At 63.8% G+C, this 55,406-nt stretch carries 54 protein-coding genes and 1 tRNA gene (2 of these 55 cut by a window edge); 32 read left to right on the forward strand and 23 right to left on the reverse strand.

What is annotated here, in order from left to right:
* Both shc and ACQR1B_RS28915 read right to left on the reverse strand, forming a co-directional pair.
* Positions 1-1,808 carry the 5' portion of a squalene--hopene cyclase gene (gene shc, locus ACQR1B_RS28910; RefSeq protein WP_434835788.1) on the reverse strand. It extends 280 nt beyond the left edge of the window, so only the first 1,808 of its 2,088 coding nucleotides appear in the window; its start codon is at positions 1,806-1,808; its stop codon lies beyond the left edge, outside the window.
* Between the two features lie 216 nt (positions 1,809-2,024).
* Positions 2,025-2,432 carry an MAPEG family protein gene (locus ACQR1B_RS28915; protein ID WP_434835789.1) on the reverse strand — a complete coding sequence of 136 codons (408 nt, stop codon included), beginning with the start codon at positions 2,430-2,432 and terminating at the stop codon, positions 2,025-2,027.
* Positions 2,433-2,527: 95 nt separating this feature from the next.
* Between ACQR1B_RS28915 and hemH the strand changes: the two genes are divergently transcribed.
* From hemH to ACQR1B_RS28930, 3 genes are all read left to right on the forward strand, one after another.
* A complete protein-coding gene (hemH, locus tag ACQR1B_RS28920) occupies positions 2,528-3,580 on the forward strand; it encodes a ferrochelatase (protein ID WP_434835790.1) in 1,053 nt (350 codons plus the stop codon).
* A 196-nt stretch (positions 3,581-3,776) separates the two neighbouring features.
* Positions 3,777-4,778, forward strand: coding sequence for an SPFH domain-containing protein (locus ACQR1B_RS28925; RefSeq protein ID WP_434835791.1), 1,002 nt, complete (start codon positions 3,777-3,779; stop codon positions 4,776-4,778).
* Positions 4,779-4,797: 19 nt separating this feature from the next.
* A complete protein-coding gene (locus ACQR1B_RS28930; protein ID WP_434835792.1) occupies positions 4,798-5,244 on the forward strand; it encodes an NfeD family protein in 447 nt (148 codons plus the stop codon).
* 141 nt (positions 5,245-5,385) lie between these two features.
* Here the strand turns inward: ACQR1B_RS28930 and ACQR1B_RS28935 are convergent, their stop codons facing one another.
* Entirely contained in the window at positions 5,386-7,092 is a 1,707-nt protein-coding gene (locus tag ACQR1B_RS28935; protein ID WP_434835793.1) for an outer membrane beta-barrel protein, read from the reverse strand.
* A gap of 170 nt (positions 7,093-7,262) precedes the next feature.
* On the opposite strand from ACQR1B_RS28935, the gene ACQR1B_RS28940 reads away from it, so the two are divergent.
* Genes ACQR1B_RS28940 through ACQR1B_RS28950 form a run of 3 tightly spaced genes read left to right on the forward strand, consistent with a single transcriptional unit; the run spans position 7,263 to position 9,912 of the window.
* Positions 7,263-8,264, forward strand: a complete 1,002-nt coding sequence (locus ACQR1B_RS28940) for a KpsF/GutQ family sugar-phosphate isomerase (RefSeq protein ID WP_434835794.1) — start codon at positions 7,263-7,265, stop codon at positions 8,262-8,264.
* Between the two features lie 11 nt (positions 8,265-8,275).
* Entirely contained in the window at positions 8,276-9,091 is an 816-nt protein-coding gene (locus ACQR1B_RS28945) for an arylamine N-acetyltransferase family protein (protein ID WP_434835795.1), read from the forward strand.
* Between the two features lie 5 nt (positions 9,092-9,096).
* Positions 9,097-9,912 (forward strand): arylamine N-acetyltransferase family protein, encoded by an 816-nt coding sequence (locus tag ACQR1B_RS28950; protein ID WP_434835796.1) that lies wholly within the window; start codon positions 9,097-9,099, stop codon positions 9,910-9,912.
* A gap of 547 nt (positions 9,913-10,459) precedes the next feature.
* Here ACQR1B_RS28950 and ACQR1B_RS28955 read toward each other — a convergent pair.
* Positions 10,460-11,908 carry a glutamate synthase subunit beta gene (locus ACQR1B_RS28955; protein WP_434835797.1) on the reverse strand — a complete coding sequence of 483 codons (1,449 nt, stop codon included), beginning with the start codon at positions 11,906-11,908 and terminating at the stop codon, positions 10,460-10,462.
* A 317-nt stretch (positions 11,909-12,225) separates the two neighbouring features.
* A complete protein-coding gene (gltB, locus tag ACQR1B_RS28960; protein WP_434835798.1) occupies positions 12,226-16,962 on the reverse strand; it encodes a glutamate synthase large subunit in 4,737 nt (1,578 codons plus the stop codon).
* A 540-nt stretch (positions 16,963-17,502) separates the two neighbouring features.
* On the opposite strand from gltB, the gene ACQR1B_RS28965 reads away from it, so the two are divergent.
* Positions 17,503-18,459: a hypothetical protein gene (locus ACQR1B_RS28965; protein WP_434835799.1), complete on the forward strand. Its 957-nt coding sequence runs from the start codon at positions 17,503-17,505 to the stop codon at positions 18,457-18,459.
* Positions 18,460-18,684: 225 nt separating this feature from the next.
* Here ACQR1B_RS28965 and ACQR1B_RS28970 read toward each other — a convergent pair whose 3' ends face one another.
* Entirely contained in the window at positions 18,685-19,449 is a 765-nt protein-coding gene (locus tag ACQR1B_RS28970) for an alpha/beta fold hydrolase (protein WP_434835800.1), read from the reverse strand.
* A 429-nt stretch (positions 19,450-19,878) separates the two neighbouring features.
* Between ACQR1B_RS28970 and ACQR1B_RS28975 the strand changes: the two genes are divergently transcribed.
* Complete coding sequence (locus ACQR1B_RS28975; protein ID WP_434835801.1) at positions 19,879-20,145, forward strand: hypothetical protein; 267 nt, start codon at positions 19,879-19,881, stop codon at positions 20,143-20,145.
* 377 nt (positions 20,146-20,522) lie between these two features.
* Here the strand turns inward: ACQR1B_RS28975 and ACQR1B_RS28980 are convergent, their stop codons facing one another.
* Positions 20,523-20,999: an Hsp20 family protein gene (locus ACQR1B_RS28980; protein ID WP_434835802.1), complete on the reverse strand. Its 477-nt coding sequence runs from the start codon at positions 20,997-20,999 to the stop codon at positions 20,523-20,525.
* A gap of 193 nt (positions 21,000-21,192) precedes the next feature.
* On the opposite strand from ACQR1B_RS28980, the gene ACQR1B_RS28985 reads away from it, so the two are divergent.
* Together ACQR1B_RS28985 and ACQR1B_RS28990 are read left to right on the forward strand one after the other, a co-directional pair.
* Positions 21,193-22,140 carry an alpha/beta fold hydrolase gene (locus ACQR1B_RS28985; RefSeq protein WP_434835803.1) on the forward strand — a complete coding sequence of 316 codons (948 nt, stop codon included), beginning with the start codon at positions 21,193-21,195 and terminating at the stop codon, positions 22,138-22,140.
* A gap of 81 nt (positions 22,141-22,221) precedes the next feature.
* Complete coding sequence (locus tag ACQR1B_RS28990) at positions 22,222-23,070, forward strand: tetratricopeptide repeat protein (RefSeq protein ID WP_434835804.1); 849 nt, start codon at positions 22,222-22,224, stop codon at positions 23,068-23,070.
* On the opposite strand, the gene ACQR1B_RS28995 is transcribed toward ACQR1B_RS28990, so the two are convergent.
* Positions 23,060-23,770, reverse strand: a complete 711-nt coding sequence (locus ACQR1B_RS28995; RefSeq protein ID WP_434835805.1) for a hypothetical protein — start codon at positions 23,768-23,770, stop codon at positions 23,060-23,062. The two genes, ACQR1B_RS28990 and ACQR1B_RS28995, sit on opposite strands and share 11 nt — an antisense overlap.
* A gap of 293 nt (positions 23,771-24,063) precedes the next feature.
* Between ACQR1B_RS28995 and ACQR1B_RS29000 the strand changes: the two genes are divergently transcribed.
* Complete coding sequence (locus ACQR1B_RS29000) at positions 24,064-24,699, forward strand: CAP domain-containing protein (protein ID WP_434835806.1); 636 nt, start codon at positions 24,064-24,066, stop codon at positions 24,697-24,699.
* A gap of 10 nt (positions 24,700-24,709) precedes the next feature.
* Here ACQR1B_RS29000 and ACQR1B_RS29005 read toward each other — a convergent pair whose 3' ends face one another.
* Entirely contained in the window at positions 24,710-25,432 is a 723-nt protein-coding gene (locus ACQR1B_RS29005; RefSeq protein ID WP_434835807.1) for a Crp/Fnr family transcriptional regulator, read from the reverse strand.
* A 123-nt stretch (positions 25,433-25,555) separates the two neighbouring features.
* On the opposite strand from ACQR1B_RS29005, the gene ACQR1B_RS29010 reads away from it, so the two are divergent.
* Positions 25,556-25,783 carry a hypothetical protein gene (locus ACQR1B_RS29010; protein WP_434835808.1) on the forward strand — a complete coding sequence of 76 codons (228 nt, stop codon included), beginning with the start codon at positions 25,556-25,558 and terminating at the stop codon, positions 25,781-25,783.
* A 70-nt stretch (positions 25,784-25,853) separates the two neighbouring features.
* The gene (locus tag ACQR1B_RS29015; RefSeq protein ID WP_434835809.1) at positions 25,854-26,420 is read left to right on the forward strand and encodes an HXXEE domain-containing protein; all 567 of its coding nucleotides are present in this window, start codon (positions 25,854-25,856) and stop codon (positions 26,418-26,420) included.
* Between the two features lie 118 nt (positions 26,421-26,538).
* Here the strand turns inward: ACQR1B_RS29015 and ACQR1B_RS29020 are convergent, their stop codons facing one another.
* The 6 genes from ACQR1B_RS29020 to ACQR1B_RS29045 all read right to left on the reverse strand — a co-directional run bounded on the left by ACQR1B_RS29020 (position 26,539) and on the right by ACQR1B_RS29045 (position 32,593).
* Positions 26,539-26,877, reverse strand: coding sequence for a hypothetical protein (locus ACQR1B_RS29020; protein WP_434835810.1), 339 nt, complete (start codon positions 26,875-26,877; stop codon positions 26,539-26,541).
* A 291-nt stretch (positions 26,878-27,168) separates the two neighbouring features.
* The gene (locus ACQR1B_RS29025; protein WP_434835811.1) at positions 27,169-28,341 is read right to left on the reverse strand and encodes a PepSY-associated TM helix domain-containing protein; all 1,173 of its coding nucleotides are present in this window, start codon (positions 28,339-28,341) and stop codon (positions 27,169-27,171) included.
* Between the two features lie 23 nt (positions 28,342-28,364).
* Positions 28,365-30,656 carry a TonB-dependent siderophore receptor gene (locus ACQR1B_RS29030; protein WP_434835812.1) on the reverse strand — a complete coding sequence of 764 codons (2,292 nt, stop codon included), beginning with the start codon at positions 30,654-30,656 and terminating at the stop codon, positions 28,365-28,367.
* Positions 30,657-31,029: 373 nt separating this feature from the next.
* Entirely contained in the window at positions 31,030-31,308 is a 279-nt protein-coding gene (locus ACQR1B_RS29035; protein WP_434835813.1) for a hypothetical protein, read from the reverse strand.
* A 63-nt stretch (positions 31,309-31,371) separates the two neighbouring features.
* Entirely contained in the window at positions 31,372-31,533 is a 162-nt protein-coding gene (locus ACQR1B_RS29040; RefSeq protein WP_434835814.1) for a hypothetical protein, read from the reverse strand.
* A 16-nt stretch (positions 31,534-31,549) separates the two neighbouring features.
* On the reverse strand, positions 31,550-32,593 hold the full coding sequence (locus tag ACQR1B_RS29045) for a sensor histidine kinase (RefSeq protein ID WP_434835815.1): 1,044 nt from the start codon (positions 32,591-32,593) through the stop codon (positions 31,550-31,552).
* A gap of 961 nt (positions 32,594-33,554) precedes the next feature.
* Between ACQR1B_RS29045 and ACQR1B_RS29050 the strand changes: the two genes are divergently transcribed.
* From ACQR1B_RS29050 to ACQR1B_RS29080, 7 genes are all read left to right on the forward strand, one after another.
* On the forward strand, positions 33,555-33,878 hold the full coding sequence (locus tag ACQR1B_RS29050; protein ID WP_434835816.1) for a hypothetical protein: 324 nt from the start codon (positions 33,555-33,557) through the stop codon (positions 33,876-33,878).
* Positions 33,879-33,992: 114 nt separating this feature from the next.
* A complete protein-coding gene (locus tag ACQR1B_RS29055; protein ID WP_434835817.1) occupies positions 33,993-35,564 on the forward strand; it encodes a 2-isopropylmalate synthase in 1,572 nt (523 codons plus the stop codon).
* Positions 35,565-35,844: 280 nt separating this feature from the next.
* Positions 35,845-36,876: a TRAP transporter substrate-binding protein gene (locus ACQR1B_RS29060; protein WP_434835818.1), complete on the forward strand. Its 1,032-nt coding sequence runs from the start codon at positions 35,845-35,847 to the stop codon at positions 36,874-36,876.
* Between the two features lie 128 nt (positions 36,877-37,004).
* The gene (locus tag ACQR1B_RS29065) at positions 37,005-37,571 is read left to right on the forward strand and encodes a TRAP transporter small permease (protein WP_434835819.1); all 567 of its coding nucleotides are present in this window, start codon (positions 37,005-37,007) and stop codon (positions 37,569-37,571) included.
* Positions 37,568-38,893 (forward strand): TRAP transporter large permease, encoded by a 1,326-nt coding sequence (locus ACQR1B_RS29070; protein ID WP_434835820.1) that lies wholly within the window; start codon positions 37,568-37,570, stop codon positions 38,891-38,893. The genes ACQR1B_RS29065 and ACQR1B_RS29070 overlap by 4 nt, the downstream gene beginning before the upstream one ends.
* A gap of 150 nt (positions 38,894-39,043) precedes the next feature.
* Positions 39,044-39,655 (forward strand): Spy/CpxP family protein refolding chaperone, encoded by a 612-nt coding sequence (locus ACQR1B_RS29075; RefSeq protein ID WP_434835821.1) that lies wholly within the window; start codon positions 39,044-39,046, stop codon positions 39,653-39,655.
* A gap of 176 nt (positions 39,656-39,831) precedes the next feature.
* Positions 39,832-39,907: transfer RNA gene (locus ACQR1B_RS29080), tRNA-Lys, on the forward strand.
* Positions 39,908-40,191: 284 nt separating this feature from the next.
* On the opposite strand, the gene ACQR1B_RS29085 is transcribed toward ACQR1B_RS29080, so the two are convergent.
* The gene (locus ACQR1B_RS29085) at positions 40,192-41,514 is read right to left on the reverse strand and encodes a tyrosine-type recombinase/integrase (RefSeq protein ID WP_434835822.1); all 1,323 of its coding nucleotides are present in this window, start codon (positions 41,512-41,514) and stop codon (positions 40,192-40,194) included.
* Between the two features lie 789 nt (positions 41,515-42,303).
* On the opposite strand from ACQR1B_RS29085, the gene ACQR1B_RS29090 reads away from it, so the two are divergent.
* The 4 genes from ACQR1B_RS29090 to ACQR1B_RS29105 all read left to right on the forward strand — a co-directional run bounded on the left by ACQR1B_RS29090 (position 42,304) and on the right by ACQR1B_RS29105 (position 44,746).
* The gene (locus tag ACQR1B_RS29090) at positions 42,304-42,537 is read left to right on the forward strand and encodes a helix-turn-helix domain-containing protein (protein WP_434835823.1); all 234 of its coding nucleotides are present in this window, start codon (positions 42,304-42,306) and stop codon (positions 42,535-42,537) included.
* Positions 42,538-42,861: 324 nt separating this feature from the next.
* On the forward strand, positions 42,862-43,329 hold the full coding sequence (locus ACQR1B_RS29095) for a hypothetical protein (RefSeq protein WP_434835824.1): 468 nt from the start codon (positions 42,862-42,864) through the stop codon (positions 43,327-43,329).
* A 303-nt stretch (positions 43,330-43,632) separates the two neighbouring features.
* The gene (locus ACQR1B_RS29100) at positions 43,633-44,370 is read left to right on the forward strand and encodes a hypothetical protein (RefSeq protein ID WP_434835825.1); all 738 of its coding nucleotides are present in this window, start codon (positions 43,633-43,635) and stop codon (positions 44,368-44,370) included.
* 187 nt (positions 44,371-44,557) lie between these two features.
* Positions 44,558-44,746: a hypothetical protein gene (locus ACQR1B_RS29105; protein WP_434835826.1), complete on the forward strand. Its 189-nt coding sequence runs from the start codon at positions 44,558-44,560 to the stop codon at positions 44,744-44,746.
* A 118-nt stretch (positions 44,747-44,864) separates the two neighbouring features.
* Here ACQR1B_RS29105 and ACQR1B_RS29110 read toward each other — a convergent pair whose 3' ends face one another.
* The gene (locus ACQR1B_RS29110) at positions 44,865-45,815 is read right to left on the reverse strand and encodes a nucleotidyl transferase AbiEii/AbiGii toxin family protein (protein WP_434835827.1); all 951 of its coding nucleotides are present in this window, start codon (positions 45,813-45,815) and stop codon (positions 44,865-44,867) included.
* A complete protein-coding gene (locus ACQR1B_RS29115; RefSeq protein ID WP_434835828.1) occupies positions 45,805-46,398 on the reverse strand; it encodes a DUF6088 family protein in 594 nt (197 codons plus the stop codon). The genes ACQR1B_RS29110 and ACQR1B_RS29115 overlap by 11 nt, the downstream gene beginning before the upstream one ends.
* 211 nt (positions 46,399-46,609) lie before the next feature.
* On the opposite strand from ACQR1B_RS29115, the gene ACQR1B_RS29120 reads away from it, so the two are divergent.
* On the forward strand, positions 46,610-46,834 hold the full coding sequence (locus ACQR1B_RS29120; protein ID WP_434835829.1) for a hypothetical protein: 225 nt from the start codon (positions 46,610-46,612) through the stop codon (positions 46,832-46,834).
* On the opposite strand, the gene ACQR1B_RS29125 is transcribed toward ACQR1B_RS29120, so the two are convergent.
* Positions 46,831-47,136, reverse strand: coding sequence for a hypothetical protein (locus tag ACQR1B_RS29125; RefSeq protein WP_434835830.1), 306 nt, complete (start codon positions 47,134-47,136; stop codon positions 46,831-46,833). The two genes, ACQR1B_RS29120 and ACQR1B_RS29125, sit on opposite strands and share 4 nt — an antisense overlap.
* A gap of 269 nt (positions 47,137-47,405) precedes the next feature.
* On the opposite strand from ACQR1B_RS29125, the gene ACQR1B_RS29130 reads away from it, so the two are divergent.
* From ACQR1B_RS29130 to ACQR1B_RS29140, 3 genes are read left to right on the forward strand one after another with little or no spacing between them, the layout of a single operon-like run.
* Positions 47,406-47,933: a DUF6998 domain-containing protein gene (locus tag ACQR1B_RS29130; protein WP_434835831.1), complete on the forward strand. Its 528-nt coding sequence runs from the start codon at positions 47,406-47,408 to the stop codon at positions 47,931-47,933.
* The gene (locus ACQR1B_RS29135) at positions 47,930-48,493 is read left to right on the forward strand and encodes a hypothetical protein (RefSeq protein WP_434835832.1); all 564 of its coding nucleotides are present in this window, start codon (positions 47,930-47,932) and stop codon (positions 48,491-48,493) included. Before ACQR1B_RS29130 ends, ACQR1B_RS29135 begins: the two co-directional genes overlap by 4 nt.
* A 23-nt stretch (positions 48,494-48,516) precedes the next feature.
* Positions 48,517-49,881 (forward strand): phospholipase D family protein, encoded by a 1,365-nt coding sequence (locus tag ACQR1B_RS29140; RefSeq protein ID WP_434835833.1) that lies wholly within the window; start codon positions 48,517-48,519, stop codon positions 49,879-49,881.
* A gap of 31 nt (positions 49,882-49,912) precedes the next feature.
* On the opposite strand, the gene ACQR1B_RS29145 is transcribed toward ACQR1B_RS29140, so the two are convergent.
* From ACQR1B_RS29145 to ACQR1B_RS29155, 3 genes are all read right to left on the reverse strand, one after another.
* Positions 49,913-50,056 (reverse strand): hypothetical protein, encoded by a 144-nt coding sequence (locus tag ACQR1B_RS29145; protein ID WP_434835834.1) that lies wholly within the window; start codon positions 50,054-50,056, stop codon positions 49,913-49,915.
* A gap of 30 nt (positions 50,057-50,086) precedes the next feature.
* Complete coding sequence (locus ACQR1B_RS29150) at positions 50,087-50,407, reverse strand: hypothetical protein (protein WP_434835835.1); 321 nt, start codon at positions 50,405-50,407, stop codon at positions 50,087-50,089.
* Positions 50,408-50,526: 119 nt separating this feature from the next.
* Complete coding sequence (locus ACQR1B_RS29155; protein ID WP_434835836.1) at positions 50,527-50,733, reverse strand: hypothetical protein; 207 nt, start codon at positions 50,731-50,733, stop codon at positions 50,527-50,529.
* Positions 50,734-50,983: 250 nt separating this feature from the next.
* Between ACQR1B_RS29155 and ACQR1B_RS29160 the strand changes: the two genes are divergently transcribed.
* Both ACQR1B_RS29160 and ACQR1B_RS29165 read left to right on the forward strand, forming a co-directional pair.
* On the forward strand, positions 50,984-51,175 hold the full coding sequence (locus tag ACQR1B_RS29160) for a hypothetical protein (protein WP_434835837.1): 192 nt from the start codon (positions 50,984-50,986) through the stop codon (positions 51,173-51,175).
* A complete protein-coding gene (locus ACQR1B_RS29165) occupies positions 51,175-53,637 on the forward strand; it encodes an AAA family ATPase (protein ID WP_434835838.1) in 2,463 nt (820 codons plus the stop codon). The genes ACQR1B_RS29160 and ACQR1B_RS29165 overlap by 1 nt, the downstream gene beginning before the upstream one ends.
* A 177-nt stretch (positions 53,638-53,814) precedes the next feature.
* Here the strand turns inward: ACQR1B_RS29165 and ACQR1B_RS29170 are convergent, their stop codons facing one another.
* Positions 53,815-54,585, reverse strand: coding sequence for a GIY-YIG nuclease family protein (locus tag ACQR1B_RS29170; RefSeq protein ID WP_434835839.1), 771 nt, complete (start codon positions 54,583-54,585; stop codon positions 53,815-53,817).
* 408 nt (positions 54,586-54,993) lie between these two features.
* Between ACQR1B_RS29170 and tnpA the strand changes: the two genes are divergently transcribed.
* Together tnpA and tnpB are read left to right on the forward strand one after the other, a co-directional pair.
* Positions 54,994-55,359, forward strand: coding sequence for an IS66-like element accessory protein TnpA (gene tnpA, locus ACQR1B_RS29175; RefSeq protein ID WP_434835840.1), 366 nt, complete (start codon positions 54,994-54,996; stop codon positions 55,357-55,359).
* On the forward strand, positions 55,356-55,406 hold the 5' portion of the coding sequence (gene tnpB, locus ACQR1B_RS29180; RefSeq protein WP_434835841.1) for an IS66 family insertion sequence element accessory protein TnpB. 297 nt of this gene lie beyond the right edge of the window; only the first 51 of its 348 coding nucleotides appear in the window; the start codon lies at positions 55,356-55,358; its stop codon lies off the right edge, out of view. Before tnpA ends, tnpB begins: the two co-directional genes overlap by 4 nt.

The raw sequence follows: 55,406 nt of genomic DNA on the forward strand, positions 1-55,406 counted from the left end.
TCGATGGCTTCCTTGTCCTGCGGCCGGTTGGCGGCGAGCAGGGCCATCAGCGCCCACGCTGTCTGCGACGCCGTGGCGGTGCCGCGGCCGACCGCGCTGATGTCCATGTAGGAGGCGCAGCTCTCGCCCCATCCGCCATCGGCCTGCTGGTTGGCGACCAGCCAGTCGCAGGCACTGATGATATAGGGCTGGCTCATGTCCTCGCCGATCGCGGCCAGCGCCGGCAGCACCGCGCCGGTGCCGTAGACGTAGTTGACGCCCCAGCGTCCGAACCACGGACCGCTCGGCTCCTGCTCGCGCCGGATATAGGCCAGCGCCTGCACCATCGACGGATGATTGCGCGAGATGCCGAGCTTGCCGAACGCCTCGACGATATGCGCTGTGACGTCGACCGACGGCGGATCGAGCGCCTCGCCGTAGTCGCAGAACGGAATCTTGGTCAGGATCTGCTGGTTGTTGTCCTTGTCGAACGCGCCCCAGCCGCCGCCCTGGCTCTGCATGCCGATCAGCCAGTCGACGCCGAGCTGGATCGACTCCTCGATGCCCTTGGCCTTCCACCGGGGATCATGGCGCAGCGGCGCCAGCGCGATCAGCGCCACCGCGGTGTCGTCGGTGTCGGGATAGGAGTTGTTGGCGTATTCGAACGCCCAGCCGCCCGGCTTGACGTGCGGCAGCTTCATCGACCAGTCGCCGGGCACGCGGACCTGCCGCTCCAGCACCCAGTTGACCGCCTTGTCGACGGCCTCGGGATAATCGCCGAGCACGCCCGCATCGTCGAAGGCGAGCAAAGTGAGAATCGTGTCCCACACCGGGCTGTTGGTGGCCTGGATGTAGGTGGCCTCGCCGACATCGACGCGCCAGCCGGGATCGTTCAGCGCATCGAGGCCCTTCGCGAGTACCGGATGATTGAGCGGATAGCCCTCGGCATAGAGCGCCATCAGGCCGTAGATCCAGGGCGGCTGGATGCCGCCCCAGGCGCCGTCGAAATCCTGGTGGCGGATCATCCATTCCAGCACGCGGCTGGTGGCCGCCGGCCGGAACAGGCCGAGATTGAGCCTGTTGCCGAGGTTCTGGAGCGCATGCAGCACCTTGTCGGCGCCGCGGAAGAACTTGTCCCAGCCGCCGGCATTGGCCTTGACCGGCAGGTCGTAATCGAACGCCTTGCGCCCGTGCGGGAACAGCGCGTCCAGCCGGTTGTCGGGCGGCAGCGGCCGGCTCGGCCGCCGCGCCGACAGCACGGCGATCGGCATCAGGGTGGCGCGCGCCCATTGCGCGAAATTGTAGATCGAGAACGGAAACCAGAGCGGAAACCAGATCACCTCGGGCGGAATGTTCGGCGTCTTCTCCCACGGCCATTCGCCGATCAAGGCCAGCCAGTAGCGGGTGAAGACGCGGATGTTGCGCAGGCCGCCCTTGGCCTCGATCCACTCACGGGCCCGGCGCACCGCCGGCTCGTCGTCACGGAAGCCGAGCGAGCGGAGCGCCGCATAGGCCTCGACGGTGGCATTGATGTCCCCATTCGGCGCGCCGAAATAGACCTGCCAGGCGCCGTCGGGACGCTGGCTGTCGAGCAGCGACTGCCCCAGGCGCTTGCGCAGGGGGTGATCCTCGAGCCCCATGAACCACAGCGCGAGGCACCATTGCGCCTCCATGCAGGCGTTGGATTCGGCGCGGCCGACCCAGTGGCCATCCGGCTTCTGGGTCGCGATCAGCCAATCGGCCGCCGCGCGCACCGTCGATTGCAGGGCCGTCTCGTAGTTCCCCGGATCGCGCGTGGCGCGCGCGGAGGCCGAGCTGGTCAAAGTCATCACAATCCCTCTGGCGGCCGCACAGCGCCGCTGCAGCAGTCGAATTCACCCCGCCCTATAGGGAATTTCGTCGCCAAATCCAATCAAGAGGCCGTAGCGGACCAGATCAGAGCGGGAACAGAATGCGTACGCAGGGCGGCCGCTCCGCTCTGCATAGCGCAGCCGGCGGCATGTTGGTGTGACGCGGCTCACGCGTCGGGAGCGAGCCGACTGGCCTCAGACCGGCAGGTAATTGCGGATCAGCGGCAGGAAGAAGATCGCGACCGTGATCAGGAAGCCGATCGCCCACAGGATCGAGCGCAGCGTGGGCCGGTTGCCCACATAGGTGAGCACATAGGCCGTGCGCACGATCAGGAACAGTACGGCGAGCTCGTTGATGAGGTTTTGCGGCGCCTCGCGGAACTCGGCGAGCAGCACGGCCGCGGCAAAGAATGGGAACGCCTCGATGCCGTTCTGATGGGCGCCCAGCACGCGTTCGCGGATGCCGCCGTCGTAGAAGCCGGGATCACGGGGCCTGGAATTGTCGAAACGGCCGGCCTGGCGGGCGCTGATCCATTTCGCGGGCAGAATCGTTAACAGGTAAAGCATCACACTGGCGAAAATGCTCAATTCTGCAATCGTCATGGCTCCTCCGGCCCGATGACATCGATGAAATGGCCCTTATCTTGACAATGTCGAAACAAGCCGCCAAGCCACGCCCTTCACCAGTCACGGGCATCATGACCGCCGCCATCTCTCTGGACAATGCCAGGCCAGTTGATGCCAAGCCGTTGCCGGTCGCGAGCGCGGCGCGCGTCGGCGTGCTGCTGGTCAATCTCGGAACGCCCGATACGGCCGACGCCGCCGGCGTCCGCGTTTATCTCAAGGAATTCCTGTCCGACCGCCGCGTGATCGAGGACCAGGGCCTGCTGTGGAAGATCATCCTCAACGGCATCATCCTCAACGTCCGGCCGCGCAAGAAGGCCAAGGATTACCAGTCGATCTGGAACACCGAGAAGAACGAATCGCCGCTGAAGACGATCACCCGCGCGCAGAGCGAGAAGCTCTCGGCTGCGATCGCCGATCGCAGCCACGTCATCGTCGACTGGGCGATGCGCTACGGCAATCCGTCGATCAAGGCCGGCGTCGACGGGCTGATGGCCAAGGGATGCGACCGCATCCTGGTGGTGCCGCTGTATCCGCAATACTCGGCCGCGACATCGGCGACGGTGTGCGACGAGGCGTTCCGGGTGCTGACCGAGATGCGGGCGCAGCCGACCCTGCGAGTGACGCCGCCTTATTACAACGATGATTTCTACATCGAGGCGCTCGCCGTCTCGATCGAGGATCACCTGAAGACGCTGCCGTACAAGCCCGAGCTGATCGTGGCCTCGTTCCACGGCATGCCGAAGGAATATGTCGACAAGGGCGATCCCTATCGCGAGCAGTGTGTCGCGACCACCGAGCTGATGCGCAAGCGTCTCGGCATGGACGACACCAAGCTGATGCTGACCTTCCAGTCGCGCTTCGGCTTCTCGGAGTGGCTGCAGCCCTACACCGACAAGACCATCGAGAAGCTCGCCAAGGACGGCGTCAAGCGCATTGCCGTGGTGATGCCTGGCTTCGCCGCCGACTGCCTGGAGACGCTGGAGGAGATCTCCGGCGAGAACTGCGAGATCTTCAAGCACAATGGCGGCGAGGAATTCTCCGCCGTGCCGTGCCTGAACGACAGCGCGCCCGGCATGGAGGTGCTGCGACAACTGGTGCTGCGCGAGCTGCAGGGCTGGCTCTGAGCCGGTCCGATGACGGTATTCTGCCGCTCGCTAGGTAAACCGGGCGCAGCTGCAAGGCCGGCTTTCGGTTGGAGGGCGAAAATACTTTCCTGAACCGCAGCCCCCGGACCCCCGACAAACTCACGCGGCAATCCCTAGATTGTGATGGCTGCAGAGTTCGGTGTGAGAGACGTCCATCTCTCCCCTTGGAGGATCCATGAGCGGTTTCGACATTTTCGCCATAGCGCTGGTGCTGCTGGTCATCTTCACCCTTTATTCCGGGGTGAAGACCGTGCCGCAGGGGTTCGACTGGACCGTCGAGCGGTTCGGCAAGTACACCCGCACCCTGTCGCCGGGCCTCAACATCATCGTGCCCTTCTTCGACCGCATCGGGCGCAAGATCAACATGATGGAGCAGGTGATCGATATCCCCGAGCAGGAGGTGATCACCAAGGACAACGCCACCGTGACGGTCGACGGCGTCGCCTTCTACCAGGTGTTCGACGCCGCCAAGGCGAGCTACGAGGTCTCCAACCTCAACCAGGCGATCGTCACCCTGACCATGACCAATATCCGTTCGGTGATGGGCTCCATGGATCTCGACCAGGTGCTCTCGCATCGCGACGAGATCAACGAGCGGCTGCTGCGCGTCGTCGACGCCGCGGTGTCGCCGTGGGGCCTCAAGGTCAACCGCATCGAGATCAAGGACATCGTGCCGCCGGCCGATCTGGTCGAGGCGATGGGCCGTCAGATGAAGGCCGAGCGCGTCAAGCGCGCCGACATCCTGCAGGCCGAGGGCCAGCGGCAGTCGGAGATTCTCCGTGCGGAAGGCGCCAAGCAGAGCCAGATCCTGCAGGCCGAAGGCCGCCGCGAGTCGGCCTTTCTCGATGCCCAGGCGCGCGAGCGCGCCGCGGAGGCCGAGGCCAAGGCGACGCAGATGGTGTCGGACGCGATCTCAAAGGGCGACGTCGCCGCGCTCAACTACTTCATCGCCGACAAATACATCAAGGCGTTCGGCCAGCTCGCTGATTCACCGAACCAGAAGGTGATCATGCTGCCGCTGGAGGCGACGGGCATGCTGGCCTCGCTTGCCGGCATCGGCGAGATCGCCAAGGCGACATTCGGCGAGAGCGCGGCTTCGGCGGTCGCGGCGCGCCGCGGCGGCTCGGTGCCACCAGCGGGCGCGCCGCCGAAGCCGCCGGTGCCGCCGCAGGCGTAACGCAGGGAGAGGTCATACCATGAGCGACATGTTCGTCACGCTCGGCACCTGGAACTGGCTGATCTTCGGCATCATCCTGATGGCGCTCGAGCTGCTCGCGCCGGGCATCTTCCTGTTCTGGCTCGGCCTCGCCGCGCTGCTGGTTGGCCTGCTGTCGTTTGCGTTCGCGCCCGGATGGCAGCTGCAGATCCTGCTGTTCGCGGTGTTTGCGATCGCCGCCGTGCCGCTGTGGCGCCGCCTCGCGCGCGCCAATGCCGCGCCGGCGCAGGACAACCCGTTCCTCAACCGCCGCTCGGCTGCCCTGGTCGGCCGCGAGTTCACGCTTGAGAAGCCGATCGTCGGCGGCAACGGCACCGTCCGCATCGACGACACGGTGTGGCGCGTCGCCGGCCCCGATACCCCGGCCGGCAGCCGTGTGCGGATCGTGCAGGCCGATGGCGCGCAGCTCACGGTAGCCGCGGCGTAGTTCTGCGATTGACGTTGCATGTTTGCCCCCGCGGCCTTACCGCGTCATTGCGAGCGAAGCGAAGCAATCCGGAGTTGCGCGCGCAGCCCTGGATTGCTTCGTCGCTTCGCTCCTCGCAATGAGGGGGAGAGAGCGGTGGGGTTAGTTCTGCAGCCGCACCCCGAGCATCACGACCGTGCCGGACGAGGCTGCACCCGCAATGTTCGAGTCCAGCTTGTCGTAGCGCAGCGTGCCCTTGACCCACAGACTGCGCGTCATCTTGAAGACGAGATTGCCTTCGGCCGAATACGTCCGGTCGTTGCGGCCGTAGCCCTGGTAGTCGAGCGTGCCGAAGGTGAACTTGCCGATGCCGGTCAGCCAGCGGCGGAAATCGTGGTCGACCTGCACGGTGTAGGTGCGCACCAGCACGCCGGAGGCGCCGGCCACGGTGGTTTCGGCGACCTGCGTGTCGGAGAAGAACCGCGCCGTGGTGAGCGGCGTCGCCGACCACACCAGCGACGCCGAGGTCAGGAAGCCCTGCAGGCGGTTGAGCCGCGGATCGGTGTAGCTGCGCGTGGCGTAGCCGAGCGAGAGCTCGCCTGTCAGGATACGGGTGAACTCGAACGACGTGCCGGCCTTGGCATAGCCGCCGGCCGAATCGCGCTGGTAGCCGGAGCGGTCGACCTGCTGGTCGTAGGTGCGGGTGTTGCCCTGGACTTCCGCGAACGGCTTGAGGCCGGGCGTGACTTCGTAGGACACCCGGCCAATACCGCCGAACTGGTTGTAGTTGCGGTCGTCGTTCGACGTCGTCGTACCGTCGGTCAGCTTGCTCTGTTGATAGCTGGTGCGATCGGCGGTGGCGCCGGCCGAGACCTGCAGCCGGTTGAAGCGCTGGTCGACGCCCACGGTGGTGCCGAGCGTGGTGTAGACCGGATAGCGGGCGAGGCCGGCTTGCACGCTTGGGCTGCCGGGATTGTCGGTCGCGGCGCGCAGCCGCAGCTGGGCGCCGACCGAGGTGTCGCGGCTGACGTCGAGCCGGCCATCGACATGGCCGGTGAAGTCGGGACGGTCGAGCGTCGTCGGCGCCGAATTGATGCCGCCATCCATGGTGGCCTGCAGGGTGCTGCCATAGCCGGTGAACGAGCCGCGCAGATCGGCCACCAGGGCGTGACGCTCCCAGTTCGACACCGCGAGAAATTCCGGCGCGATCATCCAGGCCGCCATGCCGCGCGCCTTGCCGAGCCGGGCCGGGTTGCTGTCATAGCCGGCCGAGAGCTCGACCGCGCCCTTGACCAAAAACGGCCCGACATAGTCGCCGACCGCGCCGAACGGGTCGTCGTCGATCCTGAGCCGTTTGCGCGGCGGCTGGCCCGGGACGGTGCCCGCCATGGCGGGCGGGACCGGCTGCCGGTTGGCGGAGGCCGAGGGCGGCAAGGTCGGGCGCAACTGCCCGGTCAACTCGCCCGAAGGCGGCGTGCCGGGACCGGGCGGCGGCTTGGGCCGCGGCTGGGCCGGATAGAATTTCGGCTTCTTGCGCGTCCTGTTCAACGAATCATAGCCGACATCGGAGGCACCGCTGGCGGCGGGCACGCCGGGCAGGGGAACGCGATTGGTGCGGGATGCGGAGCTGGCTGGAGCCGGCGCGGCAGGGACGCCGGGCGTCGGGACGGGGTCCGACAGCCCGCTGACCGTGGTCCGCCGCAAGGGCGACTCCTGCGGGGCCAGGAAGCCGTCGCGGACCGGCCGGAACACGTCGATGGTCTGGGCGCCTGCGGGATCGGCGGCCATGCTGCCGAGCAGCAGGCAAGCGGCGGAGGCGCCGCGCCATCGCGCGCGCTTTTCGCGGCCATTGTCAGGCCTCCACCCCACGATCAAAATACTCCAACAAAATCAATTGTGTCGGCGGGGCACCCGCGGCGCCGGCAAACCGTGTCGCTAAGGGAGTAAAAACAAATATGGTTAATGGGCTGTTGATGGCGCCTTGCCGCCTCACCCATGCTAAATAGCGGCGCCTGAGTGTGTCGTTGTTGGAAGCCAGAATGCCGAGATCGAAGCCGTTGAGCGAAACCGTCTCCGTCAACGCGGATGTCCAGTCGGCGCTGCGTACGCTGGACGCCGGCAGCAATGGGATCGCCGCAGTCGCAGCCGCCTTGCGCGGCCCGCTGGGGCCGGCCTTCGTTGCGGCGGTCGAGCTGATCCGCAAGGCGCAGGGCCGCGCGATCCTCACCGGGCTCGGCAAGTCCGGCCACGTCGCGCGCAAGATGGCCGCCACCCTGGCCTCGACCGGCACGCCCGCCTTCTTCGTCCATTCCGCCGAGGCCGGCCATGGCGATCTCGGCATGATCACTTCGGACGACGTCGTCATCGCGTTGTCCTGGTCCGGCGAGCAGCCGGAGATGAAGACGCTGGTCAACTACACCAAGCGCTTCGCCATTCCGATGATCGCGATCACGTCGAACGCGCAGTCGTCGCTGGGGCAGGCGGCGCGCATCGTGCTGGAGCTGCCGAAGGCGCGCGAGGCGTGCCCGCACAATCTGGCGCCGACCACCTCCACCCTGATGCAGGCCGCGATCGGCGATGCGCTGGCGATCGCGCTGCTCGAGGGCCGCGGCTTCACCGCGCTCGAATTCGCCAACTTCCATCCGGGCGGCAAGCTCGGCGCCATGCTCAAGCACATCTCCGACCTGATGCGCTCGGGCGACGCCGTGCCCTTGAAGCCGCTCGGCACCGGCATGGCCGATGCGCTGGCCGAGATGTCGGCCAAGGGGCTGGGCTGCGTCGTCATTGTCGACGGCCGCGGCCACGTCGCCGGCATCATCACGGACGGCGATCTCCGCCGGAAGATGCGCGCTGATCTCCTGTCCGTCTCGGTCGACGAGATCATGACCGCCAACCCGCGCACCGTCCGCCGCGAGGCGCTCGCCTCCGAGGCGCTGGAGATCCTGAACTCCGCCAAGATCACGACCTTGATCGTGACAGACGGCGCCAAGCCGGTCGGCATCCTGCACATGCACGACCTGCTGCGGGCCGGGGTGGCGTGATCTTACACGCCATGGCCGCTGAGTTCGACCTCGACAAATATCTCGCGCGCATCGGCTATCGCGGGCCGTTGACGCCGACGTTCGGCACGCTCGCCGGATTGCAGGCGGCGCATGTCGATGCGATCGCGTTCGAAGGCATCGATCCGCTGCTCGGCCGGCCCGTGAACATCGATCTCGCGTCGGTGCAGGCCAAGGTCGTCGACGGCCGCCGCGGCGGCTATTGCTTCGAGCAGAACGCGCTGCTCAAGGCGGCGCTGGAGACGATCGGCTTTGCGGTGACGCCGCTGTCGGCGCGCGTGCGCTGGCGGCTCGAGGCGGACGCGCCGCTGACGCCGCGCACGCATATGATGCTCAAGGTCGACCTGCCGGAAGGGCCGCATCTCGCCGATGTCGGCTTCGGCTCCTGCCTGCTGGATACGCCGCTGCGGATGGTCGCCGATATCGAGCAGCCGACCGCAATGGGCACGTTCCGCCTGACGCACTCGGATGGCCTTTATTGGCTGGCGGCGAAGCAGCCGGCCGGCTGGCGCACGATGTATGTGTTCGATCTGGTGCCGCAGATTCACGCCGACTATGTGCTCGGCAACTGGTTCACCTCGACCAGTCCGTTGACACCGTTCACCTCGATGCTGATCCTGGAGCGGCTGACATCAGAGGCGCGCTACCGGCTCGTCAATCGCCGCTTCGTCGTCGAGGCGCGCGATGGTGAGCTGAGGAGTGAGCGCATCATCGAGTCGCCGGAGGCGCTGCGCGAGGTGATCGACGAGGTGTTCGGCGTCACGCTTCCGGTGCCCGTCGGGACGATCTGGACGCGGATCGAGGGGTGAGCGAGATGCGGGACGCGTTTGATCTGGACGGATATCTCGCCCGCATTGGCTATCACGGGCCACGCGCGCCCGATCTGCCGACGCTCACGGCGCTGCAGGCGGCGCATGTCGACGCGATCACGTTCGAGGCGCTCGATCCGCTGCTGGGGCGTCCGGTCCATGTCGATCTGCCTTCGGTCCAGCAGAAGCTCGTGCGGAGCCGCCGCGGTGGCTATTGCTTCGAGCAGAACGTGCTGTTCCAGGCGGCGCTGGAAGCGATCGGCTTCAATGTCACCGGGCTGACGGGGCGCGTGCGCTGGCGCTCGGCGCCGGATGATCCGCTCGGTCCGCGCCAGCACATGATGCTATTGGTCGAGCTCGATGGCCGTCCGCATCTCGTCGATGTCGGCTTCGGCATCTGCATGATGGATGCGCCGATTCCGCTCGAGGTCGGTCCAGAGCGGCAGACGGCGATGGGCACGTTTCGCATCGGCAAATGGAACGGGCTCTACACGATCAGTGCGAAGCAGCCGACGGGCTGGCGGATGATGTATGCGTTCGACCTCGTGCCGCAGATCCACGCCGACTACGTGCTCGGCAGCTGGTACACCTCGACCAGCCCCAACGTGCCGGCCACGCATACGCTGATGATGGAACGCGTGGAGCGCGGCGTGCGGCACAAGCTGGTCAGCCGCCGCTATCAGCTGCAGGCGCGCGATGGCGCTGTCGTCGAGGAGCGGATGATCGAAAGCGCCGCGGAGCTCGGCCGCGTCATCGACGAGGTCTTCAGGGTGACGCCGCCCGTGGCGGTCGAAGAGATCTGGCTCCGGACCACGCCCTGATCGTTGCCGATTGCGCGATATGCCCGGCTCGCGTCGTCGCGCTCCAATCGATTTGATTGGAATGTCGGCGTGGCCATTGTGTTTATCTTAAGGGTTGCACCTTTAGGTTGCGGGAACCGAAGGGGATCGCAGCGTCCTGCCGTCGAACAATGGGGACCGTCTGACATGACCGACATCGTGACGCTCGCGGCGCGTGCCATCCTGCCGGGCACGTCGGCCACGAAGGCCGGCACCCGTCGCCGCACGCGGCCGTACCCCGCCTGAGCTCAGGGCCGCGCATCGCGCGGCTCATCCGAGCTGGCCTGATGGCCGGGACGGGTGGGGGCTTCACGGTGGCGCGTCGACTCTGACGCTTCGACGCTGATCCGATCGATCATGGGACGACGGCCTGACCTGCCACTTCAGGCCGTGCGGACCCCCATGTCGAGGAAGCCCCCACCCCTTTTTATTGCGAGATGGCTTCGATCTGTGACCGCGAAGACAGTGCGGCGGCAGGTCGAGTCCAACTGAACGGGCTCGGCCCAATCAACCCTCGACAGCCCCCTGCTCAGCGCGGCAGCTCGGTCTTGCCCATCAGGAACTTGTCGACCGCCTGCGCGCACAGGCGGCCTTCGCGGATCGCCCACACGACCAGCGACTGGCCGCGGCGCATGTCGCCGGCTGTGAACACCTTCGGCAGCGAGGTCTGATAGTCGGTCAGGTTGGCCTTGACGTTGCCACGCGGGTCGAGGTCGACACCGAGGCTCTTGAGCAGACCCTCGTGCACCGGATGGACGAAGCCCATCGCCAGCAGGACGAGATCGGCTGCGAGCTCGAACTCGGTGCCCGGGATCGGCTTGAACTGCGCATCGACGCGCACGCAATGCATCTTCCTGACCGCGCCGTTCTCGCCTTCGAACTTCTGGGTCAGCACGGCGAATTCGCGAACCGCGCCTTCGGCCTGGCTCGACGACGTCCGCATCTTCAGCGGCCAGTTCGGCCAGGTCATTGCCTTGTTCTCGCGCTCCGGCGGTGCCGGCATGATCTCGAGCTGGGTGACGGAGAGGGCGCCCTGGCGCAGCGAGGTGCCGATGCAGTCGCTGCCAGTGTCACCGCCGCCGATGACGACGACATGCTTGCCGCCGGCGAGAATCTCGGTGGCGTTCACAGGCTCGTTGCCGACGCGGCGGTTCTGCTGCGGCAGGAAGTCCATCGCGTAGTGGATGCCGGTGAGATCGCGGCCCGGGATCGGCAGGTCGCGCGGCGCTTCCGCGCCACCGGTCAGCGCCACGGCGTCGTAATCCTTCAGCAGGGTCTTGGCGTCGAGCCCATCCTTGCCGCCAACATGGGCGCCGTAGTGGAACACGACGCCTTCGCCTTCCATCTGCGCGATGCGGCGATCGATGATGCCCTTCTCCATCTTGAAGTCGGGAATGCCGTAGCGGAGCAGGCCGCCGGCCTTGGCGTTCTTCTCATAGACATGGACGTCGTGGCCGGCGCGCGCGAGCTGCTGGGCGGCAGCGAGGCCGGCGGGGCCGGCGCCAACGATCGCGACCTTCTTGCCGGTCTTGACGGCGGCGGGCTCGGGCTTGATCCAGCCCTGCTCGAAGGCCTTATCGACGATCGCGCATTCGATCGTCTTGATGGTCACCGGATTGTCGTCGATGTTCAGTGTGCACGACGCCTCGCACGGGGCAGGGCAAATGCGGCCGGTGAACTCCGGGAAGTTGTTGGTCGAGTGCAGGTTGCGCGACGCCTCTTCCCAGTTGCCGTTGTAGATCAGGTCGTTCCAGTCCGGGATCTGGTTGTTGACCGGGCAGCCGGTGGTGCCTGGCGCGGCCGAGCCGGTGCCGTGGCAATAGGGGATGCCGCAATTCATGCAGCGCGCCGCCTGGTCACGCAGCTCCTTCTCGGAGAGCGGCACCACGAATTCCTGGAAATGCTTCAGCCGTTCGGCAACCGGCGCGTACTTGCGATCGTGCCGCTCGATTTCGAGAAAACCTGTGACCTTGCCCATGACCTGTGACGTCCCTGACTGCTCGGGCCTCATGGCTCGAGACGGCGCTTTCGCGCCTCCTCACCATGAGGGTTTAGTTTCCTGCTTCTCCTCACCCTGAGAAGCGGCGCTTGCGCCGCGTCTCGAAGGGCGAGGCCCGTCTGCTGGCCTCATGGTTCGAGACGGCGCTTCGCGCCTCCTCACCATGAGGAATTTGCTTCCCGCTTCTCCTCCCCCTGAGGAGCGGCGCTTGCGCCGCGTCTCGAAGGGCGAGGCCCCGCTGTTGGCCTCATGGTTCGAGACGGCGCTACGCGCCCTCCTCACCATGAGGGGCGACATCAGGCCCCGATCGCGATCTTCGGCTCGGCGTCGGCCTTGGCCGCGAGCTCGCGCAGCGCGCGGCGGTACTCCACCGGCATGACCTTGCGGAACTTCGGCGCAGAGTCCTTCCAGTTCGCCAGGATGTCGGCGGCGCGCTTGGAGCCGGTGGCCTTGGCGTGGCGCGAGATCAGGACGTGCAGCCGCTCGACGTCGGACGCGAGCAGGTTCTTGAACACGTCGACCCGGCCATGCGCCTCGAGATCGCCCATCTGGTGATAGGTGTCCTCGGCGATCATCTCCTCCGACAGCACCGGCTCGAGCTCGACCATCGCCATGTTGCAATGCTTGTCGAAGTCTCCGGCCTCGTCCAGCACATAGGCGACGCCACCCGACATGCCCGCGGCGAAGTTGCGTCCGGTCTTGCCGAGCACGACGACGATGCCGCCGGTCATGTACTCGCAGCAATGATCGCCCGCGCCCTCGACGACGGCGACCGCGCCCGAGTTACGCACCGCGAAGCGCTCGCCGGCGATACCGCGGAAGAAGCACTCGCCGGAGATCGCGCCATACATCACGGTGTTGCCGACGATGATCGATTCCTCCGGCACGATGCCGGAGTTGCGTGGCGGCTTGACGATGATGCGGCCGCCCGACAGGCCCTTGCCGACATAGTCGTTGCCTTCGCCTTCGAGTTCGAAGGTCACACCGTTGGCGAGCCAGGCGCCGAACGCCTGGCCGGCGGTGCCCTTGAGGCTGACGTGGATCGTATCCTGCGGCAGGCCGGCATGGCCGTAGATCTTGGCCACCGCACCGGACAGCATCGCGCCCGCCGAACGGTCGGTGTTGTTGATCTCGGCATCGATTCTGACCGGCGCGCCGCGGTCGAGCGCAGGCCTGGCCTGCTCGATCAGCCTGCGGTCGAGCACGGCCTCGAGATGATGGTCCTGCTTCTCGGCGTGATGGATCTTCTGGCCCGGCGCCTCCTTCTGCTTGACGAACAGCTTGGAGAAATCGAGGCCCTTGGCCTTCCAATGCGCGACCAGCCTGGACTGGTCGAGCATCTGGGTCTGGCCGACCATCTCATTGAACGAGCGGTAGCCGAGAGCAGCCATGATCTCGCGGACCTCCTCGGCGACGAAGAAGAAGAAGTTGATCACGTGCTCGGGCTGGCCGGTGAAGCGCTTGCGCAGCACCGGGTCCTGGGTCGCGACGCCCACGGGGCAGGTGTTGAGGTGGCACTTGCGCATCATGATGCAGCCGGCCGCGATCAGGGGCGCGGTGGCGAAGCCGAACTCGTCGGCGCCGAGCAGCGCGCCGATGACGACGTCACGGCCGGTGCGGAAGCCGCCGTCGACCTGGACCACGATACGGCTGCGCAGCCGCTCGCGGACCAGGGTCTGGTGCGTCTCGGCAAGGCCGATCTCCCACGGCGACCCGGCATGCTTGATCGAGGTCAGCGGCGAGGCACCGGTGCCGCCCTCGAAGCCAGCGATCGTGACATGGTCGGCGCGCGCCTTGGCAACGCCGGCGGCCACCGTACCGACGCCCACTTCGGACACCAGCTTCACCGAGACCTGACCGTCGGGATTGACGTTCTTCAGGTCGTAAATGAGCTGCGCGAGATCCTCGATCGAATAGATGTCGTGATGCGGCGGCGGCGAGATCAGGCCGACGCCCGGGGTCGAGTGGCGCACCTTGGCGATGGTGGCGTCGACCTTGTGGCCGGGCAATTGGCCGCCTTCGCCGGGCTTGGCACCCTGCGCCATCTTGATCTGCATCATGTCGGAGTTGACGAGATACTCCGTCGTCACGCCGAACCGGCCGGAGGCGACCTGCTTGATCGCCGATCGCATCGAATCGCCGTTCGGCAGCGGCTTGAAGCGGTCGGCTTCCTCGCCGCCTTCGCCGGTGTTCGACTTGCCGCCGATCCGGTTCATGGCGATCGCCAGCGTCGTGTGCGCCTCGCGCGAGATCGAGCCGAACGACATGGCACCCGTGGCGAAGCGCTTGACGATGTCCTTGGCCGGCTCGACTTCGTCGAGCGGGACCGGCTTGCGCCTGTCGTCCTCGGCCGACTTGATCCGGAACAGGCCACGCAGGGTCAGCAGCCGCTCGGACTGCTCGTTAAGCAGCTTGGCGAACGCCTGGTAGCGCTCTCTCGAATTGCCGCGCACCGCATGCTGCAGGGTCGCGACCGATTCCGCGGTCCAGGCATGGTCCTCGCCGCGGGTGCGGAAGGCATATTCGCCGCCGACGTCGAGCGCCGTCTTGTAGACCAGCGCGTCGCCGAACGCGTCGCGATGGCGGCGCGCGGTCTCCTCGGCGATCTCGGGCAGGCCGACGCCTTCGATCGGAGTGTGGGTGCCGTAGAAGAACTTCTGCACGAATTCGGCCTTCAGGCCGACCGCATCGAAGATCTGCGCTCCGCAATAGGACTGATAGGTCGAGATGCCCATCTTCGACATGATCTTGAGCAGACCCTTGCCGATCGACTTGATGTAGCGCTTGACGACCTCGTAGTCGCTGAGCGCGCCCGGCAGCTTGTCCTTCAGCGCGACGATGGTCTCGAAGGCGAGATAAGGATTGATCGCCTCGGCGCCGTAGCCGGCCAGGCACGCGAAGTGATGCACCTCGCGCGGCTCGCCGCTCTCCACGACGAGACCGACCGAGGTGCGAAGGCCGGTGCGGATCAGATGATGATGCACGGCGGCGCAGGCGAGCAGCGACGGAATCGGAATCCGGTCGGCCGACACCATGCGGTCGGACAGGATGATGATGTTGACGCCCTCGCGCACCGCGGCTTCGGCCCGGCCGCAGAGATCGTCGAGCACCTGCTCGAAGCCGGCTGCGCCCAGGCTCGCATCGAACGTGGTGTCGAGCGTGCGCGAGACGAAGTGGCTGTCGGAGACCTCCGAGATCGAGCGGATCTTCTCCAAATCCGCGTCGGTCAGGATCGGCTGATGCACCTCGAGCCGCTTGGTCGAGGCAACGCCTTCGAGGTCGAACAGGTTCGGCCGCGGACCGATGATCGAGACCAGGCTCATCACCAGCTCCTCGCGGATCGGGTCGATCGGCGGGTTGGTGACCTGGGCGAAGTTCTGCTTGAAGTAGGTGAACAGCAGCTTGGGCTTGTCCGACAGCGCCGAGATCGGCGCGTCGTTGCCCATCGAGCCCATGGCCTCCTCGCCGGTCGAGGCCATCGGCGTCATCAGGATGTTGATGTCCTCGGCCGTGTAGCCGAACGCCTGCTGCCGGTCGAGCAGCGGCAGGTTGGTGCGCGCGCCCGTGGTCGGGGCGTCCGGCAGCTTCTCGACCTGGATCTGGGTACGGCCGAGCCACTCGGTGTAGGGATGGCTGGCGGCGAGCTGTGCCTTGATCTCGTCATCCGGAATCAGGCGGCCCTGTTCGAGGTCGACGAGCAGCATCTTGCCCGGCTGCAGCCGCCACTTGGTGACGATCTGGTCCTCCGGAATCTTGAGCACGCCCATCTCGGACGCCATCACGATGCGGTCGTCCTTGGTCACGAGATAGCGCGCCGGCCGCAGGCCGTTGCGGTCGAGCGTGGCGCCGATCTGGCGGCCGTCGGTGAAGGCGATCGCCGCCGGGCCGTCCCACGGCTCCATCAGCGCGGCGTGATATTCGTAGAACGAGCGGCGCTCCTCGGTCATCAGCGGATTGCCGGCCCACGCTTCCGGGATCATCATCATGACCGCGTGCGGCAGCGAGTAGCCGCCCTGCACCAGGAATTCGAGCGCGTTGTCGAAGCAGGCGGTGTCGGACTGCCCCTCGTAAGAAATCGGCCAGAGCCGGCTGATGTCCTTGCCGAACAGCTCGGACGACACCGAGGCCTGCCGCGCCGCCATCCAGTTGACGTTGCCGCGCAGGGTGTTGATCTCGCCGTTATGCGCGATCATCCGGTACGGGTGAGCCAGCGACCAGGTCGGGAAGGTGTTGGTCGAGAACCGCTGATGCACCAGCGCCAGCGCGCTCTCGAAGTCCGGCTCGTGCAGATCGGCGTAGTACTTGCCGAGCTGGTCGGCCAGGAACATGCCCTTGTAGATCACGGTCCGGCATGACATCGAGCACGGATAGTAGCCCGACATGCCGCGGTCGCGGCGCTGATAGATCGCCTGCGAGATCGACTTGCGGAGGATGTAGAGCTTGCGCTCGAACTCGTCCTCGGTCTTGGCGGCGCCGTTGCGGCCGATGAACACCTGCATGCTGCGCGGCTCGGTCGGCTTCACCGTCACGCCCAGCGAGGAGTTGTCGGTCGGCACGTCGCGCCAGCCGAGCAGCACCAGGCCCTCGTCCTCGATCTGGTCGGCGATGATGCTCTTGATGACGTTGCGCCAGGCCTCGTCGCGCGGCATGAACAGCGCGCCGATGGCGTATTCGCCGGGGGCGGGCAGGGTGAATCCGAGCTCCTTCGCCTTGCGGGCGAAGAAGGCGTGCGGGATCTGGACCAGGATGCCGGCACCGTCGCCGAAGCGCGGATCGGCGCCCACCGCGCCGCGGTGTTCGAGGTTGCACAGGATGCTCAGCGCGTCGGCGACGATCTGATGCGACCTCTCACCCTTGATGTTGGCGATGAAGCCGACGCCGCAGGAATCCTTCTCCTGTGCGGGGTCATACAGGCCCTCGGCCTCCGGGCGCCACGTATGTAATTCGCGGGTGATCTCGGCCGGTTTTTCGTGCGAATCCACAGCCAGCACCACGCCGCCCAACTTCTCGTGCTCGACCTTCGATCCGCTCATATCCGTCCCCATCAATTATTGGTCAGGGTCTTCACCACAGTCCGGTACAGTCAGTCCGGCGCACCCCGGGCGCTGCGCGGGCCCTTCTCCAGAGCCAACGCTCGTCCTTTTCAGCGAGCCACATTGCAGAATTCAAGCCAGTCGCCGGGTGACGATAAGTCCCCGCCGGACGACCACGGCCTGTTCATGTCGCAGCGCCCTCGGGCGCCGTAACATCATTGCAAAGTCTCGGTCACCTTTGCAACGAAATTTTAGACAGCATTTCTGTCCTAACCCGCAAGATGCCAAAGTTCAGGCTATCACACAAGCGCGGCGGAGTCCTCGGCCCATAGCCGCCCGGGCGCGCAAACCCCCGGCAATTCTTCCGGTCTGAACGCTGCGCCCGGCTGTCCGGTCATCGGCCTCGTTCGATCTTGAAACCTTTCGCCTTGATCCCGCCCATCCTCCGACCCAGCGCCGCCGGAATCACGGCAGAACGTCCGCGGCACTTGAGAAGAAGCGAACAGCTTCACGTGCGGGGGCATGCAGGAGCTTTGAGCCATGAAGTTGCTAGTTGGAGCCGTCTCGGCCTCGTTGATCGCGACATTTGCGTGTGCGGCGCAGGCCGAGCCGCTGCCGCCGTCCGGCGTTCGCGCGCCCTACACGGCAGTCTCCGATTTCGATACGCCTTATCCGGATCTGCCGCCGCCGGCCGTCGTGCCCGCGCCACCGCCGCGCTACGGCTACCGGCCGGCGCCCGACGACGGTTACCGCGACGAGCGCTATGCGCCGCCGGCACCGGTCTACCGCCAGGATGGTTATCAGCAGGACTACGGCTACGCGCCGGCATTCCTTCCTGTGCACGAGGTCTATGCCATCCTGCGTGACAACGGCTTCTCGCCGCTCGGCGCGCCGCGGCAGCGCGGCAATGTCTATGTCGTGGCGGTGCTCGATCGCCAGGGCGAGGATGGCAAGCTCGTGGTCGATGCCCGGTCGGGCCGCATCATCCGCTTCGTGCGGGCGTTCCAGTGGGGCGAGGACTACGAGCGGATGCGCTACGAGCCGCCGCGCGGCGGTCTTGACCGTCTGCCGCCGCCGGCCGTGATCCGGGCCGATCCACGGCTGGTCCCGGCCATGCCGGCCGCACCGCGGGTCGCCGCGGTGATGCCGACCCAGCCGAAGGTCCCGACGCCTGCAGCACGGCCGGTGGCGCGGGCGCCGCAGACCGCAGCGCTCAACCCGAAGCCGGCGGAGGCCCCCAAGGCGGCTGCGCCCCGTCCCGCGGACATCAAGCCGGCCGATGCGAGACCCGCCGACGTGAAGCCTGCGGAGACGAAGCCGGTTGAGGCCAAAGCCGACGAGCCGAAGGCGAGTGAGGGCAAGACGAGTGAGCCCAAGACCCTCCAGTCAGCAGCCACTGCGCCGCAGACGACTGGATCGGTCGCGGAACCCGCGCCGAAGCCCGCACCGCAGATCCTGCCAACGGCGAAGATGCCGGCCGTGCAGGGGCTGGACTAGCGGCAGTCAGACGGGTCTGCCCAGCCGCCTGCCATCACCACATTTGTCATCGCCCGGCTTGACCGGGCGATCCGGTAAACACCAGCATCTCGGTCACTCACCACCGCCGCGGCGTACTGGGTGCCCGCTGGAGCCTGTCATCGGGCTCGCCGAAGGCGAGACCCGATGGCGGGCATGACGGCGGAGGTGGAGGCTACCGGGGCAGACATCCCAGCGACGGTCACGCTACTCGTGCTGCCCGGCGGCCTTCAGGATCAGGTCCGCGACCTCCTTCGGATGCGACACCAGCGACAGGTGCCCGGCGTCGAGCTCGATCGTGGTCGCCTTCATGCGGCTGGCGAGGAAGCGCTCGAAATCCGGATCGATGGTCTTGTCCTGCTTCGACACTGCATAGAATGACGGCTTGTCGTGCCAGGCTGCCTGCGTGGTGCGGTTGCCGAAGATCGTCGCCGCCGTCGGCCACTGCACCGCGTAGAGCTCCTTCGCCGTCGTCGCATCGACGCCATTGGCGAAGTACTTCAGGAAGGCGTCCTCGTTGAGCCTGGTCTCGCCGTCATGGTCGACGATGCCGGCGCGCGCCGGCGGCGTCGGATATTGGCCGGCGAGCTTGACGAAGTCCTCGCCCGCATCCGGTGCGCGGGCCGCGACATAGACCAGCGCGCTGACCTTCGGATCGGTGCCGACCTCGCTCACCACGGTGCCGGCCCAGGAATGGCCGACCAGCACGGCCGGTCCATCCTGCTCCGCCAGCGCATGTCGCGTCGCTGCGGCCGAGTCCGCCAGCGAGGTCAGCGGATTCTGCACGGCCGTGACCTTGAGGCCGGCGGCCTGCAGATAGGGGATAACCCTCGCCCAGCTGGAGCCATCGGCCCAGGCGCCGTGCACCAGCACGACGTTGTGGACCTTGGGCGGCGGCGCGGGCTGTGCGAGGGCAGGGCCGGCAAACGCCGTCAGCGCTGCGACCAGCGAGAGAGTGCGAAGAACGTTCATGTCAGGCTCCAGTGTCGGGTTTGGCGGTGTGATCACTGGCGTCTTCGCGAGTCGGCGGAGGCTGTTACCGTCGTCACGATCGTTTGATGCAACGCAGCAGAGCACAAAAAAGCGCCCCGGTTGCCCAGCGCGTTCGCATTCCTGAGTGCGGGTGCGGGCCCGGCGGGGGGGCAGCGGTCGTGCCGCAACCGGCACCGGCTTCGAGAATGTACATCAAGGCGATGAGATCAGGTCTGATCCAGCAACAGAGGTGCACCTTTGGCTCGGAGCGAGGTTGTGGTCTTGCTCGTGTTCTCGCATCAGGTGTGGCGGATGGTCACGGTTGCGGTCTGGCGACGAACCCGAAGTCGGCACGGTGCAACGAACATTTGCCAGTCAGATGAAGGGCATCCGTAAATCTCATTTGCACCCTCACGAGGAGTTATTCCGATGAAGCGCATTACCCTCAATCGTGTTTCCGCTCTCGCCGCGGCAATCTCGGCAACGTTCCTGCTGACCGCTGCCCACGCGACCGTCCCGTCCGCCGCTCCGTTCGATACGATCGGCGCTCCGGTGCAGACGGCAGGCCTCTCCTGGCGCTGCGGCAAGAACAACCCGGCCTCGTGGGGCACGTTCGGCAACGGCTGCCTGAAACAAAAGCGCGCGGCCCGGCGCAATGCATCCGTCATCGGCCCGGATCTGTCGCAGCCGGCGTGACGGGGAAACATGATCAAACCCTGGAGGCAGGCGGCCTCCGGGGTCTCCCCTGTACCAGATTGCAGCGTGACTTCTAATTCAGTCACCGCGTTTGGCGAAACGCGGGGCAATCCTGCCAGGTGATACGCAACCGACCCCGTCCCCACCGACCACGCCGTCGTCGGCGAACCCGTGCAAGCACCGCCACCGCTGGCTGTGAGCATTGCCATCGCACTACGATCAACTACGCGACACATGCAGCAGGATTTTGCCAGAACGCGGCGGGCAACGCTGCGGACCTGACGCGTCAGCCCCACCGCGTCTCGCGGACCTGAGGCAAGCATAGCGAAACGCCCCGGTTGCCCGGGGCGTTTGCATTCATCGGTACGGGTGCGCGATTACGCGGCGGCCTTCTCGGCCGAGCCTTCGATGACCGGCTGCTCGGACTTCGCGTTGATCGAGATCGGAATCGAACGGGGCTTCTTCGCCTCCGGGATCTCGCGAACGAGGTCGACGTGGAGGAGGCCGTTCTCGAGGCTGGCGTTCTTCACCACCACGTGGTCGGCGAGCTGGAAAGAGCGCTCGAACGCACGGGCAGCGATGCCGCGGTACAGCACCTCGCTCTTCTTGGTGTTCTCGTTGGCGGCCTTCTCGCCCTTGATCGTCAGCGTGTTTTCCTTCGCGACGAGGGAGAGTTCATCCTGGCCAAAGCCGGAGACGGCGACGGTGATGCGGTAGGCGTTCTCACCGGTGCGCTCGATATTGTAGGGCGGATAGCCGGAGCTGGGCTCGGCGGTCGCCTGGTCGAGCAGCGAAAACAGACGGTCGAAACCGACGGTGGAACGATAGAAGGGGGTGAGATCGTAGGTACGCATGGTCAAAGTCCTCCATTGAGCGACTGTTTGGCAAACCCGCCCGCCATCGGGCCGGGCTGTCGTGCAGCCGAGGTGGCCTGCACGATTTCGATATGGGTCGGACGTTTCGCGGTTCAAGAGCCCCCAAGATCTGCTCTTTTTGCCGGTCTACCTCTTGATTCCCGGCGTCTTTCACCTATTCGATGGACGCCTCATGACGCTCGTCTCGATTCCCGCCAATCCCGTTCCCGAGAACGCCACCGCCGGCACCATCAAGACTCCCGATGGCGCCGAGCTGCGCTTTGCGCGCTGGGCGCCGCCGGCCGGGCGCAAGGGCACGGTGTGCGTGTTCACCGGCCGCAGCGAGTCGATCGAGAAGTATTTCGAGACCGTGCGCGACCTGCGCGACCGCGGCTTTGCGGTCGCGATCATCGATTGGCGCGGCCAGGGCCATTCGTCGCGGCGGCTGCGCGATTCCCGCAAGGGCTATGTACGCTCGTTCTCGGACTACGAGATCGACGTCGAGACCTTCGTCACGCAGGTGGTGCTGCCGGATTGTCCGCCGCCTTATTTCGCGCTGGCGCATTCGATGGGCGGCACGGTGCTGCTCAGGCTGGCGCATTCCGGCAAGCGCTGGTTCGACCGTGTCGTGCTGTCGGCGCCGATGATCGACCTCCCGGGCCGCCGCACCTCGCTGCCGGCGCGGCTGCTGCTGCGGGCGATGCGGATCGCCGGGCAGGGCGGCCGCTACGTGCCCGCCGGCAATGACGAGATCAGCGGGCTCGCGCCGTTCGTCAACAATCCGCTGACGTCGGACCCGGTGCGCTATGCGCGCAACGCCGCGATCCTCGAGGAGGACCCGACGCTCGGCATCGCCTCGCCCACGGTGGCCTGGGCCGATGCCGCGTTCTCGGCCATGATGACCTTCCGCGGCATGACCTATCCGTCCCAGATCCGCCAGCCGATCCTGATGCTGGCGGCCTCCAGCGACACCGTGGTGTCGACGGCGGCGATCGAGGAGTTCGCCTATCATCTGCGCGCCGGCTCGCACCTCGTCATCGCCGGCGCCAAGCACGAGATCCTGCAGGAGCAGGACCGCTACCGCTCGCAATTCTGGGCCGCGTTCGACGCCTTCGTGCCGGGCACGCCGCTGTTCGGCTGAGCCGGCCGCAGCGTTGCTGGACACCCCGCGGCCTTGCGGGCTAGACCTCATCGAGCATCCCTCGGGCGGTGACGGCGGGTCGTGAGCAAGGCGCAGAACAGGTTGCAGGTGCAGGCGCTGCAGGAGGCGATCCACGCGCTGCGCGCGCGGCAGTTCGCCCGCGCCGAGCAGATCGCCGCCTCGATCCTGAGAACCAGCAAGACCGACCGAGCGGCGCTGCTGGTCTTTGCGCATGCGCTGCTCGGCCAGCAGCGCGCGAGCGAGGCGATCGGCCCGCTGGAGAAGGCGGCGCTGCGCGGCAGCGATCCCGAGCTCGAGATGCTGCTCGGCGCGGCCCTGTGCGACGCGCGCCGCGCGGCGGAGGGGATCGCGCAGTTGCGCAAGACCGCGGCGCGGCGGCCGCCGTTCCTGCCGGCCTTTCAGGAACTGGCGGGACGGCTTGCCAAATCCGGACAGCTCGGTGACGCGATCGCCGTCATCGAGGAGGCGCTGACGCTGTCGCCCGACAGTGTCGATCTCAAGCTCGATCTGGCGCGGCTGTGCCTGCAGGCCAATGATCGCGCCCGCGCCCGCGCCAGCCTGGTCACGGCGCGCGAGGCGGCGCCCGGCCGTCCCGACATTCTGATCGAACTGGCCTGGGCGCTGTTCCTCGACGGCGACTATGCCGAGGCGGCCGCGACCTACAAACACGCGCTCGGCCTGCGGCCCGAGGACACGCAGACCCGCGCCAATCTCGCGATGTGCCTGATGGAGATGGGCGACCGCGACGGCGCCGAGGCCGCGTTGCGCACCATCATGCGCGGCCGGCCGCATCTGCTCAGCCGTGCGGCCTATACGCTGGCGGTGAGCTCGCACGGCCGCTTCTTCTTCCGTCCCAGCGACGCCGCCAAGTTTCTCGGCGCCAACGGGGCAGGGGCGGTCAAGCCCTGAACGTCTTGCGATACAGGCCCTGCTCGCGCTTCAGCGCGTCGCGCACGGCGTGAACCTCGGCGATCTCTTCGTCGGTGAAGGCGGACGTCTGCATTGTCCACGCCTGCCGCTTCACGGGAATGCATTGCGCGACCGGCGTGCCCTTCGGCAGCACGCCGCGAAACGCCGTATCGTGCCAATGCGCCGGGAAGTGCACGAAGCTGTCGTGAAACCGGTCGCTGTCGACGAGGCCGGTCACGGTGGTGAACGGCAGGTCGAAGCGGTTGACGGGGTGGGTGAACAACAGCGCCCAGCCCTCCGGCGCCTCGATGGTCCAAAGATTGTGAAACTTGAGCAGGAAGCGGTCGGGCTCGAACAGCGGCGAGCCCGTGACCTGCGCGACGTCGTGGAAGCTGACCGGCGAGCGCGGGAAATCGATCGCGCCGCCCGGCGGCAGCTCGTTGTCCCAGCGGATGCCGCCGTCCTCGATTACGAGGTCGCACACCAGCGGAATCAGGAAACCGGACGTCATGGCGTCGATGAACGGCGGGCAGCGCTTGACGGTCTGTTCCTCGGCCTGGTTGAGCGCACTGAATGCGGTGGCCGGCATCGTCTTGATCCAGTCGGGCACGCCCATCGGCGCCGGCACCGGCGGCGGAATGAGGCCTTCGAGTTCTTTCGGACATCGAAATTTCAGCGTCAGCAGGGTGGTCTCGGACATCGGCAGCTCTCATGGTCGACGGGCGAGGTTACGCCCTTCGCCACCGAAACGCCAACGGCCAAGTCCCCAGTCCGTCCGCCGCGATATCCTCGCTTCGACCCGTGATTTGCAGCGATTGCAGATCGTCGTGTATGACCATCTCCAGCGGGCGCCGCGCGGACGCGCATGACTGATCCCGCCGATGATGCGCCAAACGCCATCACGCTTCGGAGCTGCTGGTCGGCAGGAGGGGCGCAATCCGAATCAACGCGCACGAGTGAAACATGGCAGATGAATCAGGGACGGCCCCGAGAATGACGGCGCTTCGCTTGGCGTCGCGGAGCGTCTGCGCGGTCCTGGTCGGGACGTTCATCGCGATGTCAGCTCATGCGGCGGCGGCCCAGGACTCGAGCCCGGCGGAGCAGATCTCGGCGTTCCGCCTCAAGAACGGCGAGGGCCGCGTCACCCGCGATGCCACGCTCGACCGCATCGCGATGGAGCAGGCGCGGGCGATGGCCGAGAAGGATGATCTCAGCCATGAGGTGCTCGGCCCATTCACGCGTCGCGTCGCGCCGTCCAAGGCCGGCCGCGCTGCCGAGAACATCGCCTATGGCTATGACAATTTCGACAGGACGCTCGGGCAGTGGATCAATTCCGCCGGCCACCGCAAGAACCTGCTGCTGCCGAAGGCGACCAAGGTCGGCATCGCCAGCGCGAAGACGACCAGCGGCAAGCGGACCTATTGGGCGATGGTGATCGCCGGCGACTACGACAGCGACCGGCCGAAGGGCGGTCCCAAGGGCAAGAGCAAGGGCAAGCCGGTGGTCGCGCAGGCCAAGCCCGCTTCCAAGTCCGATGCCCGGCCGCAGACGCGTTGGGGCGCCAAGCCGCCGGCCCCCGGCTCGAAGGAGTGCCATCTCAACATCAAGGTCATCGGTCTGTGCATCTGACACCGCCGCCTCAGCGCGGCGGCTTGAGGTGCAGATAGCCCGGGTCGAAATCGCCGATCGCGCACATCCGCGGCCAGTTGTGCACCGTCAGCGTGCCGCTGCGGAAATCGACCACGCGGCTGGCGCGCAGCTCGACCAGCGTGCGGTTGACGGTCGCGATCGCCATGCCCAGCGCTTCGCCGAGCTGGATCAGGCTGAGCGGCAGCTGCAACTGGTCGCCGCGGACATGGCCCAGCGCGCGGGCGCGGTAGAACAGCTCGCAGAACAGATGCGCCATGCGCGCCGGCTTGGTCCGCGCACTGTTGTTGGTGATGGCCTCGCGGAACATCGCCGCATCGATCAGCGTCTCGCGCCAGATCGCGAAGCCCAGCGACGGCCGCCGGCTGATCGCGCGCGTCAGCTCCTTGTGTGCGATGCCCGCCACCAGGACCGGGCCCAACGCACAGACCGCATGGTCCATGCGCTCGAGGAACAGCGCCTGAGCATCCGGCCAGTCGCCGGCCATATGAAACGAGAGATATTGGCGGCCGCCGCCCGACAGCAGATGATAGCGTGCCACCCATCCGGACAGCACGACAACCGTCCGATCCGGCTCGTCGCCCTGCCGGATCAGGTCCTCATGATCGGCCAGCTCGCGCGGTGCAAAGCTGAACGTCCTGATCTCGGCGATGTCGTCGCCGGACAGCCGGGAATGTTCTTTGAGCTTGTTGACGACGATCTTATCGGCTTCCATCGAAATCGCGCTCGTCGATCCTTCTGCGTATCAAATGAGATGATGCGGACAGCAGTTCCGCCTAAAGTCGCTGCGGTATCCGGGGATGTGAAGGGAGTGCCGGACGCAGCAGGGAGAACGATCGTGCCCCACCTCGCGTTCCTTGACCGGCTGCGCCGATTGTTCGGCGTCGCCGGGCCGCATATCGACATCATTGCAGCGGCGTTGACCGCGGGACGGCTGAAACAGCCGGCCCACCCGATGTCCGATCAGGAGCTGTCGCGCGCGATCCGCGAGTTTCAGCGCCAGCCGCCGTCCGACACCAGCTTGAAGAAGCTCGCCCGGCGGCTCCGCGATACCGAGCCGGGCTAGGCTTCCGCCTCGGTGCTTCTCCGGGGGAACCCGGCTTGGCAAGGCCCGCCGATTCGCGCATCACTGGATGATGCTCGACCTCCTTATCCGGCATTGGGTCTCCGCCGCCGGCTTCATGGCCGCAGCGCTGCTGGCGCTGGTGCCGATGCTGGCCGCCGATTGGCCGTTCGCGCTGCTGCTGATCTTCCTGCATTCGCCCGGCTACATGATCCACCAGGTCGAGGAGCACACCGGGGACCGCTTCCGCAGCTTCGTCAACGACGTGATGTTCGGCGGCCGCGAGGCGCTGACCACGATCGACGTGCTCTGGGTCAATTGCTGTGCGGTGTGGGGCATCGATCTCGCCGCGCTCTACGTCGCATGGATTGCCGGTCCAGCCTGGGCGCTGGTCGCACCCTATCTGATGCTGGTCAATTCGCTCGGGCACATCGGCCCGGCGCTGCGCTTCCGCGGCTACAATCCAGGTCTCGTCACCGGCATCGTCCTGTTCATTCCGCTCGGGCTGGTGACGGTGCTCACCATCACCGCGACCGCCGCGCAGCATGCCCTGGGTCTCGGCATCGCGCTGCTGGTGCACGTCGTCATCGCGCTGAACGCGATCCGCCGCGCCCGCGGTGCCGGGCTCGCGAAGGCGTGACGTCTCCGACGCGGCGGCCGGCCTGGACCAATCGCAGACGAGCAGACGCAAGAAGCCCCTCCGTCTCGCACGCGAGAGGAGGGGCTGGCCGATCAGCCCGTCATGTCGAGCCGTCGAACTACTTGCTGTTGGTCTTGGCGCCGGAGTGCGGGCTCATCGTGCCGGTGGTGCCGTTCTGATTGCCGGTGGTGCCGTTGTTCATTCCGGTGTTGTTGTTCATGTCGGTGCCGCTGCTGGACGCGCCGCTCGACGAACCGCCGGTGCCGGCACCGGTCGTTCCGGTGCTGCCCGTTCCGGTGCCGCTCGTGCCGGTTCCGGTGGAATTGCCGGACATGCCGGTTGAACTGCCTGTGCCGCCTCCGGCGCTGCCGCCTGCGCCGCCCGAACCCTGCGCCAGAGCCAATGAGCTCGTCAGTGCGAACGCTGCAGCCAGACCGATCGTGGTGAACTTCTTCATGATGGGGTCCCTATCTCTCGTTGTGAGTGGAGCTAACAGGACGGTGCGCCGGCCGTTCCTGAATTTTCCATCGCATCGAGGTGACCGGGAGTCGCATCGGCGTGCCTGCACATGCTGCGCTGCGGAGCGTTAGGAACTTCACATCGTCGCGACAAACACTGCTGATCACGTGTCGAGGAGTTGGAGCTACTCACAATAACGTTGGAGCTGATGTTCCCTCGCATCTCATGGGCGATCGGTTAATTTCAGTGCGGCGACCATGAATGATCGCGCCTCCTCCGGCACCGATCGTCATTCGCCTGGAGCGAGTTGAACCATCGGCGCCTTCTGAACCGGACGGCGCAGGCGTCTGCGGGACAGATAGAGCAGCACACCGGTGACGGCGAACAGCGGCATCAATGCGGCTGCCAGCAGGAACAGGATCTGGCCCGGCCGGCCCAGAATGCGGCCGCGATGGATGTCGAGGATGCGGGCCAGCACCCGCTCACCCGCCGTTTTCTCGGCGTAGCGCTCCGCCGCGAGCAGCCGGCCGGTCGTGCCGTCGATGCGGAATTCGTCGCGCACGCCGTCTTGCGCGTCGTGCGGCCAGGATCGTGCGCGCACCACCGTGCCGGCGCCGGCCGGCAGGGTGAGCTGAACGGCGGCGAAGCGATCGCCGGCTTCGCGCAGCACGGTCGCCCACACCAGATCGAGCGCAAGCGGCTTCGTCTCCGGACCGGCATCCTCGCGCGGTGCTTTGCCCGGCATCTTCTGCGCAACGGGCGATGCCGGCGTCAGCAGCCGGACCAGGCCGTCCTTGTACCATCCGTACGACCACGACAGGCCGGTCAGCGCCATCACCAGATAGACCGGCAGCAGCCAGGTGCCGATGACGGTGTGCAGCGAGCGGTGCAGGCCGCGGCCGCGCAGGCCAAGCTGCGGCTTGAGCCAGAGCGACGCGCTGGTGGCGCGGCGCGGCCAGCGCAGCACGAGGCCCGTGAGCAGCAGCACCACGAGCCCGAGCACGACGGCGCCGGTGATCCGGCGGCCGGCGCCGTTGCCGTCCCCGGGCAGCAGCAGCCAGCGATGCAGCTTGCGGACGGTCGCGAAGAACGCCTCGCCGCTGATCGGGCCGAGCACGCGGCCGTCATGTGGATCGACGAACACCGAAGGGGGGCGGCCGCCCGTCTCGCCGCGCGCGAAGCGAATGCGCACGGCGGCCTCGGGATCGCGCGACAGCGTGAGCGCGGCCACCTTGCCGCCGTCCGGGCCGGCCTGCAGCCGCGCCACGAGTTCAGCCGGCGTCAGCGGAGCCCCCGCGCGCGGAGGCACCCGCGCCAGCGTGGCGTTGAGGCCGGCCTGGATCTCGTCTTCGAAGCTCATGAGTGCGCCGGTGACGCCGATCACGGTGAGCACCAGCGCCGCCGCGAGGCCAACGATGGAATGGATCTGCAGCAATGCTGGTTTGATGCGGAACTGCCCCACGCGCCGTCCTCTCTGCCCGCCGTCTAGAACTTCACCGTCGCCGACAGCGACACCCGCCTGGCATCGCCGACCGCGACGGTCAGCGCGCTGTTGGCCGAGGGGTAGTAGACGTTGTCGAACAGGTTCTTGACGTTGAGCTGGTAGATCACCGGCAGGTTCTGGTGCCTGGTCTCGTAGCTCGCGAACATGTCGGCGACGACGTAGGACGGCAGCACGAAGCTGTTGGCGGCGTCGCCGGCGCGGTCGCCGACATAGCGCGCGCCGCCGCCGAGCCTGAGCTGGCCGGGCAGGGCGGTGCCGAAATCGTAGACGAGGTAGAGCGAGGCGGTATTGAGCGCGACGTTCTGCAGCCGCTTGCCGGCATAGACCGGGTCGTCCGTGACCCTCGCGTCGGTGTAGCCATAGCTGCCGATCATGCTCCAGCTCTCGGAGATCTTGCCGGTGACGTCGACCTCGGCGCCGCGCGAGCGCACCTTGCCGGCGGTGGTGTATTCGACGACGTTGCTGGCATTGGTCTGCGACACCAGCACGTTGCGCTTGTCGATGTCGTAGAACGCCACGGTGCCGGACAGGCGCTTGTCGAGATCGAACTTCAAGCCGGTCTCCCACGACGTGCCTTCCTCCGGCGCGATGTTGGAGCCGAGCACGACGCCGCCTGTCAGCGGCGCGATCGTCGAATTCGGCTTCAACGATTGCGTGTAGCTGGCGTAGAGCGAGACCTGCTCGTTCAGCTTGAGGATGGCGCCGCCGAGCGGCAGCACCGTGTCGGCGGCGACGTTGGTGTTGGCCTTGAACGGCCGGCCGCGGCCGGCGATCTGTTGATAGTCCATGTAGCGGACGCCGCCGACCAGCGCGAATTTGTCGGTGAGATGCAGCGTGTCCTGCAGGAACAGCGAATACTGGCCGAGCTTGTCGGTCTGATCGCTGTCGCTGGCCGAGATCGTCGTGCCCGGCTGGATCAGCCCGTAGACCGGATTGTAGACGTTGAACGCGCTCGTCACCTTGTCGCGGATCAAGTCCTGGCGATAGATCGTGCGATATTGCGCGTCGCCGCCGAACAGCACCTCGTTGCGCAGGCCCCCGAGCCAGAAGGCGCCTTGAACATAGGACGTGCCGTAGCTGACCCGGCTGAGCGAGCCCCAGGTGCCGTCATTGCTTCGGGTTTCGTTGCCCTTCGCGTCGATCAAGGTGATGCGCAGCTGGTTGGCGCTGGAGGTCTCGGTGTTGTAGCTGTAGGCCGCGGTGAGCTTCCAGTCCTCGTTGAGCTTCTGCTCGATCGAGGCCTGGACCAGGTCGGACTGCCCCCACGCGTTGTTGTAGGGCTCGTCGAGCCGGCGTGTGGCGGGAATCGCCAGCGGCGCGCCGTTGACGAAGGCGGTGCCGCGGTCGAACGGCGTGATGAACTCGCGGTGCTCGTAGTTGAGCTGGACCGTCGTCGTGTCGCCGTACCAGGCGAGCGACGGCGCCACCAGCATCTCGCGGTGGCGGCCGAAATTTCGCCAATAGTCCTCGCTGACGCCGTAGCCGATGAAGCGGTAGGCGAGGCCGCCGTCGCCGATCGGGCCGGTGACGTCGATGGTGCCGTCGGCGCCGGTCTTGTTGTTGGCATAGGCCGAGCCGAGCAGCGTCACCGAGCCGTGCTGGTACAGCTCGGGGCGTTTGCCGATGGTGTTGACGACGCCGCCGGGGTCCATGATGCCATAGACCAGCGAAGCCGGTCCCTTCAGCACTTCGACGCTCTCGACGGCGGTCGTGAGGCCGCGCGACTGCACCAGCGGCATGCCGTTGCGCATGATCGAGCCGTCGCGGTTGTCGCCGAAGCCGCGCCGCATCACCGCGTCCTGGGTGCCGGCCAGCGTGTTGCCCTGGGTGACGCCGCTGATGTTGGCGAGCGCGTCGTCGATGTTGCGCGGCAGCTGGTCCTTCAGCACCTGCGAAGGCACGACGTTGACCGATTGCGCCGTATCGAGCGGCGAGGCGCCGGTGCGCAGGGTCGTCGCGCTCGGCATGGCGCGGTAGTTGAGCTTGGCGGCGTCCAGCACCGCAGCCTCGGCCGCTGCGCGTTCGGCGCGGCTCGGCATCGCCGGCGGCTGAGCGGCGCGTCGCGACGCCTGCATCTGGGCCCGGCGTTGCGGCGTGCCGGCGGCGGTCGCAGGCTTGCGCTTCGGCGCCGGCGCGTCCACCGTCACCGGCGGCAGCGTTGCCTGGGCATGCGCTGGAATGGGGGAGCAGAACACGTCGGCGGTCAGAACGCCCATCAGGGCCAGCGCGCCACGCATGCCGGTTCGATCGCGCCGGCCCTCACACTTCGTCATCGTTCACTTCAACTTCCAAGCGTCAGTCAATCCGTTCAGGCGTCGGCCAATTCGGGCGTCCGCCCGAACGATCTCCGCTCTATCAACGGGCCGTATCGAAGGACATGGCGGGTGTCGTTGAATTGCTCTAAGCACTGTGGAGTTCGCGCGCCGACGGCTTGTTCCATGCCGCGCAGAAATACGGCGCGCTGGTGTATTCCCCGCGTTTTGCTGATCTGCCGCGTCGGCGCAGAATGATATGCATGGGTGCCATGCGCGCGTCCGTGACACGGCTCACCATGGGCATCGCAGCGGAAGACCGGTCTCAGTTTCCGGAACGAGCGGGACGACGAACACCAACGTCATCGCCTGGCATCGAGCTCGCGGGTGCCTGCTACGCGGCCCGCCCGTCCCATCGCTGGCTATTCAGCAAGGGAATCGACCCGAAGAACGATGCGTGCCGCGACTCACGCAGCTGCAGCGGGGACGCCCGCGGCGATGTATGTGCCGGACGGCGGTCTTCGTCAGTCGCGCTCATTCGACCCCAATGCGCCTGCAGCGCTGCAGCAATGCTGTGCGGCCGCTCGACGATGCTCCAATGACCGGCGTCCTGCTCGACGTGGAGTTGGGCGCCATGCGCTTGCGCGAAGCGGCCGAGGACGTCGAGCGACATATAGGGATCACGGGTGCCCGAGAGCACGAGGCCGCGGCGTGGCAGATCCGTCAGCCGCTCACTTCAGTCGCCATTGAAGCGAAGTCCGTTGGCAGAGCGATACAGCGCGCGGATGGACCGGCGCATTGGCGGCACCCAAGCCGCGGCTTCGCGCGCCGCGAGATCCGGCGGCAGCCGGCCCTTCAGGAACGCGCGCTCCATCATCCGTTGGGACGATAGCGCCATGAACGCTTTCCCCAGCCTAGAAGTGCGTGTTCGATCCGGGTGCCGGCGGTGGGGCGAGAGGCGGCCAAGACATGGCGCCGCACGCCGGGAATGGGCGGACCTCCTCCTCCGACGAAATCGCCTTGAGGTCGAAGCTCAGGCGGAAGCTCAATCCGGTGGAGCGCCAGAAGAATGCGGGACGTCCCTTCAGTTGGCGGTCGGCGACGGTCCGGATCAGTTGCGAGCCGAAGCCGCTGCGCGTGGGCGGGGCGACATCGCTCAGTCCGCTTTCGGTCCAATGGAAGTCGATCCTGTTCCAGAACGATGCCCATTCGACCCGCACACGGCCTTCGGGCTGTGACAGGGCGCCGTATTTCAAACAGTTCGTCGTCAATTCGTGCAGGATCAGCGCCATGCTCTGGGCCTGGTCGGGATCGAGCAGCACCGTCGGGCCGTCCCATGTCGCCTGCAACCGGTTCGAGCCGGCGCATAGAAGCTCGTTCGCCACGATACGGTCGAGCGGAACGGGCTGCCCGACGCCGCCGAAGCCGGTCACGTCGGCGATCGCGCGCAGCCGGCCATGGATGACCGATTTCAACTCGTCGACGGTTGCGGCCGTGGACAGCCGAACGGTCGCGGTCGCAGCGGCAAGAATGTTCTTGGCACGATGCTCGGCCTCGGATGCCCTGAGTTGAAGCTTCTCTTCGTTCGCCTTGATCCGGCTCATGTCGCGCGCGATCTTCACCGCGCCGACGATCTCGCCGAGCGCATCGCGCACGGGAAAAATCCAAAGCGCAACGCTGAGGATGGTCCCATCTTTCGTTCGCCGCTCCGTCTGGAACTCGGAGAAGACGTCTCCACTGCGCAAACGGTCGGTGATCGTAGCCAGTTCGGCTTGACGATCGCTCGGAACGATGTCGCGGATATTGCGACCGATGATTTCCTCGGGACGATAGCCGAACATCCGCTCAGCTCCCGAATTCCATTGCAGAATGACCCCCGAGAGGTCCTTGAGGATCAGGGCATCCGGGAAATAGCTCGTGAGATCAATCGCGGCCAGCGTGAGCGGCCTGCCAGTCATGGTCGGCTCCGGCGTCATCGACATTCAGCTCCGCTGAGAAGTAGTTCTCCAGATTCCAAATCAATTCTGAAGTTGGTCAACGCGTGGCCGATAACGTCATTTCGACAGAATCTAGCTCCGTTGTCCCGCGCGGTCGGTTCACTTTTGAACATTTCGGCGGGTTGCCTTTCGTCGCGAGAGGCGCCCATCTCGTGTTGCGGTACGGCCGCTCACGCGTTCCTTCCGTCCTCTGGCCGGTCGGTCTGCCGACGGACACCGGACGCCATTTGCCGGCCCGACGTCCCTCGGTGCGTCGATGACGGGGGATGTTCGGGTTGCGCCGGCACCGGTTGCGGCATCCCGCACTGAAGATTTTTCTTTCTTATTATCCGAATATGTGCTTATATCCCGCCATCCCGCCTCGTCGAAGAGGGGCGTACGCGTCGTCACGATACGTGGAGTGCGGGGAGCGATGGCCGTGAGGCGCCGGCGGACGACCGGTGTCGTTGCGGACGGCGAAGTCGTGTGGTCCTGACACCCCGAAGCTGGTGTCAAGCCGGTCGCGTTCATGACGAGCGCGCCGGTGACGGGGGCAATCAAGCCGGTCCCCGGGGAGAGCGCGAAGGAAGCCGTAAAGCCGTTGCGCAGGGGAGGCTGGGATGTCCTGGCCGTACCTGTGGTTCCTGCCCCGTGCACTTCTCTCCGCACGGGGGCCGCGGGTGTCGGCAGACGCCCGGCCTTCCCTGCACCCTCGAATTGGCGAGGGTTCGATGCTGATGATCAGCTCGGGCACGGAGGTGCCGCGAGAGCGGAGAGGTATGTCTGGATGCGGGCTGTATTGCCGATGTTAGATGAGAGTGAGGCGCGCAACTGTTGCGTCAATCACCGCCGCCATTTAGCCGAGAGGCCGCGGCGTACTGGATACCCCGCCTTCGCGGGGTATGACGGCGAAGGGTAGGGAGGCGGCTCGGGCAAGGTCGACATGCGCCCCCCGGCCGGCTCGTGGCTCTCAATCACTCCAGCCGCGCGCCCCCAATACGTCACCCTTCCTGTCCCTTATTCGCCGTTGCGAGGCCGTTTCATTCCCGGTAAAAGCTGGGTTGAGGGCACCTCGGCAACCAACCATCAATGGTTTTGCCGCACAGTTTCGGTGTTCTCGCAAAAGGGTCTGGCAATGCTGATTCGCAGCGCAGCTATCGAGGCTTTCGCCGGGGCGTTCATCGCCCGGCCGATTGCGCTCGCGCCGCTGCGGCCCACCCTCGGCCTGATCGGCTCGCTCGAGCTTCTGCTTCTTAGCTGCCCCTGAGGGCCGGCTGGGCGGAATGCGCCTGGGCACTCAGGGGGTTGCTTCGAGACCGAAACACCCTTCAAGCGCCTTCGACAGATGCGCGCGCCAACGCAAAAAACCGAGGAATAGCAGATGTCCAATCCCACCCAGTCCGACAAGGACCGCGTCGTCATTTTCGACACCACCCTGCGCGACGGCGAGCAGTGCCCCGGCGCCACCATGACGTTCGAGGAGAAGCTCAACATCGCCGCGATGCTGGACGACATGGGCGTCGACATCATCGAGGCCGGCTTCCCGATCGCCTCCGACGGCGACTTCGAGGCCGTCAACGAGATCGCCAAGCGGTCGAAGAACGCCGTGATCTGCGGCCTGTCGCGCGCCGGCGCCAAGGACATCGACCGCTGCGCCGAGGCGATCAAGCCGGCCAAGCGCGGCCGCATCCACACCTTCCTGTCCACCTCGCCGGTGCACATGAAATACAAGCTGCAGATGGACCCGCAGCAGGTGTTCGAACTGGTGGTCTCCTCGGTGACCCGCGCGCGCAACCACACCGACGACGTCGAATGGTCGTCGGAGGACGGCACCCGCACCGAGTTCGACTTCCTGTGCCGCTGCGTCGAGGCCGCGATCAAGGCCGGCGCCACCACCATCAACATTCCGGACACTGTCGGCTACGCCGTGCCGGAAGAGTATTATGACCTGTTCAAGCGCGTGCGCGAGACGGTGCCGAACTCCGACAAGGCGGTGTTCTCCGTGCACTGCCACAACGATCTCGGCATGGCGGTCGCAAACTCGATGGCCGGCATCCGTGCCGGCGCCCGCCAGATCGAATGCACCATCAACGGCATCGGCGAGCGCGCCGGCAATGCGGCCCTGGAAGAGGTCGTGATGGCGATGCGCGTGCGCAACGACAAGCTGCCGTTCTGGAACAAGATCGACACCACGCAGCTGACCCACGCCTCGAAGGTGGTGTCGGCGGCGACCTCGTTCCCGGTGCAGTACAACAAGGCGATCGTCGGCCGCAACGCCTTCGCGCATGAGAGCGGCATCCACCAGGACGGCATGCTGAAGAACGCGCAGACCTACGAGATCATGCTGCCGGAGACGGTCGGCGTGAAGCAGACCTCGCTGGTAATGGGCAAGCATTCCGGGCGCCACGCCTTCGTGCACAAGCTGGAGGAGATGGGGCACAAGCTGAGTTCCAACCAGCTCGAGGACGCTTTCGTCCGCTTCAAGGCGCTGGCCGACCGCAAGAAGCAGATCTACGACGAGGACATCGAGGCGCTGATCGACGAAGGCATGGTGAGCGCCCACGACCGCATCAAGCTGCTGTCGCTGTCGGTCATCGCCGGCACCCGCGGCCCGCAGCGCGCCACCATGAAGCTCGACGTCGACGGCGTGACCAAGATCGAGGAGACCGAGGGTAACGGTCCGGTCGATGCGGTGTTCAACTGCATCAAGTCGCTGGTGCCGCACGAGGCCAAGCTGGAGCTGTACCAGGTCCATGCCGTGACCGAGGGCACCGACGCGCAGGCCGAGGTCTCGGTGCGGCTGTCGCAGGACGGCCGCTCGATGACCGCGCGGGCGGCGGATCCGGATACGCTGGTGGCGTCGGCCAAGGCCTATCTGGGCGCGCTGAACAAGCTCGTCATGAAGCGCCAGCGCGACGTCGCGCATGGTGTATCGGCTGCGGCCGCGAGCTGACCTTACGACGTCATTCCGGGGCAGCCGCGCAGCGGCTGAACCCGGGATCCCGAGCTTGGTCTTGCACCGGCTCGGACAAGATCGAGGTTCCGGGTTCGGCGCTGCGCGCCGCCCCGGAATGACGGCGAAGGCGGCGGGCGCTGCTGCGTTGCAGCATCGGATTCCCGCGCCTGCTGCTAACGGTCAATGGCAATCCCTGCCGCCACCCGCTAACAATGTCCTTGGCATACAAAGCGGGGGCGTCAGTGCAATGCACCCCGAACCATTCGGGAGGACGACCTTGCGCCACGTCAGATTTCGCCATGTGACCGCCACCGTGATCGCCACCGCCGCGTCGCTCGCGGCTTATGCGCTGGCCGGTCCGGCCTCGGCGGCCGACACGCCGATCGTGATCAAGTTCAGTCATGTGGTGGCCGCGAACACGCCGAAGGGCCTCGCCGCCGACAAGTTCAAGGAATTGGCCGAGAAGTACACCGACGGCAAGGTCAAGGTCGAAGTCTATCCGAACTCGCAGCTCTACAAGGACAAGGAAGAGCTCGAGGCGCTGCAGCTCGGCGCCGTGCAGATGCTGGCGCCGTCGAACTCGAAGTTCGGGCCGATCGGCATCAAGGAATTCGAGGTGTTCGATCTGCCCTACATCCTGCCCGACCTCGCCACCTTGCGGAAGGTGACCGACGGGCCGCTCGGTGCCAAGCTCCTGAAGCTGCTCGAGCCGAAGGGGATGATCGGGCTGGCCTACTGGGACAACGGCTTCAAGCAGATGAGCGCCAACAAGAAGCTGGTCGATCCCGCCGACTACAAGGGGCTGAAATTCCGCATCCAGTCGTCGAAGGTGCTGGACGCGCAGTTCCGCACGCTCGGCGTCATCCCGCAGGTCATGGCGTTCTCGGAAGTCTATCAGGCGCTGCAGACCGGCGTCGTCGACGGCCAGGAAAACACGCCCTCCAACATCTATACCCAGAAGATGCACGAGGTGCAGAAGTACATCACGCTGACCAACCACGGCTACATCGGCTACGTCGTGGTCGTGAACAAGAAGTTCTGGGACGGCCTGCCGCCGGACCTGCGCGCGGCCTGCGAGAAGGCGATGACGGAAGCCACCGCCTACGGCAACGGCCAGTCCGCTAAGGAGAACGACGACGCGCTCGAGGAGATCCGCAAATCCGGCAAGTCCGAGCTGGTCAAGCTGACGCCGGCCCAGGACGAGGCGATGCGCAAGGCGATGCAGCCGGTCTATAAGGACGTGGCGGGGCGCGTCGGCCAGCCGCTGATCGACGAGTTCCTGAAGGAGACCCGGGGCACGACCAATTGAGCGCGTGCGGCTGGATGCGCGGGCGGGTAGCCCGCGCATCGCAAGGCGAGGCGCCTGCTTCGGCGCATAAGAACAGACGGTGCGCCCAAGCGCCGCGGACGATCTGATTGGTTTTGGGGGGAGGGGATTTGGGCTTTCCGTTGCGCATCCTCGATCGGCTCGAGGAGATTCTGATCGCATTCCTGATCGCGGCGGCGACCTCGATCATCTTCGTGGCGGTGCTGCACCGCTATCTCGTCGGCATCCCGCTGCTGTATCCGATCCTGTTCCCGATCGACATGTCCTGGGCGCAGGAGCTCTGCATCTACATGTTCGTGTGGATGGCGAAGTTCGGCGCCGCCTATGGCGTGCGCACCGGCATCCATGTCGGCGTCGACGTCCTGGTCAACATGCTCAGGCCGTCGCTGCGCAAGGTGACCATCCTGTTCGGCCTGATGTGCGGGGCGCTGTTCACCGCGATCATCGGCACCATGGGCGCCAAGTTCGTCTACGGCCTGTCACTGACCGACCAGGTCACGCCGGACATGGAGCTGCCGAGCTGGCTCGTGTATCTCTGCATCCCGCTCGGCTCCTATCTGATGTGCTTCCGCTTCCTGCAGGTCGCCTGGCACTATCTCCGCCACGACGAGCTGCCGCATCATGACCACGCCTATGTCGAGGGCGTCGATGCGAACGCAACGGAGGCGCTGCGATGAGCAGCCTCCTGATCTTCAGCCTCCTCATCGCCCTGATGCTGACGGGCATGCCGATCTCGATCGCGCTCGGCCTGACCGTGCTGTCTTTCGTCTTCTTCATGACCAACGTGCCGACCGAATCGGTCGCGCTGAAGCTGTTCACGGGCATCGACAATTTCGAGATCATGGCGATCCCGTTCTTCATCCTGGCCGGCAACTTCCTGACCCATGGCGGCGTCGCCCGGCGGATGATCAACTTCGCGACCTCGATGGTCGGGCATTGGTATGGCGGCCTGGGCTTGGCCGGCGTGATGGCCTGCGCGCTGTTCGCCGCCGTGTCCGGCTCCTCGCCCGCGACCGTGATCGCCATCGGCTCGATCATGCTGCCGGCGATGGTGAAGCAGGGTTTCCCGAAGCGCTTCGGCGCCGGCGTCATCACGACCTCGGGCGCGCTCGGCATCCTGATCCCGCCCTCGATCGTCATGGTGGTCTATTCGGTCGCGACCGGCGGCAGCATCGCGCTCGATCCCGCCGGCAACCGCGTCTCATCGGCCTCGGTCGGACAGCTGTTCATGGCCGGCGTCATTCCCGGCCTGATGCTGGCGACATTGCTCGGCTTCACCACCTTCTACCGCGCCTGGAAGAACGACTATCCCAGGCTGCCGCGCGCCAGTTGGGCCGAGCGCTTCGTTGCTTTCCGCAAATGTGTGTGGGGCCTGCTGCTGATCGTGATCGTGCTGGGCGGCATCTACACCGGCAAGTTCACGCCGACCGAGGCCGCCGCCATCAGCGCCGTCTATGCCTTCGTCATCGCCGTGTTCGTCTATCGCGACATGTCGCTGAAGGACGTGCCGAAGGTCCTGCTCGGCTCGGCCAATATGAGCGCGATGATCCTCTACATCATCACCAACGCCGTGCTGTTCTCGTTCCTGATGGCCAACGAGAACATTCCGCAGCAGATCGCCAACTGGATGGCGACCGCCGGCGTCAACTGGGTGGTGTTCCTGCTGGTCGTCAATATCCTGCTGCTGCTCGCCGGCAACGTCATGGAGGCGACCTCGATCGTGCTGATCATGGCGCCGATCCTGTTCCCGGTCGCGGTCAAGCTCGGCATCCACCCGGTGCATCTCGGCATCCTGATGGTCGTCAACATGGAGGTCGGCATGTGCCATCCGCCGGTCGGCCTCAACCTCTACGTCGCCTCCGGCATCGCCAAGATGGGCATCACCGAGCTCACCATCGCCGTGATGCCGTGGCTCTTGACCATGCTCGGCTTCCTGGTGCTCGTCACCTACGTGCCGGAAATCTCGCTGTGGTTGCCGCGCATGTTGGGAATGCTTTGAGGCGTAGCAATCAAATGAAACCGAATTGCAGAAATAGAATGGAATTTGAAGCAATTACATCTTCGTAAGGTCGTGCACTCTGTCCAAACTGTAAGTTGAATGCCCGGGGCGGCAGGCTCATGCTCCGTCCGGCTTTCCAAGGAGGTTGGCATGAGAAGGTTCACCATCGCTGCTGTCGCCGTGCTCGCCATTGCCGGCTCGACCGCGGTCTATGCCCAGCGCGGCTGGCTTCATGATCATATGCACCATGTGCGGCTGAATCCGGAAGATCGCGCCGCCATGCTCGATGCGCGCATCGCCTCGGTCCACGCCGGGCTGAAGCTGAACGCGGATCAGGAGAAGCTGTGGCCGCCGGTCGAGAGCGCCGTGCGCGATCTCGTCAAGCTGCGGTTCGATCGCGCCAATGCCCGCATGAAGGCGGCCGACGACGCGCAGGACAAGGACGTCAGTCCGGTGACGCGGTTGCGCGAGCACGCCGACACCATGGCCGTGACGGCGGAAGCGATGAAGAAGGTCGCTGATGCCGCCGACCCGCTCTACAAGACGCTCGACGACGGCCAGAAGCGCCGGCTGTCGATGCTGACCCGGCCGATGGGACGCATGATGGGGCCGGACGGCCCGCGCCACCACCGCTGGATGGAGCGCGGCGAGGGCGACGGTCCGCGCTTCGGCGAGCATCGCTTCGGGCCGGGACCGATGGATCATCCCCCGATGGGCCGCATGGGCTGGTCCGACGACGAACCCGAGTCCGGGCGGCTCTGACGGGCCGCTCGTGATCCCCATGATTTCGTTCAGAATTCCACATCTGGAAAACCGCCGCCCGCCGGCGGTTTTTCTGCATCGAATGTGTCGAAAAATCCTCACGGATCGCTGGACATCCCGGAATCGCTTTGCTAAACGACCGGCTCTTGCGAAGGCTTACTCCGGATGCAAGATCCGGGCGCATAGCTCAGTTGGTAGAGCAGCTGACTCTTAATCAGCGGGTCCTAGGTTCGAGCCCTAGTGCGCCCACCAAGCCTTTCAAGGACTTATTCCGAGACACCGTTTGAGATTGAAAAACTAAAACGGTTTTTCAAACGGCGTTGTTCGACAGCCTGCTCTCAATAAGTTGAAAGGCCAACCAGGGGACGTGCGGCTAGCCAGCCACGATCTTCGGTGTCGTCCAGCCGCCAATAATCTTTCGACGTTGACTAGCGCTGTGGGGCGCACCGCCGAACGAACTCGAGGCGCGCACCTTGCTACGTTCGAAAGCAAGTGCGTTTCTGGTGCGGCAACTCCCAACAGCATTACACTGTTCGTCAAGACTCGCGGCTTGAACCTGCAACCAGACCAGTATGAGCGGGAGGATATTGATCGGGTTCGTTGATTTTCCTAGATTTTCGTTCGGTTTCGATCGCGTTTGTCGCGGTTTGTTCAGGTCGTTTCTGGTGCGAAACTGGTGCGGCTAGTTCCGCGGCGATTGCCCTCCAAGGCGAGCAGGGGTACGACTCCCCTAGGGAGCGCCAGGTCTGCCTTTCCCCCGCTGATTTCTTTGAGCTTTTGGTCGGTTTTCCCAAACCGGCGGATTGCGTTTGGGGAAGACCGTTCGCCTTGTGTCCTTCAAGCCGCGCCAGGGCATCGACTGCAAGGCTCGCCTGATCAGCCTCCTCGGTGTATCGCTCGGCCTCTGCAAGAGTGGTGTGGCCAAGGACGGACATGATCATCTTTGCCGTCGCGCCAGCCTCAGCCAGGCGACGGCCGGTAGCCTTCCGCAGGCCGTGCGGCTGACAATCAAGCGGCAGGCCTGCGTCCGTAATGGCATCGCGCATCCATTGGCTGAAGCCGTCGACGCTGAAGGACTGGCCGTAGGCGGTCGTGATGATCGACACGTGGTCACGCTTTGCGACGGCCAAGGCCGAAAGCAGGTCACGGTGGAGCGGAATCAACAATCGCCGTCCTGTCTTCTGCTGCGCGACGGCGATTCTGTTCTCGGGCGTGATGTGGGACCATGCCATGCGGACCACGTCGGATCGTCGTTGGCCCGTGTTCAGGAACAGTTCGAAAGCCAGCCGCTGTTTGGTTTCCAGAGGCCACTTCTTACGGAAAAGCTCGATCTCATCCTCGGTCCAAGATCTGATGCGCTGAAGCTTGGGTCGCTTTATCCCGAGCGACGGATCGTGCTTGACCCATCCGATGTTGATCGCGTGGCGGATCAGAATGCGAAGCTTTTTGAGTGTATCGAGAGCCGCACCGGGCCGGTCGGCGAACGGCTGAAGAATGCCGGTGATGATGCGCTCGCGAGTGAGTCCAGCGACGGTCCGATGCCCGTGCTCGATTCTGAGGGCCTCGAGGCGTCTGCCGTACCCCTCCTTGCTGGTCTTTCGAAGGCCGATGTACTCCGAGCTTCGCATGTAAGAGGCGATCAGCGCGGAGATTGTGCCCTGAACGGGAGAGCGGATTTCGGGTCTCGACGTTGTCACCTGACCTAGAAGGGCGCTTTGGTAGGCCGACATGAACTCAGGGCTGGTCGGGTCATCTGGCAGGCGAATGCGTCGACCCTTGCCGCGCCGAAATGACAGGTACGTATGCCCCTTGACGTGATTGCGCTCAACGTATGGCGGCAACCTTCGAGGCATCGACATCGCTCCACGTCTCGTCAAGGCCAGGATCATTGCCATCTGAAGGCAGCAGATCAATGGCAGTGTCCAGTTCTCGGACGTCCCATGCTTTCCGGCGTTCACCTAGGATTTTGGGCCTTGGCATAGTGCCTGCGCGCACCATCTGATCAAAGACGTTGGCGGAAACGCAGATGTATGCGGCTGCCGCCTCGCGAGTGATGAGCCGCGGCTTGAGTGATGACGGGAGAGCCGTCTGCCTTGGCATCGATCGGATACCCTTTCCGAAGCCCTGTGCGCCTGCCGGCGAAAACGCCGGAGGACGTGTCTAGGCGTGGGATCAGGCAAGAGTGAAGGCCTTTGGGTCCTTCGGAAGTGTCATCGCGCTACCGGATGGAAAAGGGTCGGTTTACGGGTTCTATCGCGGGTGGTCATCCTCAGCTTGCGAGGCCTCATCCTGCTCAGACACGAGGAGCTCGGAAACGCGAGATACAGCGTCCGAGTGACTGCGAATCATCCCGCTCCACGTTCTGCTCTTCCGCGTCTCTCCGCGAAGTGGACCTCCTAAAATCGTGGTGATGAAGCCGCAGACCGGGGCGGCGGCCACGGTGCGCTCGCACGTTAGGCTTGCGACTGTAATGACCACGTTGCCATGTTCTATCGCGGTCACTGCCACGGCACGACCCTGCGAATTTGGTTCGGCGAAACGACCTTGCGACACAGAACCTCCTCTGAGGCCGATCAGGCGTTACATACTTTAGTGGATACATACTATAGTTGATAAAAACCATGCGCGCAATGGGCTGACTTCTGCCCATGGACATGCGTCGGTTGGTTGGCCGCAACGTTCTGCGGATCCGAAAGAGCAAAGAAATGACTCAGGAGCAGCTGGCGGAGATTTCTGGCTTCAGCCAGCAGTACATCAGCGGCCTGGAGAAGGGGCAGCGCAACCCAACTGTCGTGACGATTTACGAGCTGTCGATAGCACTCGATGTGGATTATCTCGAGTTACTGAAGCCCGATGCTCAGTCGAAGAGAGCGAAAGAATAGCGCCCCCGCAACAGCTCGCGGACGCAGATATGTGAAAGCCGCTCATATGCGCCGTATTGGACTCAGTTACCTGGCCGCGGCAAGGAACGGGGAGGGGTAGCCGGCGACAAATTTGGACCGGCACGTGCGCACAATTCGCGAGCTCGTCGTCAAAGCTTACCGGCAGTGCAAGCGCTTCCTCGACTATCTTGCAAGCGGCGACGAAATGCCGATCTATCGATTGGACAACGGAAAATATGAAGAGGTACGTAAACTGCGCCTCAAGGACTTCCGTCGCGTTTTGCCTATTAGACTCACCGTGGAGTCTTTCACGCCGTTTCCTCGATGTGCAAGCAGATCCCAGAGCTGGCTCCCATTGCAGGAAAGTTTCCTTTCGTTTCGATGTCCGTTGACGATCTTTTTGTGTCGAATCGGTTCTTGCCCACAACCGGTGAGCTTTTTCATTACTTAGAAGTCCGTCAAGCAGTTGCCGGTATTCCTAAGGCGATGGTGTTCGACGAAATCGACCATCTCGGCGCGTACATAAAACGAAATCGCTTTGACCAAGACATGAAGGAGCAGCTGGAAACGGCCGATATGGCAACCTGGGATGGCTTCTCGGAAGTGATCGACGAGTATTTCACGGGCGATGACCGGCAAAGTAAGCCGGTCCCGACCCAAGATTATATCCGGCAGAGATCGCTGAAATATTTGGCGCGCTTGACCACTCACGTCCGAAAGGATGGTTGGAAATCGATGCGTATCTACGAAACTCTGGGAGCGAATTCAGAGAGTCAATCGCTCCAGTACTGAGAGATGTGAAAGCGTCCCTCAAGAAGCATCCGGTGCGACGCTTCCTCTTTAGTAATGACGAGCCAATTCAGATTTACTTCACAAGGGAAATGGGCCAGCCGAGTTCTCGCGAGCTACAACATCATGGGGAGGTTGCGTGCCTAATTGCAAAGATAGCGAACATGCGGGTTGTCATTCTCGATGGCGACGCCAGCGGAAGGGTGCTCGGAGCTAGAACCGCTCGTGTAAAAGCGCCTCCGATAATACGGACCGACTATCCCCAACTGGCGGCAGAGGCAGACCGATTGAAGGCTCGCAGCCTGCTTGGGACAAAAGGTAAAGAAAAGAAGAAATAACCGTCTTGGTCTCTCGTGGAATACGGCTGCTGATATGTGGATCTTTTTTGGAATACCAGGTCTGCCAGATGGATTGAAGCGTCTCATCCGAGATCGGTATCTCGCAGGAATTGCGGATGCGGAAGCGAAGTATCAGCTGAATGCGGCCGACGAAGATGCTTTGACGGGCGCACTTGGTAGCAATATGTCGATGGCTACTCCTATGACTTACAGCGATGGGCAAAGGCAGTTTCAGTATCAAGTGTCATATCGGAAGATCAGAGGACGTGGCGCGGGCGCACCGGAGAGGCATCTCGGCGCCGACGGAATCTTCCAGATCGAGGTCAAGGACGAGAATGGTGCGAAACGCAAGGGCTTGCCATTTCAATCAAAAAAGGGATGGCGTGGTAAAGACTCCAATCTTTTGAGCCAAACGATCAATATGATCGACTCCGCGGGAGGAGGCATCGTCATCGACTATCGCCCCGGCCAATTTACGGCCTGCCTCGCGCATGACGTGGTCCAGCACCAGGGAAATAGAAGGTTGGTTGACGCTGCGGGTAAAGCGCGATCGCTGGGGCAACTGCTGGGAAATGACTTTCTCGATTGCACGATCGGCCAACTTGGACTGTATTTCGATCCAGAGACCGAGACGTGGCAAACAGAAACACCATTGCCGCCCTCGATCGAGAACGTAATTACGACGCAAGTGTCCGTCCTTAGCTAGACCGCGAGGTTGGTCTCTGGACTCATCGGCTCCAACGCCAGGACGGCCGGCGGCAAACGGCGACCTTGACCGCCATACGTGCTCAAATGCCCCCGGCCCACGCACAGGGCCGGATTCCGAGAGCGTTGCGAGATATTCCGCAACATCTCCTGTCGCCATTCGGCTACTCGCGGGCAGGAGCCCATCCATGCCGCATGATCCCCAACACGAAATCTGGAACCCCTTTGGCGAGCGCGTCGATGGCCTCACGGCCAAGCAGCGCGCCGATAGCGAGCGCGCCGAAGCATGGGCTTACTATCTCCGAGGGGGCGGGCGCGGCGACCCCAGTTATTTCGATCATGAGGCCTGGCTGAGGATGCAGGAGCGGTCGCGCTAGCGGCCAAGCGTGGCTGCGGCTCACGAGAGCCGGACAACGCGCTCAAGCTCGTCATGCGCGGGCAGACAAAGAGGATAGGGCGCTCCCAAGCTCAAGCCGACTATTGCGTATCAAACCGTTAGAGCTTTTCTATCCACTTTTTGATTTCAGCTAGCATCTCCTCGAAGCTCGGCTTGCCCGCATAATACAGCGCGCTGCTACGCTCATAGGCGTTGGCATAAAGACCGCGCGTTTTGGCGCCGCTGAGCAGAAACGCTTCGTTTTCGGCTATGTTCTGATTGTCGTCCTGCCGGAAGCGCGCCTGCTTATGGGCTTTGTATTCGTCAGTGCCGATGAACTTCTGGACCTCAGGTTGCCGCAGCAGTTCATAAACGTCGTAATAGTGTCGCATGAATTCGACCGGATCGCTTCCGTCCGACTGTTGCTTGCGGAATTTCGTCGAGACGGTCTGCAGCTTTTCGACGAACGTATAGCCGGGATCATAGCATGGGACGGCCTTGGCGCGGTTGTCGATCACATCGACGTTGCGGGCTGCGGCGTAGTCGTAAACCCAGGAGCTGATATCCTTGGGCGCGTTGGGCGCAACGGTATCAAAGCCAACCTCCAGCAGGACGCCATCGCGCAGACCTTCCATGGCTTCAACAGTGGTCGTGTAGTTAAGTTTGATCCCGCCGCTGCGGTATTTTGGAATGTCGTCAAACTCAGTGTCCCGCTCGACGCTCTTGATGCCATCGATCTTGATCGTCTGCGCGAGCCAATCGTAAAAGTCCTTTCGCGATTGAATGTGGGCGGGCTTATTCTGGTTCTTGCCCGTCTTCACATCACGGTCCTTCGGCGGCTCGATCAGAATATCGATGTCTTCTGAAAACCGGCCGATGATCTTGTGTCCCTTGGACAGCGAGGTGCCGCCCTTTAGCTGGAACGTGAATGGATGCTGCTGCAGCCCATACAGGCAATGCATGATCCAGTAGTCTTTCTCCACCAGCGCCGGGTCAATGCCCTTCTCTCCCGCCACAATCCGGATCAGGTCCGCAAACTGCGGGTGATTGTGGAGGAAGTCACGCGGCATGCAATTCTCTCGCAGCTAGCGCCCGATCAAAGAACTTCTTGGTACGTTCATTCCCATAGGCCTGGACCACACGGCGCAGCAACTTCCGGTCAGACTTGACGGCGTGATCCGCGACACGCTTCAAAACCTCGTCTTTCGCTTCCGCCAGCTGATCCACGTTGTTGACAAGATCGACGAGCAGAAATTCCCGCGTAAGCGACTTGGGAAAGCGCGGCTTCATACGAAACGCAAACTTGCGATTGCCGAGCTGAAACTCGCCGTGGCGCTTGTGGTTGTAAACGACCGTCTTGTCGTAGAGCTGCGTCGTCCCGACGCCCAGACTATTGTAGGCATTTGGCGACGCCAGCAGAAACGTCTTGTCCTTCAGAAAGGTGGCCACGACTTCCTTGTCGGAAGGAGGGGCCGGACCAAACGCCGTCTCCTTCGGATAGACATAGAGCCCGCCCGAAAGCTTCTTAAGCGTTCCGGTCTCCACCAATTCCTTTAGATGCCGGTCAACAGACGCCGACCAGCGGGCCAGATCGGCGCGCCGGTAGGCTTGGCCAGGCCTTAGCTGGCGTTTCAATTCATCGAGCTTCCTCATGCAAGCCAATATAGGCCCAAATGGGCCGTTTTGCAAGGAATATCATTGAAAAATCATGCAAAGCGTCTCGTATGTCCTTGAACTATAGGAATATTGCTGACCTGACTATCGATAATATGATGAAAATACCCAAAGCAGGCAGGCCGAAAATCCGCAGTCTCCCGTCTTCTCCTGCTACGATAGACTCGAAAGAATCCGAGGATGATGCCAGATGTCGTTCGAGGCCATCGTTGATGATTATATCCGTGAATATCGCCCTAGTGCCCGCGGCGAGCTCGCAGAATTTCGCAAGTTGCGCTCGCTGAAGGACGCCATCCGCTATGCCAACCTGTGCCACTGGCTGCCGTCCGAAAAGCGTCATCCCCATCAGTACCGCATCCCGGCAGCGGCCCTGCTCATGTCGAGGGCAAGCTTCAGCGCATCCGCGACCGTCTAGCTCGCGCGAAGACCTTCGAGGCTCTCCACGACGAGGTCGAGCGCCAAATTCTGAGCATACACAAGATCGGCCCTCTCGCCGTCTATGACATGGCGCACCGGATCGGAGCGTATCGCGGCCTCACACCGGCAGTTGTCTATCTGCATCGGGGAACGCGAGACGGAGCTCGGGCGCTTGAGGGCGTCCAGCCGCAGAACCGTCCCCGGCTCAAGCCCATTGAGCCCCTGCTCAAGCTCATCCGCCAGCCGGCATAGCTCGTCGCGGGTCAGCAGCATCAATTCGTTGATTGCCCAAAGTCGCATCGTTGCCTCCATCGTTCGGCCGCGCCAATCACGGCCTTGGGCGGAGGCGCGTGCGCCGGAGGAGGCGAATGCATCGCTAGCGACCGCAACGAAGTGGAGGAGCGCCCCTATGGGGCGCTTGCATTAATGAGCCGACGGCCTGCCTGCAGGCGAACCGGCGCGATGACGCCGAAGAAAGGCCGCCAGCGCGGACCGGATGGACGGCAAGGTAAGACAAGGAAAGCCTGAATTTCCTTTGCGGCCGCCGAATCTTCTTGCAGGATGCCGCAATGACAACCACAGGTCGTTCTTCCGCCAATGTGTCGTCCACCGATGCCGGCGCGTCTCGTGTCCGCGCGATCCTGGCCGCCGTCCGCCCGCTCGCCGCCGAATATCACGTGCTCACCGGGAAGCCGCTTGGCGTCACCGGAGAGATCGCCGAGTTCGCCGCCGCGGAATGCCTGGGACTTGAGCTGACCGTCGCGCGCACAGCTGGTTATGACGCCATTCGCCATGGCGCAGGCGGTCCCATCCGTATCCAAATCAAAGGGCGTTCCTGCACTGAGAATGCAAGTCGGGGGCAACGGATCGGGCGCATCAAGCTCGATTCAGACTGCGATGTCGTTCTGCTGGTGCTGCTCGACGCCGCGACGCTTGAGCCAAAAGCAATGTGGGAAGCGCCGTTCCGCTCAGTTGTCACCCGGCTTGCCGAGCCAGGCTCGCGGGCCCGGAATGAACGCGGCGCGCTCAGCGTCAGCGATTTCAAACGACTGAGCGGCGCCTCTCGGGTCTGGCCGCCAACCGTAGAACGCCAATGACCGAATTTCTCGACAAATGGATTCTGAAACCGGAATTACTGGCCGGCTGGTTGCAGGCTCTCGCAGCGATCATCGCACTCGCGATCAGCGCCTGGGCCGTAGTATGGTCTAGCGCATCATCTCGGCGCCGCGACCGGCTTGAACCGCGCGGGCTCGCTGTCGCGGTGTTTCCTGAAATTCTGATGCTTAAAGTTAGCGTCCAGCAAGTCCGGGACTGCCTTGTCGAGTTCAAGCAACGCTATAGCGGCTTGGTGGGCCAGTCCATCGCGGCTGAGCTGCAAGGCAAAGCGTCTATTGCCATACCGCCCATGCTCGACCGGAACATCGACAAGCTCTTCCTTCTCGGTGATCTCGCTGGCCCCAGCTGCCTGCATCTCGTGCGGCTGATTATGCAGTACAACGACACGGTGGGCCGGATGGCTGCTTTCTTTGTCACTCTAAATGCCGAGCAGTGGGTTGAGGCCGTCGGCCAATTGGACGCACATCTTGAGCTGCTCGACCAGGTGATCGCGAAATGCGAGCACGAGGTACTGAAGATCCATGATGCCATCAAAGGCTAAAGGGGAGCCGGCCGGAACCACACATGCATCTGATACTCAATGGGATCAATGGCCGCTACCTGCGCGAAATCCCCGACAACTGGCGCACTCAAACCGAATCCGTCGAAGCCGCCGTCGCTTATGCGACCGAGGACAGGCTTCTCTTTCGGTGGTGCCTGGACCATGACATACCGCTGACATTCTGGGGCCGGTTCGACGAGACTGTGCCCGTGCGTCTCGATATTCTGCGCCTGTTTCACAGCCGGCGCTCGCCGAACTTTGTCTGCAAGCTTGTGACGCATTTCCACGCGAAGGTCATTTGGTGGCATGGGGTCGGTGCCTATGTCGGATCAGCCAATTTCACGGATGCGGCCTGGAATAAAAATATCGAGGCTGGTTGCTTTTTCGATGAAGCTGAGATGATCGCCTCGGGCATGGATCTTCAGCTGCGGAGCTTCTTCTCGTTTGTGGACCAGAAATCGTCTCCGCTGTCCGACGAACTTCTTCAGGCACTCGAGATACGAGCGCGTGAGTTGACCCGTCAGGCCTCGCAAGACAAAGATCAAGCGCAGCATTTTCTGGCGACCACCGGCGTCAAGCAATGGCCTGGACTTGTCACAGTCCCCGCGCGAGAAGCCAGAGAGCGTCAAAAGCGCACCTTTCTCGACGAGTGGTTCGACACCCTTCAGATACTGCGAAACATCGCCGCGACGGTCACGAAGGATGAGAACCGTCCCGGCTGGATTCCGCCGACTGTGCCTGCTGGCGCTCAGGCCGATCAATTCCTCGCCGCGTACTATTACAGCCAGGTCATCGGCGAGGACGGCCGCAGCTATTATGCCAGGCTCCACGAGCAAAACGTCGCGAACGTTGGCCGCGCGCTCTCAGCAGCGATAACATGGTGGCGTGAGCTTCCAGAGGCGCCCCCACCAAATGTCGGTCAGGTACTTGTTGAATGGGTTCCATTTCTGAAGGAGATGCTGTCAGAGGACCGAATTTTGGGACTCACGGCTGACGATTTCAATCGGGTATGTCACCGTGTCTGGTCGATCCAGGATCATGCGCGCCGCGTGTCCAACGCCACGGTTGGCCTACCCGGCGGTAGTCCGCATGACAGAGACGTCAAGACAACCGCGCTGGCCGAATTTCTCTTTTCACGCCGGTCCCAAAATGGATCGTCCGTGCTTGAGATGCTGCATTACGTGCTCTATGGCGGTCCAGCCGATCAAGTGCCAGAGCGCCTATGGGAGGCGATCTCCACCGACGCGTGGAAGATCGAGCATCTCGGCATTAGCGCCTTGGGCGAACTGGTCGGTTGGGCGATGCCAGATCTCTTTCCGCCAAGAAACAATCGCACGAGCAAGGCCCTTTACGCGCTCGGCTATAATGTCTCCTTTGTCGGGAATTGAGGGATCGTTGCAGCACCCCTAAATTGCGAACTCACTTTTGCCCCTGATAAACAAAGCTGATCGAGCCCATATCTGCATCAAAATGGATCTGGCTGACGGGAACGTCACCGAAGGCGATCGGGGTGAAAGGCTGGTTCAAGAGCTTTGCCTGCTCGGCCAGCTCCAGTAACTTCATCAGCCTCATCATGTTGCCGTTCAGGTCGTATCATTTCCCCGTCATGAGCTGGACCTTATCGGTCTTCTTCAACGGACGGTCGAATTCGACCATGCCGAGCGTTTCAATCTGAACGCCGCCGCGGTGGGGATCGCCCACGGGCAATAACTTCACGACATCGTCGGCTAATACCCGCTCAGTCTCAAAGTAATAGAACATCTTGTATTCGGTCTCGGTCATCCGCAGCGCGATGTCCTTCACCACGTTCGGTCCCTGCGGCGCAAAGAGGGGGTTCTGGACAATCGTAAATCTCATCTCCAGCTTTCCGACCGTGTCTTCCTGGATGTCGCAATTGACGATGCGGTCCTTCACGTCGCCATAGTTTGGCGAGGTCGCGTATTTGACCTGCTACGTTCCCGTAATCTGCTTTCTTACGATCGAGTAGATGTCCGTCAGGTCATCCCTGGTTTGGATATAGAGGATCAACCAGATCACGGCGAAGCCGACGAGGAGCCTACGACCACAACGCCTGCTTCGATGGGCGTGAGCCAATGATCTTTATAACGAGTGCCGACCATGACAGCGACAGTGGCAGCGGCCAGAAGGAGATCGATGACCAAGGCCGCAAACGCCAGTCGCGCCGACTTTTCGGTGAAAACGCCTTTGAAAAAGCCCGTTAGATCGAACTTCAAATCCATGTTCATCCCCCAATATGCGGGAATCCCTGGAAAATCGTCTATTGAGAGAGGGGCCTGTGTCAGTCCCCCTGCGCGACCAATGCCAAGCATTCTCAGACTTTGCCTCGGCAATCGCAAGGTGTGTTCCAAGAAAATTCGCGGCGCGCCCGCCTGCGGCGCCTACAGCCCCACTTTGTGACGGACGGGAATATTTCGGCGCGTCTATTGAAAGTTGTATTGGCTTTGGCGACAATGTCGTTCGGAGGGCACCATGCCGTTTGTATTCGACGATAAGGCTGCTTTGGCCGACAACCTTTCGGCATATGCCGCAGAACTCCAGCAGCTTGACCCCGTTTTGGGGGCGGTATTGGCCGACCGTCTCCAGGATCTCCTTGAAGGAGTTGATGCGACCGAGGTTCTCGAAGAGCTCCTGTTCGCCCTCACGAGTGCCGAGACAGAGTGATGGCTGGTTGGTTTCTCGAAAAGCTCGAAATCGAAGGCTTGCGCGGCATCAACAATGAGGGCGATCCACTCGTCCTCCAATTCTCGCACGACGCCGTTAATTCGGTTTCCGCACCGAACGGGGTAGGCAAGAGCTCGATTTTCGACGCCCTTACCTATGCGCTCCGCAAGAAGATTCCGAAACTCGATGATCTCCCAGCTTCCGAGAATGGCAGCGCCTACTATCTCAATTGCTTCCATTCCCAGAAGAAGGGCACGGTGAAGCTGACGGTTCGTCCCGACGGGGCCGGCGCGTCAATCCCCCTCGAAATCACGCGAGACGCTGCGGGAACAAGAAAAGTTACGGCACCCGCTGGGATCGATGGCGAGGCACTGCTGGAATCGCTCAATCGGGACTTTGTCCTGCTGGATCATAAGACGTTACAGTCATTCATTGATGACAAAGCTCTCGATCGGGGGCGGGCGTTTGCCGGGCTGCTCGGGTTAGCGGCCTATTCCGAGCTCCGCCAGGCGCTACAGGCTCTCAGCAATACGCGCGCGTTCAATAACCACTTCAACGTCAAATCGCTTACTACGCAGGAAGCCTCGTTGAAGCGAGGCATAGCGAACCTGCAAGGCGAGGCTGCTGGCGCGTTTCAGGCGCTGACCCAAACTTCCTTGCATGAGCAACAGGGTCTGGCTGCAGCGGAAGCGAAAGCGCACGGCGCGCTTCACCAGATTGTCGTTCTGCAGCCGCACTGTGCTGGAAAGCCATTCAGCGAGATTCCGATCGACGAGTGTGTCGAGTCTATCAAGAAGGCTGAGGGAGGAGATGGACCAGCGCGGCTCGCTGCTCTTCAGCGAGCTGAGCAAGCGCTCGCAGGACAGATTTCGTCTGGTCCAACCGATGAAGATCACGCGACGCTGCTCGCGCTCGCCACACAGCATGATGAGGCGTTGGGGAAAACGGCCGGGCCACTTCTGCGCAAGCTCTACACCGCGAGCTGTGCGGTGCTCCGCGATGAGGCGTGGCCCAACAAACATATGTGCCCCGCTTGCGAGCATGAAAGCTCGGAACCCCTGCTGCCGGGTCTCGAAACCAAGCTGGCCGCCTTTCAGGAACTTGAGGAATGCGCCGCCCGCATCGAGACAGAGTGGAAGACGAAAGGCTGGAGCAGCCTGCGCACGATTGAGGAGGCACATGCGAAGCCAGGCGAATCCAGGAGCTTCGCTGTATCGTTGCATGGAAGCGACGCTGCGCTGACGGCGGCGAGAGTCACAGAGCTTTGGAATTGGCGGAATATCTTGGTCAGTCGCGCCACGGCCGCTCTCGCGGATACGAAAGCTAAGCGAGAAGCGTTAGAAAAAGAGCTGCCGGCGTCCCTCGTCGCCGTCACCACAGCCGTGGAGGCCGCCAGGCGACTTCAGAAGGCTTGGAGGGACAGTGCGGAAGCGCAAAAGGTACTGGCGGGTATTACGACGCAGCTTGCGCACATCTCTCGGATCAAGACGTTCCTCGATAAGGCAAGCGAGACGTTTGCCCGTGCTGAATCAGACATTTCCCGACGCCGGCTGGCGGCCGTCGAGCCGCTCTGCCAGGCCTTTTTCAAGGCAATCATGTATGAGCCGGTCAAGCCATCCCTCGCCAAAGCCGATGGTGCGGAGGCGCTTTCTATTGGTCTCTCTCAGTTCTTCACGTTGCAGGACGTATCGGCTCAGGCTCTGCTATCGGAAAGCTTCCGCAATGCGTTCGCGGTATCAGTCTATCTGGCCGCAGCAACGCTCTATGGAGGCGAGCCACGCTTCGTCGTTCTTGACGATGTGACGTCGAGCTTTGACGCCGGGCATCAGTTTCATCTGATGGAGCTCATCCGTACGGAGTTTGCACGCCCTATGAAGGCCGATGGCCCCCAGGTGATCTTCCTCAGCCATGACACCTTGCTTGAAAAGCTGTTCAACCGTCACAACGGCCAGGGCTGGAAACATCAGCGCTTGGAAGGCACCGCGCGAACGGCCGTGTTGCCCCAGTCCGATGCGGTCAATCGCGTCCGCGACGCCACGATACGCTTCCTTCAAGCCGGACAACTCGATGATGCGGCGCCAAGATTGCGGCAATATCTCGAATACCGGCTCCTGGATATAATCCAGAAATTACGCATACCCGTTCCGATTGATTTCGCCTTGGACGACAATAATAAGCAAGTCGGAAACGCTGCGGCAGCCATTGAAGCCGCGGTGAAACTGCACAAGGCAGCGGGCAGCCTTGTGTTGACCGCTCCGCAGGAGGCTGGTCTCGTTACACATATGGCGAGCATCACGGGAAACTTCATCTCGCACTACGCGACGGGATCGACGAATGCATTTTCGAGCTCGTCCTTGCTCGGAGTCATGCAGGCAATCGACAAATACGCCGAATGCTTCATGTACGAAAATCCTCCTGGCAGCGGAAAGCTTGTGTTCTATCGGTCTTTAAGCAAGCGATGATGGCGCGTCCGTCATGCGGACCGGGCTCTCGATGAACCGAGCCAGCTGGTCTCGGCCCGGCGGGTCGCCATCCCTCGCGCAAGGGTCTAACTAGCGGCCTCGCCGGGGGCAGTCGAACTCTCTGTTTCAGTGTAGCCCAAATGATTTCCGTCAAGTGTGCTTTGATTAGTGCGCGGCCTAGCCGTTCCCCTGCGACGCGATAAATGTCCTGATGTCGTCCGTAAGCCGAAACCACTCGCGGTGGTGGCGGGAGGCTGCGAAGCGAGTGTGAAGCTCGCGCTCAAGGGACGGTGGTCCCTGGATCGTCAGATGGACGGTCGGCTCGACATGTGATGCCGTCCGCAGGGAGCTCAGTCTCCGTTCAAGGCAAGTCGTGAAACCAATCTTTACGAATTCCGGATTGTCCGTGCTGATCAGATACACGAGTGGCGCTGGCAGTACTTTTCCGGTGCTGTAGATCTCGTTGATCACGCGCCGGCACTGACGGCGCACATCGTTATCAAAGCAGTCGCTGCGAGCCGGGCGCTCCGCCGGATAGCCGTACTGGAGACGTGCTGCGACGGTTTTCGCGTGCGCTCTGGACTGCGAGGATGCCGGGGGAATCTTGGCGTGACGTTCCCGTAGCGACTGGACCATCGACACGACATCGTCGATCAAGCTCATGGCGTGTTGCTTGAGCCGCCTGTCGTCGATCTCGGTATCATCGATTCCATTGTCCGATAGCTCTTGCTCCATCTCGCTCGGATCAAACCGGTTCCAAAGGCACCGACGTGCCGTTTCTTTCTTGGCCTTTTCGAGCACCTTCTTTGCCGCCGTCCGTGGCAGATCACGTAAATCATCGGTGTCGCACAAGATGATCCAATCTTCTGGCAGAAAATCGGGAGCACCAAGATGCTCTAACGTCTCGGACAGGGCTTCAACGGCCTCGCTTGGCTCTGGCACTTCCATCCTCCATTCCGGCGAACCCGCGACAGGGCTACGGTTGCTTGGATACTCGTCAAAAGTCCGAATCGTGTCATCAGCCGGACCTCATCAGCTTGGGGATAATCAAGTTCCCGGCGGGCCTTGATTCGACAATGGGCCTAGCCATCACCATGAGCTCTGAGGTCGAAACGGTTGACGGTTGAGGGCGCGCCCGCCGCGGCGTCCGGCGGGCATGTCGTCGGGCAGCACGACATGGGCAAACTTGGAGCGCTTCTTTTGCGCGATGCCGAACTGCGCCCGCCAGCGGAACAGAAGCCCGGTGACGATCCCATGCTTGCGCGCAACGGCAGAGACGTACGCCTCCGGTGACGGCCGCCTTGCGCCGGCAGTGACGCTTCGCGAAGCCATAGGATTAGTCCTGGAGCTAGTCCTATGGCCAAGTCGGAAGTGGAAGTGATCACGTCGGAGCGGCGGCGACGGCATTGGTCGCGGGCGGAGAAGGAGCGCATCGTGGCGGCGGCATTGGAGCCGGGCGCGACGATCCTGGGCGTGGCGCGCGCCTGCGGAGTTCATGGCAGCCAGGTGTTCCGCTGGCGTCAGCAGCTGTGCAGCAAACCAACTTCCGCGCCGGGCTTTGCCGCCGTGACGGTTGCGGCCGAGCCGCCCGTAGCGGCAGCCCGGACACAGGGGCTGATCGAGGTCGAGCTCGGCGCCGAGACCCGGATCCGCATCAGCGGAGCTGCGGATGCTGCGACCGTGACGGCTGTAATTACAGCGCTGCGGGCGGGCAAGCGATGATCCCGATCCCGTCGGGCACACGGGTCTGGCTTGCCACCGGCCACACC

The organism is Bradyrhizobium oligotrophicum (assembly GCF_051168495.1).
In the GTDB taxonomy this organism is placed as follows: domain Bacteria; phylum Pseudomonadota; class Alphaproteobacteria; order Rhizobiales; family Xanthobacteraceae; genus Bradyrhizobium; species Bradyrhizobium oligotrophicum_A.

Excerpts from the sequence above, each read along its gene's own strand:
- ACQR1B_RS28915 (WP_434835789.1), bottom strand. The coding sequence starts at position 2,432 with ATGACGATTGCAGAATTGAGCATTTTCGCCAGTGTGATGCTTTACCTG.
- hemH (WP_434835790.1), top strand. The coding sequence starts at position 2,528 with ATGACCGCCGCCATCTCTCTGGACAATGCCAGGCCAGTTGATGCCAAG.
- ACQR1B_RS28925 (WP_434835791.1), top strand. The coding sequence starts at position 3,777 with ATGAGCGGTTTCGACATTTTCGCCATAGCGCTGGTGCTGCTGGTCATC.
- ACQR1B_RS28930 (WP_434835792.1), top strand. The coding sequence starts at position 4,798 with ATGAGCGACATGTTCGTCACGCTCGGCACCTGGAACTGGCTGATCTTC.
- ACQR1B_RS28940 (WP_434835794.1), top strand. The coding sequence starts at position 7,263 with ATGCCGAGATCGAAGCCGTTGAGCGAAACCGTCTCCGTCAACGCGGAT.
- ACQR1B_RS28945 (WP_434835795.1), top strand. The coding sequence starts at position 8,276 with ATGGCCGCTGAGTTCGACCTCGACAAATATCTCGCGCGCATCGGCTAT.
- ACQR1B_RS28950 (WP_434835796.1), top strand. The coding sequence starts at position 9,097 with ATGCGGGACGCGTTTGATCTGGACGGATATCTCGCCCGCATTGGCTAT.
- ACQR1B_RS28955 (WP_434835797.1), bottom strand. The coding sequence starts at position 11,908 with ATGGGCAAGGTCACAGGTTTTCTCGAAATCGAGCGGCACGATCGCAAG.
- gltB (WP_434835798.1), bottom strand. The coding sequence starts at position 16,962 with ATGAGCGGATCGAAGGTCGAGCACGAGAAGTTGGGCGGCGTGGTGCTG.
- ACQR1B_RS28965 (WP_434835799.1), top strand. The coding sequence starts at position 17,503 with ATGAAGTTGCTAGTTGGAGCCGTCTCGGCCTCGTTGATCGCGACATTT.
- ACQR1B_RS28970 (WP_434835800.1), bottom strand. The coding sequence starts at position 19,449 with ATGAACGTTCTTCGCACTCTCTCGCTGGTCGCAGCGCTGACGGCGTTT.
- ACQR1B_RS28975 (WP_434835801.1), top strand. The coding sequence starts at position 19,879 with ATGAAGCGCATTACCCTCAATCGTGTTTCCGCTCTCGCCGCGGCAATC.
- ACQR1B_RS28980 (WP_434835802.1), bottom strand. The coding sequence starts at position 20,999 with ATGCGTACCTACGATCTCACCCCCTTCTATCGTTCCACCGTCGGTTTC.
- ACQR1B_RS28985 (WP_434835803.1), top strand. The coding sequence starts at position 21,193 with ATGACGCTCGTCTCGATTCCCGCCAATCCCGTTCCCGAGAACGCCACC.
- ACQR1B_RS28995 (WP_434835805.1), bottom strand. The coding sequence starts at position 23,770 with ATGTCCGAGACCACCCTGCTGACGCTGAAATTTCGATGTCCGAAAGAA.
- ACQR1B_RS29000 (WP_434835806.1), top strand. The coding sequence starts at position 24,064 with ATGACGGCGCTTCGCTTGGCGTCGCGGAGCGTCTGCGCGGTCCTGGTC.
- ACQR1B_RS29005 (WP_434835807.1), bottom strand. The coding sequence starts at position 25,432 with ATGGAAGCCGATAAGATCGTCGTCAACAAGCTCAAAGAACATTCCCGG.
- ACQR1B_RS29015 (WP_434835809.1), top strand. The coding sequence starts at position 25,854 with ATGCTCGACCTCCTTATCCGGCATTGGGTCTCCGCCGCCGGCTTCATG.
- ACQR1B_RS29020 (WP_434835810.1), bottom strand. The coding sequence starts at position 26,877 with ATGAAGAAGTTCACCACGATCGGTCTGGCTGCAGCGTTCGCACTGACG.
- ACQR1B_RS29030 (WP_434835812.1), bottom strand. The coding sequence starts at position 30,656 with ATGACGAAGTGTGAGGGCCGGCGCGATCGAACCGGCATGCGTGGCGCG.
- ACQR1B_RS29035 (WP_434835813.1), bottom strand. The coding sequence starts at position 31,308 with ATGTCGCTCGACGTCCTCGGCCGCTTCGCGCAAGCGCATGGCGCCCAA.
- ACQR1B_RS29040 (WP_434835814.1), bottom strand. The coding sequence starts at position 31,533 with ATGGCGCTATCGTCCCAACGGATGATGGAGCGCGCGTTCCTGAAGGGC.
- ACQR1B_RS29045 (WP_434835815.1), bottom strand. The coding sequence starts at position 32,593 with ATGACTGGCAGGCCGCTCACGCTGGCCGCGATTGATCTCACGAGCTAT.
- ACQR1B_RS29050 (WP_434835816.1), top strand. The coding sequence starts at position 33,555 with ATGCGCCCCCCGGCCGGCTCGTGGCTCTCAATCACTCCAGCCGCGCGC.
- ACQR1B_RS29055 (WP_434835817.1), top strand. The coding sequence starts at position 33,993 with ATGTCCAATCCCACCCAGTCCGACAAGGACCGCGTCGTCATTTTCGAC.
- ACQR1B_RS29070 (WP_434835820.1), top strand. The coding sequence starts at position 37,568 with ATGAGCAGCCTCCTGATCTTCAGCCTCCTCATCGCCCTGATGCTGACG.
- ACQR1B_RS29075 (WP_434835821.1), top strand. The coding sequence starts at position 39,044 with ATGAGAAGGTTCACCATCGCTGCTGTCGCCGTGCTCGCCATTGCCGGC.
- ACQR1B_RS29085 (WP_434835822.1), bottom strand. The coding sequence starts at position 41,514 with ATGTCGATGCCTCGAAGGTTGCCGCCATACGTTGAGCGCAATCACGTC.
- ACQR1B_RS29090 (WP_434835823.1), top strand. The coding sequence starts at position 42,304 with ATGGACATGCGTCGGTTGGTTGGCCGCAACGTTCTGCGGATCCGAAAG.
- ACQR1B_RS29095 (WP_434835824.1), top strand. The coding sequence starts at position 42,862 with ATGTGCAAGCAGATCCCAGAGCTGGCTCCCATTGCAGGAAAGTTTCCT.
- ACQR1B_RS29105 (WP_434835826.1), top strand. The coding sequence starts at position 44,558 with ATGCCGCATGATCCCCAACACGAAATCTGGAACCCCTTTGGCGAGCGC.
- ACQR1B_RS29110 (WP_434835827.1), bottom strand. The coding sequence starts at position 45,815 with ATGCCGCGTGACTTCCTCCACAATCACCCGCAGTTTGCGGACCTGATC.
- ACQR1B_RS29115 (WP_434835828.1), bottom strand. The coding sequence starts at position 46,398 with ATGAGGAAGCTCGATGAATTGAAACGCCAGCTAAGGCCTGGCCAAGCC.
- ACQR1B_RS29120 (WP_434835829.1), top strand. The coding sequence starts at position 46,610 with ATGTCGTTCGAGGCCATCGTTGATGATTATATCCGTGAATATCGCCCT.
- ACQR1B_RS29125 (WP_434835830.1), bottom strand. The coding sequence starts at position 47,136 with ATGCGACTTTGGGCAATCAACGAATTGATGCTGCTGACCCGCGACGAG.
- ACQR1B_RS29130 (WP_434835831.1), top strand. The coding sequence starts at position 47,406 with ATGACAACCACAGGTCGTTCTTCCGCCAATGTGTCGTCCACCGATGCC.
- ACQR1B_RS29135 (WP_434835832.1), top strand. The coding sequence starts at position 47,930 with ATGACCGAATTTCTCGACAAATGGATTCTGAAACCGGAATTACTGGCC.
- ACQR1B_RS29140 (WP_434835833.1), top strand. The coding sequence starts at position 48,517 with ATGCATCTGATACTCAATGGGATCAATGGCCGCTACCTGCGCGAAATC.
- ACQR1B_RS29145 (WP_434835834.1), bottom strand. The coding sequence starts at position 50,056 with ATGAAGTTACTGGAGCTGGCCGAGCAGGCAAAGCTCTTGAACCAGCCT.
- ACQR1B_RS29155 (WP_434835836.1), bottom strand. The coding sequence starts at position 50,733 with ATGGATTTGAAGTTCGATCTAACGGGCTTTTTCAAAGGCGTTTTCACC.
- ACQR1B_RS29160 (WP_434835837.1), top strand. The coding sequence starts at position 50,984 with ATGCCGTTTGTATTCGACGATAAGGCTGCTTTGGCCGACAACCTTTCG.
- ACQR1B_RS29165 (WP_434835838.1), top strand. The coding sequence starts at position 51,175 with ATGGCTGGTTGGTTTCTCGAAAAGCTCGAAATCGAAGGCTTGCGCGGC.
- ACQR1B_RS29170 (WP_434835839.1), bottom strand. The coding sequence starts at position 54,585 with ATGGAAGTGCCAGAGCCAAGCGAGGCCGTTGAAGCCCTGTCCGAGACG.
- tnpA (WP_434835840.1), top strand. The coding sequence starts at position 54,994 with ATGGCCAAGTCGGAAGTGGAAGTGATCACGTCGGAGCGGCGGCGACGG.